Source organism: Affinundibacterium macrobrachii, assembly GCF_014652415.1.
Taxonomy (GTDB): Bacteria; Pseudomonadota; Gammaproteobacteria; order Burkholderiales; family Burkholderiaceae_D; genus Undibacterium; species Undibacterium macrobrachii.
The window spans coordinates 922,743-980,413 of record NZ_BMYT01000001.1; the positions used below are offsets into that span (position 1 = coordinate 922,743).

Consider the following 57,671-nt stretch of genomic DNA (forward strand, 5'->3'; position numbering starts at 1 on the left):
GTGCTACGCCGCGCGCTCGAATTAAATGGCTACAACGTTCGTCATGTCGTCAACATCACCGATGTAGGTCACCTCGTATCGGATGGAGATGATGGTGAAGACAAAATGGAAAAAGGCGCACGACGCACTGGGCAAACTGCTTGGGAAATCGCAGAAAAGTACACTGTTGCGTTCAAAGAAGATATTCAGCGCTTAAATATTCTCGAACCAAAAGTTTGGTGTAAAGCCACTGATCACATCGTCGAGCAAATCGACTTTATCAGCGTGATCGAAGAAAAAGGCTATACCTATCGAACCTCTGATGGCATTTATTTCGACACTTCCAAACAAGACGATTATGGCTATCTAGCGCGTCTCAATCGTGAAGGTTTAGAAGCAGGCAAGCGAGTTGAACTCGGCGAAAAGAAAAGTCCAACTGACTTCGCACTGTGGAAATTTAGCCCAGAAGGCAGCACCCGCCAAATGGAGTGGGATAGTCCTTGGGGACGTGGTTTCCCTGGTTGGCATATCGAATGTTCGGCAATGTCTGCGAAGTATTTAGAGCCTTGGTTTGATATTCACTGCGGTGGTGAAGATCATATCGCGATTCATCACAGTAATGAAATCGCCCAGAACCAAGCATGTCATGGCACTCGTCTTGCCAACTTTTGGATGCATGGTTATTTCTTGCAAATCGATGCTGGCAAGATGTCAAAATCAAGTGGTGATTTTCTGCGTCTGCAAACCTTGATCGACGAAAACATCGATCCTCTCGCTTATCGCTGGTTGTGCTTATCCGCACATTATCGCAGTCAACTTAACTTTAGCTGGGATTCCTTAAAAGCTTCGCAAACCGGATTAAACCGCTTGCGTGAAACTTACTTCGGGCTGCCTACAGGTGGCACGGTCGATCAAGATTACGCCGCACGATTCAAAGCAGAAGTGAACCAAGACTTGAATCTGCCTAAAGCGATTGCCGTGATGTGGGAAATGCTGAAGTCCAACATCAGTGATGCAAATAAAAAAGCCAGTTTGGATTATTTTGATCAAATGTTAGGTCTGAATTTAGCAGCTTGGGAGCCAAAGAAAACGGCTATTCCAGCACATATCTTGGAATTAGTCGAACTACGCAAAGTAGCGCGTCAAAATAAAGTGTGGGCAGAATCAGATCGCTTGCGTGACGCGATTAAGGCGGAAGGCTTTGAGATTGAAGACACACCAGCCGGCATGGTCGTGAAAGCAGCTTCCTAATTTGTCATTTGATCTGAACTAGAGCTGAACAAGAAGTGATCTAGCTCGATCAAAAAATCGTTTTGAAAACAAGAAATGGTGTGAAGAATGTATTTTCTTCACACCATTTTTTATTGGGACTTATTATTAAGACTTAATGTTAGAACTTATTATTGGGACTTATTAATAGTCGTCTAGACTTACTTTGTCGGCCTAGATTTATGAAAAACCACAGGACTCAGCACCGTTGAAGGTGGTGGCGATTTTAAGATGTGTGGTTTCATCGTTCCCATCACATGCATTTCGCACGGTTTGCAATCAAAACGCAAAGTGATTTTTTCATCGCCATTAATCAAAGTCATGGGTTCTGCTTTTACTTGCCCTTGTACCCCCGTCACACCCTTCGCTTGCTTAGGGCATAAGTTGAAAGAGAACCGCAAACAATGCTTGGTAATCATGACCGGCACTTCACCCGCTTCTTGGTGCGCTTCATAAGCTGCCGCAATCAATTGTACGCCATGCTTTTTATAGAATTGGCTGGCTTTCTGGTTATAGACGTTGGCCAAGTAAGTTAGTGTTGTCTCTGGATATGCAACTGGCGGCTCCTCAGCCTCCGCGCGTAATGGCCGTTGCCATGCATGAACGCGCATTTGTTCATGCGCACTGACAGCGTCGCGTCGCAATGCATTGATTACTGAAGTCGGAACAAACCACGGCTGACTCAAATGCACATTCAATTGTTCTAGGTAAAACATCGAAGCACCCAACTTCGCGAGGTTTTCACGCAAGCTGGCATCCACCTTTTCCGCTTGCTGTGCGGCTTCTAATTTGATAGCGACCGAAGCACTGCTGGTGACACCGTCAGCATCAGACAAACTCAACACTAAGCCATGCTCATTGTCACTCAAGGTCATCCATAAACCGACTTTGCGATCTGATGACTTTTTGGTCAAGGCCATTTCCCATTGTTGATCGCGGTTTCGTTGTACCGACATGCCAACTTTTAGGCTCGCAAATTCTGCCATTTTCTCATTTGGATAGACGCGCCAAATAGTGCCATTCTCGTTGGTTTGTTTCTTTTCTACGGTGTTTGCATGAACGCCGACAACCTCGCGTTTATGCATGTAATTTAATCCATCGCCATTGGCTAAATCTTCATTGGTTTCTAATTCAAACCAATCTGGCCCTAATCGCGTGACATAGCCTATGTGTAATCCGACAAACTTCGGAGAATCAAATGCACCAATATTATCCAAGCGGCCATTCGCAAAATAATCGGTATGGCCACGATGAAAGGTCTTATCAACATTGGGCGTAAATGCGATCTGCGTGCGTCCACTGGAGGCCCGATAAAACTCAGGGCGACGCTCCAATATTTCATCTAATAACAAGCGATAATGAGCTGTAATATTTTTCACGTAGCCCATATCTTTATAGCGTCCTTCAATCTTTAAGGATTGAATACCGGCATCCAATAATGCTTCTAGATTCGCACTCTGATCGTTATCCTTCATCGATAACAAATGCTTATCGTAAGCCACTACACGACCTTCGCTATCGGTTAAGGTGTAAGGCAAGCGACAAGCTTGCGAACAGTCACCACGATTCGCACTACGACCATCTTTTGCATGTGAGATATAGCATTGACCTGAGTAAGCAACACACAAAGCGCCATGCACAAAATATTCAAGTGGCGTGTTGGTCTGTGCCTTGATCGCCTTAATCTGCGCTATCGTTAATTCACGCGCCAGCACCAATTGTGAAAAACCAGAAGCCCCCAGAAAATGCGCTTTGGCTGGTGTGCGAATATCACATTGCGTACTCGCATGAATTTGAATCGGTGGAATATCCAATTCCATCACGCCCATGTCTTGTACGATCAAGGCATCGACGCCAGCATCATAGAATTGCCCGATCAATTTTTGCGCTGGTTCTAACTCGCTGTCGTGCAAAATCGTGTTGAGTGTGACGAAAATTCTCGCATGATAGCGATGCGCAAATTCGACCAATTTCGCAATATCGCTAATCTCATTACTTGCATTGTGACGCGCACCGAAGGAAGGGCCGCCGATATAAACCGCATCTGCACCATGTAATATTGCCTCTCGACCGATTTCGACAGTCTTTGCTGGTGAGAGTAATTCGATTTCATTAATACGTAAGGTCATGGCAACACCCACATGTAGGCAAACATGCGAACAAAAGAAAGGGGTGGATTATAACGAAAAGCCTGATGCCACGCTTGTTTTGGGCGAGATAGTTAAGATTCTGCTTGTTGATTTAACCACGCTTGCGCTTCCTGCAGCGTCGTTTCCAATATAGCTTGCATTTCTACAAATAAGCTTTCAACCTCTACCTCTTGCTCGGCCAAAATGGCTGATTCAATTTGCCGCGAGGCTTCGACAAAAACGCCAGCGCCCAAGGTCCCCATCGATCCGCGCATGGTATGAAACACACGTGCAGCATCTTCAACCCTACGCTCATCCCAAGCCTTCCATGCAGAATCGAATTGTTCTGGCCCTCTTTTCAGCATATTTTGAATCAAGCCTATAAAAGTACTGCGATAGGCAGGATTGCCCTCGCAAAAAGCCATAAAACGATTTGGATCAAAATACCTTAGTGGTTCTGCTGAAGCATCTGAGGAATCTGAGGCAGCGGGCAAGGAAGCACCTGATTCTGTTTCGCTATTACGCCGAACTTCAAATCCTTTGGCGCGTAAGAACCGCTCTAAAGCTGCTTGCAACTCCGCATTCTCCAGCGGTTTGCTCACATAATCATTCATTCCTGCTTGCAAGCAAATCTCTTTATCGCCATGCATCGCTGCAGCGGTAACGGCGATGATTTGCGGTTGCTGAATTTGCGCACAGCGCACGATCTTAGTACTTTCTAGACCATCTAAAATCGGCATGTGTAAATCCATCCATACCACGTCAAACCTTTGCTTTTTCGCATCAGCCGCCAATATTTGATCGACGGCATCACGACCATCGACCGCACTACTTGTCTGATAACCTAAGCGCTCCAACATCATGCCGGCCACTTTGCGATTGGTCGGATTATCGTCGACCACCAACATACGCAGCGGGAAGCGATTACCCAAACTAGGAATCCCCTGACGTCGCTCTTGTTCTTGCTCATGTTTTAATTTGCCCATTTGCTTTGACACAAACAGTAACTGCAACAAGGCTTCAGTCAAATGCGATTCACGCACAGGTTTTAGTAAGCAAGCTGGATCAGCTGCACCTAAGTTGAGTTTGTAGTTAACATGCAAATCAGCTTGCATCGTCAAAGCCAACACAGGAACTTGCACCAACTTATCTGAACTTTGCATTAGTTGATGTAATTCTGGAAGTGTCATTGGACTATGTTCTACATCAATCACAATCAAGTCCAAGTTCAGCGCTGCCGCTTTTAAATGGGAAGTTATCTGCGTTGCGTCAGAAACGACTATCACATCCATTTGATAATCAAGCAATCGTTGACGCATGATGCGGCTGCTAGTCGCACTTTGGTCTATCAATAGCACTCTTTTACCAATTACTGATTTCAATTGCTCACGCGCAGCCATATCACTGGTATTTGGATTCACCGTCGCTTCATCAAAGAACGCTTCTGCTTGTAACTGCACTGTGAAAACACTACCTTTTCCTTCTTCGCTTTGTAAGCGGATTCCGCCGCCCATCAATTCGGCCAAGCGACGACTAATTGCCAAACCTAGTCCCGTGCCCCCGTACTTACGCGTGGTTGCCGCATCGATTTGGGTAAAAGCAGTAAATAAATGATCGATTCGATCAGCCGGGATACCAATACCGGTGTCCTTTACATGAATCTCCCACAAGTCTGTCTTTGCTGGATCAGCGACTGCCTTGCTCACTTGCACAGTGACTTCGCCGCTATCAGTGAATTTCACTGCATTACTCAATAAATTGAGAACAATCTGGCGCACGCGCGTGATATCGCCCAAGATAAACTTAGGGACATCCGGATCAAACTCATACAGCAATTCGAGCTGCTTTTGATTTGCAGTATTGGCGAGCAAAGCGAGACAATCTTCTATCATCTGCTGCAAAGAAAATGGCTCGCACTCTAAGGTCATTTTGCCCGATTCGATTTTGGAGAAATCTAAAATATCGTTAATAATCGTCAATAAGGCGTTTCCTGAGGTTCGCATGGTGTTGACGTAATCTTGTTGCTCACTGGTCAGCGAAGTGCTTGCTAACAAATCAGCCATGCCGATGACACCATTCATTGGTGTTCTTATTTCGTGACTCATGGTGGCCAAAAATGCTGCTTTCGCGCTCGCTGCTTGTAAAGCTTGTTCGGTCTGATGTTCAAGATCGATCGTTCTCTCACGCACACGTTGCTCCAACTCGGCGTTTTGTAACAGCAAAGAATCGCGTGACTGTTGCAACGCATCCGAAGCATGCCTTAATTCATCACTAATTTGTTGAAATTCAACAAAATTCGTCTGTATCTGCTCGCTATCGAGCTGTCCAGTACGACCGAGCTTCAGCGCTGCGCCAGCAATCGCTGAGATCGTTTTATTTAAACGACTCGCAAACAAGATACCCAAAATAGATGCAAGTACTGCCAACGCCAACGCAATCATCAATGTTCTTTGCGCTCGCTGCTTAATCACATAGTTGAAATCATCAACTGGTGCAGCGATCACCAAGCGCCAATCTGGAAAATTCACATCTTCTTGCTGGTGCTTCAGCAGCGCATTTGAAGTAACACTTCCACCCTGATTCAAAACCAATGCATGCGCAAGATACTGCTTGTCGTTTAAATTAAATTGAAAGCTCTCACAGACTCCGGTTTGCAAACAGGGCGCCGCGACTTTCGCAGAGTTCTTATCTGCACCATTGCGTCCAAGAATTGTTGTGCGTTCGGGTAATTTTTTTAATGCAGCACGAATCACTGTCGAATTCAAATCGGTATTCGCGACACCGTTCACTTCCAATAAGTTGTTCTCATGCGAAGTTGCAATGACTTGACCTCGCTTATCAACAATAAATGCCAACGCATTAGGACTCACTTCAAGATTACGTAACGAAGTACCTAATAATTTGAATGACACATCCAATGCGAGCACGCCGATGACTTCTTTTTTCTTATTGCGTACAACAGTGGAATGCGCAACTTGTAATTGTTTGCCAGAAAAAGACTGATAAACATCGGTCCAAGCACGTCTATCTAAACCTTGTCCAGTTCTATCTGCAGCTGCCATCGCCGAGCTAAACCAGGGGCGCGCACTAGGAACATAAACTTGATCCTCTGTGTGTAACAGATCGCGTCGATCTAAGGGATAGTGGCTACGAAAACGCTGACGTAAATCAGTATCTTTTTCTTGTACCAAAATTTCTGGTGCAGCCTCTTCATCATAAACATTAATCGCACGATAACCTCCGGCGATCGGTGCATAAGCAATAAATTTCACTAAGCGCGTGCTGTGCATCGCACCCCAAGCAACTTCTTCAAATCGATCAAGGCTGATGAAATTTTGCGGGTCAGGTTGCCCTTTTTCTGCGCCTCCAAACTGAGAAAAATAATTAAAAAGACGTGTGGGCTCAGCTAAATCGGCATCAGCTGCATCGCTAGCGCGCAAACCCGCTTGTATCATGACCGCTTTGGCCGCATCCAAAGTCGCCTGTTGCGCTGCACGGTAGCCAAACCAAGTGATCAGTAGTGCTGGCAACAACACCAATACACCAATTGCCAATGGTAGAAATAGCTTTAAATGGACTTTCTTCACACCGGATGTTTCCCAATTTAAGTCACACCAACGAGAGATTCTCGATGGAAACAAATTGAGTATCCAAGTTGAAAAAGCGAGTGTCAATCACTTTTGTATCAGTAATTGGATCGGGCCTCTATTCCGCTAACTTATCAATAAGAAAACGTTGAATTTAAGCTACAAAATCGTCCTTGCTCCAAGATTTGCGTCTGCGTAAGTAATATCTGCAAATTAGACAAAAAAACAGCCGAACTTGTTATCTGTTCGGCTGTTTTTCAGTTAGAAGAACTTATTAGTACTAAAAGTGCTATCCAGTGCTAACGATATAGCTACAAAGACCAACAAACACTCCGTAATAATTTATAGCGCTATTACAGTTTATGACCATTAAACGTGCCTTGACCTGCATGATCACCATCAAACTGCCACATACCGACCACTGCACCTGTTTTTAAATCAACGTTACCCATAAACTTGGCGTTCCCTGCTTTGCCACTTCCAGCCAAATGCATCTCGCCATCAGCGCTGACCGTACCAGTAACATTAAAGTTAAAGTTGTACTTGGTTGACTTGCCCATCCCTGTGACGCTGCCATTCTTGTTGATCATTACGTTGACGCTACCTTCATCATCGCCAGCGAATTTGACGCTATACATGCCAACCAAACCTGGGGTGGAAGCACTAGCTGAAGGCTGCACGGTCGGAGCAGGAGCTGCAGGTTGTGCATACTGCTGCGCTGCCACTTGTGAAGGCGGTGTTGCTTGAATCGAATTCGCCGCGTTATTTTTCGAGGCTTGGGAAGTAGCTTGAATCAATTGGTCTTTGTTTCTAACGGTTTGTACGATCTTGTTGTAATTATCAAGCAAACTAGCTGCAATCAACTTTCCTTCTGGCGTTTTGCTATAACCACCCGCACTCGCCCATCCAAAGCCGCCCCAGCCCCAACCACCTAAACTAAAATCCATCTTACTTGCTTGGCCTTCGGCGCTCGCCACTTGAATACCTGAACGTACATCCGCCAATAACAGTGTGGTTTCTGCTTCTTTAAATTTCACGCCACCTGCTAAACCACCTAAAGCGCCAAGTGCGCCACCAAATCGTCCGAGCAATCCACCTACTGCACCGCCAACACCGCCCGTATCACTAGCAAACTGTACTGATGGCGTCATCACAAAATCCGCCGCTTGTAATTGTCCACCACCAACATTCGAACCTTGCTGCAATTGACCCGCAGAAGCTAACTCGCGTTCTTGACGAATATTTTGCATCGCCACGCCACGCTCCACCACGGTGAAGCATCCTGACTCCTCAACGATCATACGCAGCATCGTCGATGGTGAGCCAAGTTTATAAGTAGAGAGTGAGGCCAACATATGACTCTGCGGTTCCACCACCGCTAAGGTCCCTAAATTTTTGCTACATTTCTCAATCGCTCCTTTTTGTATGCTTTGCGCCTGCGCATACTCTGTCACAGTCAAACCAACTGCAAGTGAAGCGGCAATCATCGAGAAGTGTGGGTATTTCATTATCGGCGTCCTTTAGCTTTGAAATGATCGATCAAATATGTCGAGTATTATAAAAAATCAAAGGCGTAAGTATATCTTAAACAAACACCAATACCGCTCAATCTCCGACCAGAGGTCGACTTCGGGCGATAGCAGTCAAACTACCGGTAAGCGATATAAAAAAATGGGTGAATAATTTTCTTATTCACCCATTTACTGTCTTTTGCCAGCAAGAATAGCCAAGATACTTACTTACCTATTTGCCTACTTAGCTACTTAGCTACTCAGCTACTTTATCGCCCTCGCCAAACGCGCCTTCGCCTGCACATCGGCAATCCAAGCTTCGATTTGCGGTTCATGTCTCAACAGCTTTGCGGCAGGATCAATCGTGAAAGTGGCGTGTACGGGTAGTTGTATTTGCCCCTTTCCCTTTTCCATCGCAACACGCACGATTTTATTATTGACGCTGACTTCAACTGGTAAAGGAAACTCACTACCATCGGACAATTTCCATTCTAGCTTCAACGCATTTCCATCGCGCTTGGACAAAAGTTCTGGCAATGCCGCATGCATCAAATAGCCTTTGAAAAACCAATTCCATTCTTTCTTGGTTATCTGGTTCACGATCTGAATAAACTCTTTGGTCGTTCTGTAACGCGGTGAAAAATTCCCAGGTTTGGGGTCATTGCGACCATAAATCAATAAGCGTACTGCTTTAAAAAATGCGTCGTCACCAATTTGTCCGCGTAAGGTGTGCAAGATATGCGAACCTTTAAAATACACGTCATTGCCCGGACCGTTCGCAACCTCTTTTTCACTCATGGAACGACCAGTTACCATCGGAAATTTATTTACAATGCGCAAACGCTGCTCATGCATTCCGACCTGATAATCACGCTCGCCACGTAAATATTGCAAATACAAAGGTTGCATATATGAGGCAAAACCTTCATGCAACCAAAAATCATCCCAATTCTGGTTGGTCATTTGATTGCCAAACCATTCGTGCGCAAACTCATGATGCAATAACCAATCATATCCATGCGGCGACTTTTTATACTCATTGCCATACGCATTGATCGTCTGATGTTCCATTCCAAGATGCGGTGTTTCGACCACACCCATCTTTTCATCGCCAAAAGGATATGGACCGAATTTGCTTTCAAAGAAATCTAACATTGGCGCAAATTCGCTCATCAGATCTTTGGCTTTTTCTTGATTACCAGGCAAATGCCACATCTTTAAAGCGATTCGATTGCCAAAGCGACTTTGGTAACTATCTTCAAGTAGTTCATACGGTCCCACGTTCATCGCGATTCCATAAGTACTTGGATGCTTAATTTGCCAGTGGTAGGTGCGCCAACCGTCTTTTTCGTCCACCCCCTGCGCAATACCGTTACCAGCAACCACCAATGGCGATGGAACAGTAATGTGTAAGCGCATCAATTTAGGTTTTCCCATCGGGTGGTCAATACAAGGCCAAAACAAATCGCAGCCCTCGCCTTGTACCGCTGAAGCAATCCAAGGTGCGCCGCTCGCAGTTTGACTCCAAACAAAGCCGCCATCCCAAGGAGCACGCTTGGCGATACGTGGCACACCTTGATAACGAATACTTACCTCAGCAATTTCACCTTTCTGCAGAGGTTGGCTAAGATTTAAAAACAAACGTCCTTCTAGATTACTAATCGCTTCGTTTGCTAAGGCTTTACCATTCACACTCACTGACTCGATCCTCAGATTTTTGTCGAGCTCTAACACCAGACGTTTTAATTCTGCATTAGCTTTAAAGCTCAACACCGCATTACCACTGACACTGCGTGTTTGTGGATCAAGCTTCAAACTCAAATCAGCGTTCTCAAACAGCATCGCCAATTGTTCTGGGGTACGTTCCGTTCCTGAACTCATGGTAAATGCGGTCGGCTCAGAAGATGCCGGCAAAGTCGCCTGCGCTTGAGATTGCGCTTGCGCGAGACCACTAAACGCTAAAGTCAGTGCAAAAGATAAAGTAGAAAGTTTCATAGTTAGGAATTAAGTAAGAATCAAATCGGCGTCAAACGGAAATCATCAATGAGAATAACAAGCTAAGCAAACAAACGATATCAGCACTCAGAGCGCATAACGCTTATGCTGCAATAGAAATGTATTAGCTTTAATTAATATATTTAGAGCATAAATGACTTAGTTAAGTTCCACAAGCAAGAAACCGTACAACTAAAAAATTCAAAATTTAAAACATCGTAAGTGTCAGCGTTTGAACTAAATATAAATCAAGATAGTCAAAAGCCCACATTTCCAACGGAGGATGACATGGTAAGACCTTTTAAAAAAACAGCGTTACAACTTGGTATAGGACTTAGTCTTGGATTGGCGACATTAACAGCCACCGCGGCAAATCCAGATTACCGCAATTTCGAAACCATAGAAAAACAAATTCAAGCCTTTGCTCAAAAACATCCGGATCGCATCAAAGTACAAGTAATAGGCAAAAGCTCAGGCGGTGATGCACTGTATTTTGTACAAATTGCGGGAGCCGGCAAGGTCAATCCCAACAAACGCCCTGCACTATTTGTTGGTGCAAATATCGCTGGCTTTCATCATGCTGGTTCTGAAGCCGCTATGCATTTAATCGAGACTTTGGCCACGTCAAAAGAAAAAAAAGTAGAAGACTTGTTGGCTAATCGCACTATTTACGTCGCGCCTGTTTTGAATCCAGATGCGCACAATGCACTGTTCGCCACACCTCGCCAATTACGTGCCGGTGTCGATGGCAAACTCGACCGTGATCTCGATGGTTTAATTGCAGAGGATGGTGCAGATGATTTAGACGGTAATGGCATCATCACGCAAATGCGCATCAAAGATCCAAGTGGCGACATGATGATTGACCCTAAAGATCCTCGACGCATGATTAAGGCTGATACCAGCAAAGGAGAACGCGGTACACATCGCGTTTATATTGAAGGCAAAGATGACGACAAAGATGGCATCTACAATGAGGATGGCATAGGTGGAATTCATCCAGACCGCAACTTCCCTGCGGGCTTTCCAGTCGCGGATACCAGCGCGGGTTCATGGCCAGGCGTTTTATCAGAAAGCAAATCCATCATGGACGCTGTATTGGCACACAAAAATATCGCGATGGCGGTGGTATTTGGTCCAGCAAACCAATTGCTATCAGCCCCAACAGGTTTTGAGCGCATCACACCACCAGGAGCAACACCAGCAGCAGAAGCGAATAAAATCGAAGCAGACGATTTGAAGACGTTAGCAAGCCTCAGTGAAGGATATAAAAAATCCTTAGAACAAGCAGGCTTAGATAGTAAGCGTAGTGCGAAGCAGACTGGCAAAGGAAGCCTCGCAAATTGGCTGTATTTCCACTATGGCGTGCAAACGATCGAACTTGATGTTTGGGGAGCACCAAGCACCAAACCAGCAACACCAGAAAACACAAACAGTGGAGCAAACCCAGCTACTCGCCCTAACGCAAATCCAGCTGCAACAGGCAAACCAGACAGTGAAAAAGATCTGCTCAACTATCTCGCTAGCAATGCACCTGAATCCATCATTGCATGGAAAGCAGTCAAATTACCAAATGGTACAGAAGTAGAAGTCGGTGGAGTTGCGCCATACGCAGAATATGCGCCGACGGCCAAAGTTTTAGAGCCAGCATTAAAGGTACATACCAGCCAAATTCTTGAATGGGGTAGTAAGTTAGCACAACTAGAAATTCTCGAAACCAAAGTCGTCGCACAAGGAAACGATGTATGGAAAATTAGTGCAGTCGGCGGCGTTCAAGGCGAACTACCTACACACAGCAAATTAGCCACTCGGATGCGTAATAAACTTCCAGTTCGATTAGAAATGCGTCCAGGTCAAGGTGTCACTGCCTTAACGCTGAACCGCGCAGCCACCGTCGAACGTTTGGAACCAGCAACCACGATCAAGGGTGAATGGTTGGTCAAAGGTAGTAAAGGCAGCACCGTAGACATTGGCTTGTGGACGAGTCAAGCAGGACAAGCATTGACGACAATTACTTTGGGAAAGGCAAACTGAGATGAAGACCAAACTATCAAACAAAATGCAATTTCAATTGTCTGCCATCAGCCTCGCTTTATTCATGTGTCACTCTAGCTTTGCGGATACGGTAAAGCCGCCGCAACCGCATTTCAATCGTGTTCATCACAACAAAGAAATTGTCGAATACATGAAGGGCTATGCGGCCGCATATCCAAACTTAGTCACACTAAAAAGTATCGGCAAAACTGCCGCTGGCACCGATATGTGGATGTTAACCATCAACAATGAAAAAACCGGTAAAGCTGGCGACAAACCAGCTACTTACGTCGATGGCGCGATTCATGCAAATGAAGCGCAAGCAGCTGACACCGTGCTTTACACAATCGACTATATTTTGAAGAACTACGGCAAGTTAGAAAAAATTACTGAAACTGTCGATCGGTCCACGCTTTACTTTGTACCCTCCGTAAGTCCAGATAGTCGTGCAAAATGGTTTGACGAGCCGTCGACTGCCAGTTATCCACGCTCATCACCATGGCCTTTCGACGATGACCGGGACGGCAAAATAGATGAAGATGGTCCGGTCGATATTAATAAAGACGGTGTGATCACCACTATGCGCAAGAAAGTGCAAATGGGCTTGGGCAACCGTAAATTAGATCCTAAAGATCCTCGCGTGTTACTGCCACTAGAACCAGGTGAACTAGGTGACTACCTGCTACTTGGGCAAGAAGGCATAGACCAAGATGGCGACGGCATGATGGGTGAAGATAGCGTAGGCTACGCCGATCCAAATCGTACCTGGGGCTATGACTGGGCACCACGCTATATTCAAAATGGCGCAACCGATTACCCTTTACAAATTCCAGAGACACGAAGCATTGCAAATTGGGCTCTCGATCACTTAGAAGTATCCAGCGTCATCAGCTTCCATAATTCTGGTCGCATGATTTTACGTGGGCCAGGTTCTCCAACCCAAACTCCCGTGAATGCTGCTGATAATCGCACTTTCGATTTTCTAGGTCGTGAGGGCGAAAAAATGATGCCCGGCTATCGCTACATGATTACTTGGCGTGATTTATACACCGCTTATGGCAGTACGACCGATCACTTCTATGGCATTGTCGGTGCATTTGGATTTGTCCCGGAATTATTCGGTCGCGTAATGGACGATGCTAACATCGTGCGTTTTGACCCGGCACCAAAAGTCGGCGATCCTGTACGTCCACCATCGAACGAGCCAAAAGGCTATGATCAAATGAAATGGAATGACATGCTCACATTTGGACGTCAATTCATTCCATTCAAAGACGCTGAACATCCACAATATGGCAAAGTTGAAGTCGGCGGTTGGCGTCAAAACACCGGACGCATGCCAGAAGGCTGGATGCTAGAAGAAGAAACGCACCGCAACGCGGCTTTCGTTTTACTCAATGCGATGCACGTACCTAAGCTACGATTCTTAGAACCGACAGTCAAGAAAGAAGGACGTAATTTATGGCGGGTAGAATTACCGTTGATCAATGAGCGAGCGATTCCAAGTGTCAGCAATATCGTCATCGCGAACAAATTGCATCGCGTGGATCTAGCTACGGTCAATGGCGGCAAAGTGCTAGCAAGTGGCATCGTACGCAATCCTTACACCAACCAAATTGATCTGCAAGAACACCGTCCTGAACGCTTGATGGTCAATGGCGTGCAAGGGTTTGGCAATACAACGCTGTACTTTTTAGTGGAAAGTAGCGGAGGTGATATCGTCGTTAATTATGACAGTATCAAAGGCGGCAAGTTAAGCCAAAAAGTGGCACTGAGATAATTAAATCAGTTACTAAATATAAGTCGTCAACACTGACATAAAAAAAGCCACCGTGATTTTTTCACGGTGGCTTTTTTAATTCATCTTAAACTCTACTGCCGCCCCTTCACTTCTCTCTCCATCAATTTGAAGATACGACGGTATTCATCCAACCAACTTTCTGGCTCACGGAAACCGTGCGGCTCAATTGGATAAACAGCTAATTCGAAGTTTGGATTTCTCAGTTCTATCAGCTTTTGCACCATGCGAACGCTGTCTTGGAAAAATACATTGTCGTCCAAGATACCAGAACAAATTAACAGTGGACGCTTTAATCCAGCTGCGAATTCTATCGGTGAGCTACGTGCATAAGCATCAGGATCAACGTCTGGCGTATTCAAAATATTCGAGGTATAACCGTGGTTGTAATGCGCCCAATCAGCGACTGGTCGCAACGCCGCACCTGCCGCAAATTTTTCCGATTTAAATAGCGCCATAAACGCCATAAAGCCGCCGTAGGAGCCACCATAAATACCAACACGATTACGGTCTGCATTGGCATTATCTACCAACCAATCAATGCCATCTTCGTAGTCTTCTAACTCTGGCGTGCCCATGCGTTGATAAATCGCGGTGCGCCAGTCGCGGCCATAGCCTGCCGAGGCACGGAAATCCATATCGATAACAACATATCCTTGTTGCACCAACAAATTGTGGAACAACATTTCACGGAAATAATTTGACCATCCATGATGAGCAGCTTGTAAATAACCCGCGCCATGAACAAACATAACAACTGGCTTGCGCTCGCCAGTCTGTGTTTTATTATCACGATAAACTCGAGAGTAAATTGGCGCGGCACCATGTTTAGACGGAACCGCAACGATCTCTGGTTTAATCCAATTAATTTGTGCAAATTCTTTTGAAGTCGAGTCCGTCAAACGAATTGCTTTCGCACCAGGATTTGCAGCTTGCACAAACAAATCTGGTTGGCGTAACGTAGTCGAATGCGTCAATAACAACTTGTCTTCGGTTGGCGCGAGTTCAAACTCCATGCCACCATTCATATCGGTTAAAGCCTCGTCACGCTTACCGTCAGAGGAGACGCGATAAACTTCATGAATTCCCGGATGTTTGCGATTAGCGCGGTAATAAAACCACTTGCCATCATGGGTGGGCTGAACATTGTTGACTTCAAATCGACCGTTTGTCAGAGCAAGTGTTTTACCATCACGCTGCAGATACAAATGACTATAACCAGATTCTTCCGACAAATACCACAGAGCTTTTCCATCGGAACTCCAACCAAACTCATTAAAACTGCCGTCATTTACCCAAGCTTGATCAGTTAAACGGTGCGCTAATTGCCATTGACTCTTGTTCTCGCCCGACAGATTCATGCGCAGAATCCAACGATCTTTATTGTCGGCGCTGAAAAGACTGAACGCAACTTGCTGCCCGATCGGACTCCAACGAATACCACGGAAATTGATATAAACCGCTCTTGGCACGCCTGCTTTCGGTGCTGGCTTAGAAAGACGTTTTGCCGCTTCCGTTTTCAAAGCGAGCAATGGGTCTTCGTTTATGCCAGCTAGTTGATCCAAACTCAGCTTATGTGCTTTTTTTGCTTGCACATCGATCACATAAATTTGTTCATCACTTTCCGCACCAGTGCCCACTTTGCTACGAACATCTTCAATTTTGACGTAGCCATCACTGCTTACGTAATGTGGCATCTTATCGGTACGCCCGTCCTTTCGTGGCGCAGCGGTGCTTACTAGGACATATTGCCCATCTGGTGACAAACTAAAACTACGAAACTCGCGCCCTTTTCCTAAATAAACTGGCGTCGGCGCGCTAGCACTTTGAATTGCCAATTCACGCTGACGCGCTTCGGCAGCCTTTTTATCGCTATCACGTTTTTTAATAATATCGAACAAGCGAGTTTGTTGTGCACTCAAGTAATCGTATGGCTCTTTTTTACTACTTGGATCATCATCGTTCTTGATGTTCACCAACATCGCTTGCTCACCATTTCGCAGATTCATGAGGATAATTTTTCCATCATTGCGAAATGCAAGTTGATCATTTCCAACAAAGCCCAGCAAACCACTTGTTTCACCAGTACGCGTTAATTGTTGGCGTTTACCGTCCTTCAAAATAAACAAATTCCCATTGCGCAACCATGCTGTTGATTGACGATCCGGGCTTATAAATTTTTGTTCGGACTCAGCGACAACCACGTCGGCAGCATCTAATTTTTGCGCCGTTCCACCATTCACACTGATGCGATATAAATCACGAATTTCGGATCCAGATGCCTTGCGCTGAAAATACACATGCTTGCCGTCTTGACTAAAATAAGGACGCTCAGGCGCGATTCCCATCCAATCTGGATGCGCCATAATCTGCTCCATAGTAAGTGGCTTAGTCACTTGTGCATTAGCACTTGGTATGAAACCGAGACTAACGACACTAGCTGCTAATAAAAGCACTACACCATTCTTTTTCATTCTCATTGTTGTTTCCCTCATCGGGTAAGATGGTCAATAAAAAAACGCTGAATCTTAAGCAGAATTCAGCGTTTATTGGACAGGCAAGTTCTAAAAAAATTCCTTATTCAGGTAACTTTTGATTTGCTAAATCCCCTTCTACATGCTGCCCCAATTCGCCCTCCCATTTGGCGACAACTGCCGTTGCCAATCCGTTACCAATCACATTGGTAGCAGAACGTGCCATATCCAAGAAATGATCGACACCCAACAACAATAACAAGCCTGCTTCTGGAATATTAAACTGCGCTAAGGTTGCTGCAATAACGACTAATGAAGCGCGTGGTACGCCAGCCATACCTTTTGAAGTCAACATCAAAATTAACATCATCGTGATTTGAGTACCCAGTGATAATTCGATGCCATACGCCTGTGCAATGAACACGGTCGCAAAGGTGCAATACATCATTGAGCCATCTAAGTTGAAAGAGTAACCAAGCGGTAAAACAAAAGATGCAATACGATTTTTCACACCGAATCGCTCTAATCCTTCTAGTGTCTTAGGAAAGGCCGCTTCTGACGATGCGGTCGAGAATGCCAAAATTGTAGGCATACGCAATTCACGCAACAAACCAACGACACGACCTTTTAAGAATAAATAGCCGATGAAAATTAATACCAACCACAATACCAAGATAGAGAAATAGAACTCCGCCATAAAGACACCATAGGTGCCCAACACAGCTAATCCACTCTTAGCAACCACACCAGAAACCGCAGCAAATACCGCGATAGGAGCAAAATTCATCACATAACCAGTCAATTTCAACATGATGTGTGCAACACCATCAATTGCCTCAATTACCACTTTACTACGTTCACCAACGGCTGCGGCCGCAGTACCAAAGAAGATAGAAAACACCACAATTTGCAAAATTTCATTCTTCGCCATACCGTCAACAATTGATGATGGAATTAAGTGCGTAATAAATTCCTTCATACTCAAATTGCTAGTGGCAATACCAGAAACTGCATCACTCGCTGGCAACATCGCATGCATCGCGTCACCTGGGCGGAAGATATTGACCATCACTAAACCTAAGGTCAATGAAATCAAAGATGCAATGATGAACCAGCCTAATGCTTTACCACCGACACGCCCGACCTCATTTACATCACCCATTTTGGCGATACCAACCACCAGTGTCGCAAACACCAGCGGCGCAATAATCATCTTAATCAAACGCAAAAACATGGTAGTAATTAAGGACATTGCATCGGCGAAATCAGTCGGCTTTGCCATGTGCGCGTTAACGAAATAACCAACGACGATACCAAGTATTAAGCCAAAAATAATGTAGCTAGTAAGGTTGAGGCGTTTTGTCATGTTTTATACGTCCTTATAATATTGAAAGCCTGCACTGATTTTCTATCAACTCCCGCCACGCAAGGTCTTAGGTCGGCGAAAAAATGTGGCTCAGTATACTTGAGGAAGCGAGTACAGACCACTTTTATTGAAATCACATGTAAGAAATTTTTCATTTCCAACATAAGTCAAAATGCAAATGTGTATAACAATCAATTGGGATACGAAAAAAAAACCCAGACCGCAGTCTGGGTTTTTCATCTCATAATTTATTATTGCGCAAAATTTAGTCTATCTCAACCACTTCTTGCGATGCGACAGGTGGCGGCACATCTCCTTCGGGAAATTCGAGCTTGATTTGGTCTTTGTCATCCAAATCCACACTGACTCGACCACCACTTACTAGGCGTCCAAACAAAAGCTCATCCGCCAAAGCTTTACGGATCATGTCTTGAATCAGGCGCGCCATTGGACGAGCGCCCATCAAAGGATCAAATCCTTTTTTCGCCAAGAATTTGCGCAAACTTTCACTAAATATTGCTTCGACTTTCTTCTCGTGCAATTGCTCTTCCAATTGCATTAAGAACTTATCAACGACACGTAAAATAATTTCTTCATCCAATGAGCGGAAACTAATGATTGAATCGAGACGATTACGGAACTCAGGCGTAAACATACGCTTGATATCCGCCATCTCATCACCTGCTTGCTTACTATTATTAAAGCCAATCGATGCTTTTTGCAGACTTTCTGCGCCCGCATTGGTCGTCATAATAATTATCACATTGCGGAAATCTGCTTTACGTCCATTGTTATCCGTCAAGGTACCGTGATCCATCACCTGCAACAAGATATTAAATACGTCTGGATGTGCTTTTTCTATTTCGTCCAACAACAACACGGCATGCGGTTTCTTGGTGATCGCTTCAGTCAATAAACCACCTTGATCAAAACCCACATAACCCGGTGGCGCGCCAATTAAACGACTAACCGCATGACGCTCCATGTATTCAGACATGTCGAAACGGATCAACTCAATACCCAAAGTAAATGCAAGTTGTTTTGCCACTTCGGTTTTACCAACACCGGTTGGACCAGAAAACAAGAAGGAGCCAATTGGTTTATCGGTCTTACCTAATCCAGCACGCGACATTTTTATTGCAGCAGCTAAAGCGTCGATTGCTGGATCTTGACCGAATACGACATTTTTCAAATCGCGATCGATTGTCTGCAATTTGCTACGGTCATCTTGATTCACGGTTTGCGGTGGAATACGGGCGATCTTAGAAATAATGTCCTCGATATCCGCCTTACCAATGGTTTTCTTTTGCTTCGACTTGGGCAAAATTCTTTGCGCCGCACCAGCCTCATCAATCACATCGATCGCTTTATCTGGCAAATGTCGGTCATTTAAGAAACGTGCAGATAACTCCGCTGCTGTCGTCAAGGCTGCGGCAGAATATTTCACATTATGATGTTCTTCAAACTTGGATTTGAGTCCACGCAAAATCTGCACCGTTTGTTCTACGGTTGGCTCGTTGACATCCACCTTTTGGAAACGACGTGCAAGTGCATGATCTTTTTCAAATACGCCTCGATATTCGGTATAAGTTGTCGCACCGATGCATTTCAACTGACCATTTGATAAAGCCGGTTTTAGCAAATTGGATGCATCCATCGTACCGCCCGAAGCAGAACCTGCGCCGATAATGGTATGAATTTCGTCAATAAACAGGATGGCATCTGGTGCATCTTTTAACTGCTTCAAAACACCCTTCAAGCGCAGCTCAAAGTCACCACGGTACTTTGTACCAGCCAACAACGCGCCCATATCAAGTGAGTACACGACTGCCTGACTCAAGATATCAGGAACATCATTCTGTGTGATTCGCCAAGCTAACCCCTCGGCAATCGCTGTTTTTCCTACGCCTGCCTCACCTACTAGCAAAGGATTGTTTTTGCGACGACGGCATAAGATTTGAATGACACGTTCAACCTCGTTATCACGTCCGATCAAGGGATCAATTTTTCCTTCCGCTGCCGCCTTGTTTAAATTCTGCGTGAATTGCTCCAGCGGATTTTCTTTTGCCTGCGCATCTGCCTGTGCATCTTCAGCACCTTCAGGCGATTTCTGCGGTTCGTTGTGGTTGTCTTTGCGCACACCATGCGAGATGAAATTCACCACATCAAGGCGAGTCACGCCTTGTTGATGCAAATAATAAACAGCGTGTGAATCTTTTTCACCGAAGATGGCAACCAAGACGTTCGCGCCTGTTACCTCTTTCTTGCCATTCGAAGCAGATTGAACGTGCATAATCGCACGCTGAATGACGCGCTGGAAGCCCAAAGTCGGTTGCGTATCGACCTCGCCAGTACCTTGTACTGTGGGCGTGTTGTCCGCAATAAAGTTTGCCAAGGTTTTACGCAAGTCTTCAATATTCACCGCACAAGCGCGCATCACCTCTGCTGCGGATGGGTTATCTAATAACGCGAGAAGCAAATGCTCGACTGTAATAAATTCGTAACGAGCCTGCCTAGCCTCAACAAAGGCCATATGCAAACTAACTTCTAATTCTTGCGCAATCATACTTCCTCCATCACACATTGCAGCGGATGCCCCGCATGCTTAGCGTGTGTTAACACTAACTCAACTTTAGTCAACGCGACATCTTTCGTATAAACACCACATACACCACGTCCTTCAACATGCACTTTTAGCATGATCTGCATCGCGGTTTCTTTATCTTTACTAAAGTACTCCTGAATAATCGCGACTACAAACTCCATAGGCGTGTAATCGTCATTCAGAAGCACCACCTGATACATCGAAGGCGGTTTTAATTTCTGCGCCTGTTTTTCGAGTACCGTACTATTTTCATGCTTTATTCCCATACGTCTATTCTAGTACGTTGATCGTGGTCGAAGTCAAAAATCAGACAAATAAAACGACTTCTATTCATTGTAAAGCGCTTGTGACATTCTTGCTTACACTTCAAAATATTTAACGCTTTCGTAGCATTCTTGGACCTATCTCTCGTTCTAAGAGAATTTTCTTCTTGGTGCTTAAATGGAGATCAATAGCGCTAGATCAAGAGCACCACTTTTCAAGTAAAAAAACAACAATGCTACAAGGACAAGCTAATTTTCTTGACTTTACTTTTTTTTCCGCCAAGAATGATATTTATTGATATCTAACTTAAGTTTTTATTATCAATATGAAGTGGGCAGGTTAAGAAAGGTAGCTTTATAGAGTTTTCTTGCTTTTTCGGCTCGTGTGATTAGTTTATATTTGAAAGATGTATTATGGCAACAGGTACCGTAAAATGGTTCAATGACTCCAAGGGCTTTGGTTTTATCACTCCTGATGATGGCGGTGAGGATTTGTTCGCCCACTTCTCCGCGATCCAAATGAACGGCTTCAAGACTTTGAAAGAAGGTCAAAAAGTGTCATTTGAAGTAACACAAGGCCCAAAAGGCAAGCAAGCTTCTAACATCCAAAATCCTTAATTCGATTTTGCAATGTTTTCAAAAACCCGCTGCGGCGGGTTTTTTTATGGGTGTTTGAAATGTATTCGAAACAAAATGAAAGTCTCGGTCTAATTCAAATGAAGAATACTGGCGATTTGTTTCACCAAACTGTCTAATTGAGCCGAACTTCAACCCATCCCCATCCCAACCTTCCCCTTGAAGGGGAAGGAGTTAACAACACAAGTCCGTCTCCAAAATACAAAAAAAGCCGACACAAGGTCGGCTTTTTTTACTAATACTCGACTGCATTTTTAAGCCTCGGAAAATTCAATTATAGGGATGCAGCGCTAGGCGCTTCCCGCAGCAATACACAAGTATTGCGAGGACAAGCAACAACGCGATGTACCCTAGAATTGGACTTAACGACGCTTAAAAATTACATGTTTTCGATCATTACATCACCAAAGCCTGAACAAGACACTTGCGTAGCGCCTTCCATCAAACGGGCGAAGTCATAGGTTACTTTCTTCGCAGTGATCGCTTTTTCTGTAGATGAAATCAACAAGTCAGCAGCTTCAAACCAGCCCATGTGACGCAACATCATTTCCGCGGACAAAATCAATGAACCAGGGTTCACGTAATCTTTACCTGCATACTTCGGTGCTGTACCGTGAGTCGCTTCGAACATCGCGATAGAGTCAGACAAGTTTGCACCTGGAGCAATACCGATACCGCCAACTTGTGCAGCCAAAGCGTCAGAAATGTAATCGCCGTTCAAGTTCAATGTCGCGATAACGCTGTATTCTGCTGGACGCAACAAGATTTGCTGCAAGAATGCGTCAGCGATGGAATCCTTAACGATAATTTCTTTACCTGTTTTTGGATTCTTGAATTTGCACCATGGGCCGCCGTCGATCAATTCAGCGCCGAATTCTTTTTGTGCCAATGCGTATGCCCAATCACGGAAGCCACCTTCGGTGTACTTCATGATGTTACCTTTGTGAACGATAGTCACGGATGGTTTGTCATTGTCGATTGCGTATTGAATCGCTTTACGTACCAAACGCTCTGTACCTTCGATAGAAACGGGTTTTACGCCAATACCAGAAGTTTCTGGGAAGCGGATTTTCTTGACGCCCATTTCTTCTTGCAAGAATTTAATCAATTTCTTAACTTGATCTGTACCTTGCGCAAATTCAACACCTGCGTAGATGTCTTCTGAGTTTTCACGGAAGATCACCATATCGGTTTTTTCTGGCTCACGTACTGGGGATGGCACGCCTTTGAAATAACGCACTGGACGCAAGCAAACATACAAATCTAACTCTTGGCGCAAAGCCACGTTCAAAGAACGGATACCGCCGCCAACTGGTGTAGTCAAAGGACCTTTGATGGAAACAACGTAGTCTTTCAGCGCAGACAAAGTTTCTTCTGGCAACCATACGTCTGGACCGTACACTTTCGTAGATTTTTCACCTGCAAAAATTTCCATCCAGCTGATTTTACGTTTGCCGCCGTAAGCTTTTGCAACCGCTGCATCCACCACCTTGATCATGACTGGGCTAATATCAACGCCAGTACCGTCACCTTCGATGTAAGGAATAATTGGATTTTCTGGAACATTCAATGAGAAGTCAGCATTGACGGTAATTTTTTGGCCTTCTGCCGGTACTTTAATATGTTGATACATCGTTTTCTCCGTAGATACGTGCGATCAAGCGCTACACTACACTTTGCGAATATAGAATCACGCTTTACTGTTAACATGTCTCTATGTCGTACATAAAAGATTTTTCTGGTGCAAACACGCCAAAACTTAAACTCTTATATAAGACAGAAGACCACCATTTCGTATTATGCACTACTATTTTACTTGATGCCATAATTTTGCGACACTCGCAAAACCGCTTTTGGCGTGCATTTTTACCGTTTTACCGATTAGATCAATGAAACTTATCTTATTTAACAAACCGTTTGATGTAATGTGTCAATTTTCACCACATCCGACACGCGCAACTCTAGCGAACTACATCAAAACCCCAAACATCTATCCCGCTGGGCGACTCGATGCCGATAGCGAGGGATTAGTTTTATTAACAGACGACGGCAAACTACAACATAAGATTAGCCACCCTAACTGGAAAGAAGCCAAAACCTACCTAGTTCAAGTTGAGGGCAATGCGAACTCCGAGCAACTGACCCGTCTAGCAAACCCACTCGACTTAGGCGACTTCATCACACTCCCCTGCAAAGCAGTCAAAATTGCGGAACCAGAGTGGATTTGGCCACGCACACCGCCCATTCGTGAACGAGCTAATATACCCACTAGCTGGCTGTGCATCGTCTTATCAGAAGGAAAAAATCGTCAAGTTAGACGGATGACCGCTGCGGTGGGATTGCCCACGTTACGTCTAATTCGTAGTGGCATAGGCGATTACAATCTCGCGACACATCCATTGCTACCTGGCGAAGCGATGGAAATTTCCACCTAAAATTGCATCAGCGTCGCATCAGCAAACAAATAAAGTGAACGAATTTCAAAAATAGTAGTCAGACTGCAAGTCATTTTTACCATGCATTCAAACTATCCATGTCCAATCGTTTCCTTACCAAAGTATTGGTTTTATCTTGCTCTGCGATTTACACACACATCGCTATCGCGACCGAACCAAGCTTAAAACGTCAGCAATTTCAAATTGCAACAAACATAATCGATGCTGAGTTGGCGCTCAATGCCGAAGAGCGTCAACGCGGCTTAATGTTTAGAGAATCACTAGGTGAAAATCAAGGAATGATGTTCCAGTTTGCGCATGCAGACCATTACTGCATGTGGATGAAAAACACTTTAATTCCACTATCAATTGCGTTCATTGATGAGCAAGGCAAAATCATTAACATCGAAGAAATGAAGGCCAATAGCGAGGAAACCACCTGCGCAAAAAACAAAGCACGTTATGCATTAGAAATGAACGCCGGCTGGTACCAACAGCGACATATTAAAGCTGGGCAGTACATTCACGGCTTACCATTAGATACTGACCAACAGTAATGCAAAGAAAACGAGTAATTTCCAGAAGAATACGTTCTTAATACTTCAGAAAAGACAAAAACCGCAATAAAAATTGCGGTTTTTTATTTTTTTAAGCTAACTACAAAGTAACTAACTTATTTTTTGCACCAATAAATCAGTGCAAATCAAAACAATTAAGCCAATGCTTTCAAAGCAGAAGCTAAACGGCTCTTATGACGAGCTGCCTTGTTTTTGTGAATGATTTTTTTGTCAGCAATGCTATCGATCTTAGAAACTGAGTTCTGAAAGATCACTGCAGCAGCAGCTTTGTCACCCGCTTCGATTGCCTTACGAACAGCTTTGATTGCTGTGCGCAATGCAGAACGTTGACTAGAGTTGTGTGCATTTTGTTTAACTGCTTGACGAGCACGTTTGCGTGCTTGTGCGGTATTTGCCATGAGATTTCCTAAACGTGGTCAACGCGACGGGTTCAAGATGTGAATTTAATTACTCACATGGCCGCGCCGCAAAATTCTGTACAGCTTTGCAGTATAACGGGTTTTAAATCCATGTGCAAGTCGCTTCATGCTTTTGCTGATGAAAACTGTGGCAGCGCTGCAAAAATCACAATAAAACCGATGCAATCCACCAATGATAGCTGCAGCTTGAGGCATTACAATAGCCGCATCTCCTAGCCTACAGCTAGCCCTATAGGAAGCACTATGTCGACTCACAATAACCAATTAACTGGCAAATTTGCTGTACTGATGCCGCTGCAACGCGAGCATTTGAGCGGACTCGCCGCCGCAGCCAATGATGGAAAACTTTGGGAGTTATTCTTCACCTCCGTTCCAGCACCAGAGACGATGACGAATTGGTTTGATAAAGCGATGGAGCAGAAAGACAAAGGATTGGCTATTCCTTTCACAGTCTTTGATCAATCACGCAAAAACATCCTCGGCTCCATTCGCTACTGCAATATTGATATTGCGAATAAACGTTTGGAAATCGGTTACACCTGGTATGCCCAATCCTATCAACGCAGTCCGATTAACACTGAATGCAAGCTTTTGCTATTAACCCACGCTTTTGAGGTACTCGACTGCAATGCAGTTGAATTTCGAACTGACTGGTTTAATCAGCGTTCGCAAAAGGCCATCGAACGCTTGGGAGCAAAACGCGATGGCGTACTTCGTAGTCACATGATCTTGCCCGACGGACGTGTACGCGATACGGTGGTGTACAGCATACTGAAACACGAATGGCCCGGCGTCAAAGCCAACCTACAATTTAAACTTTCCCGAGATCCAGCTAGCTTTACCAATCCTACAAAATAATAGGCAAACAGCGTGTTAATTGATTTTTTCTTCATTCTAAAAGACGCCAAAATCCCGGTATCGATCAAAGAGTTTTTGACCTTACTGGAAGCGATGCAGCAAGGCATCGTTGGCACATCAATCGACGAATTCTATTTTTTGTCGCGCACCATGCTCGTGAAAGACGAAGCCAATTACGACAAGTTTGATCGCGCTTTTGGTTTGTATTTCAAAGGCATACAGACGATTTTTGAAAAGCATCCTGAAATTCCCTTGGATTGGTTAAAGAAACGACTCCAACGTGAACTCACAGATGAGCAACGCGCCGCATTAGAAAAATTTGGCTACGACAAATTAATGGACAGGCTCAAGCAATTACTCGAAGAACAAAAAGAGCGACACGAAGGCGGCAATCGCTGGATAGGCACGGGTGGCACTTCGCCTTTCGGCAATGGTGGAAACAATCCTGAAGGCATACGCATAGGAGGCAAAAGCGAACGTCGTTCCGCAATCAAAGTCTGGGAAGCGCGCGCGTTCAAAGATTACGACACCGAGCGTGAACTCGGCACCCGCAATATCAAAGTCGCACTGCGTCGCCTGCGCAAATTCGCCAGACAAGGTGCTGAAGAAGAATTAGCCTTAGATGCAACGATCAAAGCGACCGCCAACAATGCGGGCTACCTCGATATCAAAATGCAGCCAGAACGCAAAAACAATATCAAGGTACTCATGTTATTCGACGTGGGTGGCACCATGGATGATCACATTGCACAGATTGAAGAGCTATTTTCCGCGGCAAAAACAGAATTCAAAAATATGGAGTTCTACTATTTCCATAATTGTGTGTACGACTATTTATGGAAAAACAACCATCGACGCCATTCGGAAAAATTTGCTACGTGGGATGTCTTACGTAAATACACGCCGGATACCAAATTAATTTTTGTCGGCGATGCCACCATGAGTCCCTATGAGATTTTGCAGGCAGGCGGCTCGGTGGAATACAACAATGAAGAAGCAGGTGCGGTTTGGATACAACGATTTACCGCCCACTTCCCCAAGTATTTATGGCTCAATCCCGAACCAGAAGGAATTTGGCAATATCGCCAATCTATCGACATCATGCGTAAATTACTTAGCAATCGGATGTTCCCGATTACTTTGTCTGGTTTGGAACAGGGAATGCGTTTATTGAGTAAATAATCAGCCTTTACCGTTAGGGCATTTGTCTTTTTCCCACGCAAACAAAAATTTAACTGTACATAAAACCAGTATTTCGCTTTACAATAATTCGTCAAATTGGCGGTTTTCCGTGTAGGATAAAAAAAGAACAGCGCCGTTCGAATTCAGGCGAAAGCAAATAAACAAGTCAATAAATTAACATATCAATAAACTTCTCACCCATTTCATCGCATGGCAACTAAAAAAACCACAACTCCATCCGACTACAGCGAATCATCCATCCGCGTCCTGAAAGGACTGGAACCTGTCAAACAAAGACCTGGGATGTACACCCGCACCGAGAACCCGCTGCATATTATCCAAGAAGTCATCGACAATGCCTCTGACGAAGCTTTAGGCGGACATTGCAAAAACATCCAAGTCACCCTGAACACTGATGGCAGTATCAGCGTAGAAGACGATGGGCGCGGCATTCCTGTCGGCTTACACCCTGAAGAAGGCGTTCCAACCGTCGAAATCGTATTTACCCGTTTGCATGCTGGCGGCAAATTCGACAAAGGTTCAGGCGGTGCTTATGCCTTCTCTGGCGGTTTGCACGGGGTGGGTGTCTCTGTCACGAATGCGCTTTCTAAGCGCTTAGAAATTACCGTATGGCGCGAAGGTGGATTACACAATCTCGTCTTTGCAGACGGCGAAGTCATTCAGCCATTAAGTACCCAGCCATTAGGTCGTGGCGATAAGAAAAACGGTACACGCGTCTCCGTCTGGCCCGATGGAAAATATTTTGATTCACCGAATATCTCCATCCCCGAAATGCAACGTTTATTGCGTTCGAAAGCCGTGCTGCTGCCAGGTGTCAAAGTCACTTTCACCAATGCGAAAACTGGCGAAAGTCAAACCTGGCAATACGATCAAGGCTTGCGCGGTTATTTGACCGAAGCATTAACACAAGCCTCACACGGCGAGCTCGTCATTCCCATGTTTGAAGGCGAACAATTTGCCAATGCCGACGCCGATGGCTTTGCCGAAGGTGAGGGCGCATCATGGGTGGTTGCGTGGACGGAAGATGGCGGCGTCGTACGCGAATCCTATGTTAACTTGATTCCAACGCCGGCTGGCGGCACCCATGAATCGGGCTTACGCGAAGGTTTGTTCGGCGCGGTAAAAAGCTTCGCTGAAATGCATTCTTTGCTACCTAAAGGGGTCAAACTTTTACCAGAAGACGTGTTCGCCCGCGCCTCCTTTGTGCTGTCTGCAAAAGTATTAGATCCGCAATTCCAAGGGCAAATTAAAGAACGCTTGAATTCACGCGATGCGGTGCGCTTAGTTTCGAGCTTCGCCAAACCGCCTTTAGAATTGTGGCTCAATTCGCACGTAGAGCTTGGTAAAAAACTCGCTGAACTAGTGATCAAACAAGCGCAATCACGCTTACGTTCACTGCAAAAAGTCGAGAAGAAAAAATCCTCTGGCGTCGCCGTTTTGCCGGGCAAATTAACGGATTGCGAATCGAACGACATCACTCGCAATGAATTGTTTTTAGTCGAAGGGGATTCCGCTGGTGGCTCAGCCAAAATGGGCCGCGATAAGGAATTTCAAGCAATTCTGCCATTGCGCGGTAAAGTGTTGAACTCATGGGAATCTGAACGCGATCGTCTGTTCGCCAACAATGAGATTCACGATATCGCCGTCGCGATTGGTGTCGATCCACACAGCATCAATGACAATATAGATCTGAGCAATCTACGTTACGGCAAGATCTGCATACTCTCAGATGCGGACGTGGATGGTTCGCATATTCAAGTCTTGTTATTGACGCTGTTCTTCAAGCACTTTCCACAGCTGATCGCACGCGGTCATATTTGCATCGCCCGCCCTCCTCTATTCCGCGTTGACGCACCAGCGCGCGGTAAAAAACCAGCGCAGAAAATCTATGCACTGGATCAAGGAGAACTCACCGCGATCGAAGATAAATTGCGCAAAGACGGCGTCAAAGATGGGGCTTGGGCAATTTCTCGCTTTAAAGGCTTGGGCGAAATGAACGCGAACCAGTTATGGGAAACCACCATGAACCCGGACACACGTCGTTTATTGCCAGTAGCTCTGGGTGAATTCGATCAAGAATTTTCCGAAGGCCGCTTCAATATGCTGATGGGCAAAGGTGAAGCGTCGGCGCGTAAGGCTTGGCTGGAAGAGCATGGGAATGAGGTAGAAGCCGACATCTAGCTTGTGGACTTCTAAAACCGCATACTTGGGCGAATTGCGGCGTTGCTTGTCCTCGCAATACTCCAGTATTGCTGCAGAATTTTACACAAGCGGCGCCTTGCACTTCATCCCAACTAAGCAGTTTTAGAAGCCCCCAAGTTTCAGTGAAAACATAAAGTGGCAAAATCCGCCATGCGGTAACAAAAAGCCAAAAAATGCGGGTCATACCCGCCCAAAATTAGATTGTAAGACTATGAGCGAACAAGCAAATTTATTTGATGAAGCCCCTGACAATAGTGGTGGTAATGGTGGAGATGGTGAGACACTGACGCTAGCGACTTTCGCTGAACGCGCTTATCTCGATTACGCGATTTCTGTCGTCAAAGGACGTGCCTTACCCGACGTGAGCGATGGACAAAAACCGGTACAACGCCGCATCCTGTATTCAATGAATGAATTGGGATTGAACTCGACGGCTAAACCGCGTAAATCAGCAACTGTGGTCGGTGATGTACTCGGTAAATTGCACCCCCACGGTGATCAGTCGGTGTATGACGCGATGGTGCGAATGGCACAAGATTTTTCTTTACGCTACCCTTTAATTGATGGTCAAGGTAACTTCGGTTCACGCGATGGTGATGGTGCGGCGGCGATGCGTTATACCGAAGCGCGTTTAACACCGATATCAAAATTATTGCTCGATGAAATTAATCTTGGCACCGTTGATTTCCAGCCCAACTACGATGGTTCTTATGAAGAACCGACCCTGCTTCCAGGACGTTTGCCGTTTGTTCTTTTGAACGGTGCTTCTGGTATTGCGGTCGGTATGGCGACTGAAATTCCCTCGCACAATTTGACAGAAGTCGCCAAAGCCGCGGTTGCTTTAATTCGCAATCCGAAAACGACGCATGCCGAATTGATGGAATTGATTCCCGGCCCAGATTTTCCGGGTGGCGGTCAAATCATTACGCCAGCAGCGGCGATTAGTGAGATCTATTCCAGCGGTCGTGGCAGTATCAAAGTACGCGCACGTTGGAAGATCGAAGAACTGGCGCGTGGTCAATGGCAAGCAGTCATCACTGAACTGCCACCAGGTACATCATCACAAAAAGTTTTAGAAGAAATCGAAGAGATTACCAATCCGAAAATCAAGATCGGTAAAAAGTCGCTGTCACCAGAACAAGTCAGCTTGAAGCAAGTGATGTTATCGGTACTCGACGCGGTACGCGATGAATCAGGTAAGGATGCTGCTGTACGTTTGGTCTTGGAGCCTAAATCCAAAAATCAAGATCAAGCTGAATTCATGCAAATGTTATTGGCGCACACATCGCTTGAAACCTCTGCTTCGCTGAACTTAGTGATGATAGGTGGCGATGGTCGTCCACGTCAAAAATCATTAACGGAAATTTTGACCGAATGGACTAGTTTCCGCTTTGAGACAGTGACACGCCGCACCCAATTTAAGCTGAAAAAAGTCAATGACCGTATCCATATTTTAGAAGGTCGCGAAGCGGTTCTATTGAACATCGATAAAGTCATTAAGATCATTCGTGAATCGGATGAACCTAAGCCAGCTTTGATCGAAGCTTTCCGTTTATCTGATCGTCAGGCGGAAGACATTTTAGAGATTCGCTTGCGTCAATTGGCGCGCTTAGAAGCGATCAAAATTCAGCAAGAATTAGCAGAATTACGTAACGAAAAAACTAATTTACAAAACCTCTTAGATGATCCTTCGGCGATGAAGAAGTGCATCATCAAAGAGATCGAAGCTGATGCGAAACAGTATGGCGATGCACGTCGAACCGTGATCGAAGAAGCGCAACGCGCCTCGGTAGAACAGAAAGTCATTGATGAGCCTGTCACTGTTGTGATTTCTGAAAAAGGCTGGGTCAGAGCACGTACTGGACATGATCATGATCCAGCGCAATTCAGTTTTAAAGCGGGTGATAGTTTATATGGCACCTTTGAATGCCGCACGGTCGATCACATGCTAGTGTTCGGTTCGAACGGTCGCGTTTATTCCGTACCTGTTTCCGCACTGCCGGGCGCACGTGGTGACGGCGTACCAGTCACCACCTTAATTGACTTAGCAACTGGCACACGTATCTTGCATTATTTCGCTGGCAAAGCTGAAACACCTCTTTTATTAGCATCTACCGCCGGTTACGGCTTTACCGCCAAACTCGGTGACATGGTTGGTCGAATGAAAGCTGGTAAAGCCTTCATGACATTGGACGATGGCGACGAACCATTAGCACCAAGTGCAGTCGCTGACGACGCCAGCGCCATCGCTTGTTTGTCAGAAAAAGGACGCTTACTGGTATTTGGCTTAAACGAAATCAAACAATTATCCAGCGGTGGACGCGGGGTGATTTTGATGGAACTAGAACCAAAAGAAAAACTCATCGCAGCAACCGCGATTAGCCAAAAAGGCGTGAAAGTTAGCGGTATTGGTCGTGCTGCAAAACCACAGGAAGTCAGCTTAAGTGCAAGTGGCCTAGCAATCCATATCGGCAAACGTGCACGCAAAGGCAAGGCCTTGGAATCCAAAATCAAAGCAACACATTTAACGAAGAACTAATACGTTTAAAGCGAATCCAAAAGTAAATTCAAGTAGTCGCAATAAAAAAGCCCTAGCAAATTAGTTTGCTAGGGCTTTTTTTGATCGTTTCAAGTCATCTATGCAAGAACGGAAGCGCAATAAAATTGAGCGACTAAATCTCTTGATCACCTAATACGATTTTATTCTTTCCACTGTGCTTTGCGCGGTATAGCGCAGCATCCGCAATCGCCAATAAATCATCTGGACTTGTCGTTTGTCTTGAATCAGCAACGCCAGCTGAAAAGCCAACACAAAACTCGCCTTGCTCTGAGCTATGGTGTAAATGGTTAAAAGCTAATCGTACCTTGTCCAATACAGCATAAGCGACATCTGCCGTCGTGTTTGGGAAAATAACGATGAACTCTTCACCACCATAGCGCCCAACAACATCGCTCTTGCGCAAACGTTGTCTCAACAAATGCGACAAGGTGCGTAACACTTGGTCACCAATTTGGTGCCCGTAGGTGTCATTAACTTTCTTAAAATTATCAAGATCGAGCATCGCGACAGAAACGCAAGTGACATTACGACTTGCGCTCGACATCTTCGCGATTAAATCTTCTTTAATTGCAGAATGGTTATACAAGCCCGTTAAACCATCGCGCATAACTAAAGTACGCAGCGCACGATAACGCTCAGCACGTGTCGAGAGCGAAGAGATCAACAATTCAGGCGAAATTGGTTTAACTAAAAAATCATCCGCACCAACTTTCACAGCAGCGAGTTGTTTTTGCAAATTATTTTCGCTAGATAGAAAAACGATAGGCACGTCCAGATAAGAACGATCCTGACGAATCACTTTGGATAATTCCACCCCATCACAGTCAGGCATATAAACGTCCATTAAGACCAATTCTGGTCTAAAAGTAGCCATTTTTTCCAAAACAAAGGCCGGATCATTGAGCACCTCGACAATCATTCCTGCTCCCTGCAAGACGCGACTGTAGTACTCAGCCAAATCAACATCATCATCGATAATCATGATGCGATAGTGCTTGGGATTAATACGACTTAAGATGTCTTCGACACTTTCGGTCAATGCGAGAATATCGATAGGTTTGAGAAAAAATGCTTCGCCACCAGCACGAACCGCCCGCAAGCGGGTCTCAAAACTATTCGTTTTTGAGGTGAATAACACTGGCGGCAAATTGACACCATGTGCTCTGAGACGTTTAATTTCATCGCTTCCAGCAAAATGTGAATGCTGAAAATCAGCATCAATAATCAGTAATGCTGGCTGTTTATGCTGGATCGCATGTTCAAGTTCATGAACTTGATTTACGTGTTGCACTTCAAATGCAAATTGCTCCAAGACTTGAGTAATCTCTTGATTCTTCTCGTCGACATCATCTGCCCACAAGATCATTCGGACTGAATCATGAGTCGGTGCTGGCGCAATATTCGTCGTTTGACTCGTTACTTCAGCCTGCGCTTCAATGACCGACGCATGTATGCCCTTTGCTGCAGCAAGATAATTCAGCACCTCAGCTACGAAGACGTGAATTTTGTTGCTATCCCAAGTCTCGCCACTAATATAGGCTTTCAGTTTAATCTCGAGTTGTCGCGCGCTATCGCCCATTTCAGGGAAGCCAAAAGTTCCAGCAGAACCGGCCATCGTATGTAATTGACGATGTAACGAGGTATAGTTTTCACGATTGGATGGATCGGATTCGAATCGCTGACAAGTCAGGCGCATTTCTTCCAGCTTTGCAGGAAGTTTGGCTATGTACAACTGAGCCAAAGCCTGTAAGGCATCATTCAGCTCCTGATCCCGCGCACTCACTTATGCCACCTTGTTCCAAAGCGCCCGCGCTTGATCTGCTAAGGCCATAGGGTCAAATGGTTTGGCGATAACACCAATTGCTCCCAGCGTGTAATAGTAATCCTGCTCGCTGGACTGTACTTTCGCCGTCATAAAAATCACAGGAGTAGCACTGGTCGCTGGTAACTTGCGCAAATGCGACAAGGTAGTCGGACCGTCCATATTAGGCATCATGACATCGAGCAGCAACAGATCAGGAACAAATCCTTGTTCAATTGCTGCGATTGCTTCAGCACCAGAGCTACAAGTTTTTAAGGTAAATCCGCCAACTACCTCTAAGGCAATTTGCGCGACAGCTTGAATATCTAAGTCGTCTTCTACGTATAAAATTGTGCTTAATGACTTTGCTGTCATACCCATCCTTTAGCAAAAACGATAATGATATTGAGCTTTATGTTCATCGAGAAATTATGACTGGCTCACGTGTGTCATCATAATAGCTCTATGACATATGTTATCAAAGCAATTTTACGTCATGAAGAAATTTTTCCAACAAGAAACTTCCGATATTTACTATAAAAACAATTCAAAGTTTGCAAATGGAGTGAAATCGGCGATTCTTAATTATATGTTCGTAGCTCACCTGCATAGACGCTGAATCGACAGGGATTTACGCCTATCATATAAGCTAAATCTGCAGGTCGCTCAATCTGCCATAAAGCAAAATCAGCTTGTTTTCCCAACGCTAAACTACCAATGGTCTGCTGTAAACCAAGTGCTTTTGCCGCATTTACAGTAAGTCCCTGTAATGCTTCTAAAGGTGTCATTCGAAATAGCGTACACGCCATATTCATCGTCAGCAAAGGTGATGTCATCGGGGATGTACCCGGATTGCAATCCGTCGCCAAGGCAATCGGCACATTCGCCGCGCGTAATGCAGCGATCGGTGGATACTTGGTCTCACGTAAATAATAGAAAGCACCAGGCAATAAAACAGCAACGGTGCCATGTGATTTCATGGCGGCGATGCCGGCTTCACTTAAGTATTCAAGATGATCAGCGGATAGCCCTTGGTATTGCGCGGTCAATGCCGCACCACCTTGATCTGAAAGCTGCTCTGCATGCAATTTGACTGGTAAGTTATGCTTTTTTGCAGCTTGAAAAACGCGTTCGGTTTGCGCAGGCGTAAAGCCTATCTTTTCGCAAAACACATCGACCGCGTCTGCTAAACCTTCCGCCACAATTGCTGGCAACATACGTTCACATACCTCTTCAATATAATCATCAGCGCGACCAGCAAATTCGGGCGGTATGGCATGTGCACCTAAAAAAGTCGTGGTAACCGTCACAGGTAAATCCCGCTGAATCTGGCGTGCGACACGCAATATCTTTGCCTCGGTTTCGGTATCAAGTCCGTAACCAGATTTAATTTCCAGCGTAGTGACACCCTCGCGCAAACTGCTAAGTACGCGCGGCAAACTGGCTTGCATTAATTCTTGTTCCGTTGCAGCACGCGTCGCTTTAACGGTCGACACGATGCCCCCGCCTTGTCGTGCAATTTCTTCATACACGACGCCATTTAAGCGTGCTTCAAACTCATTGCTACGGTTACCCGCATATACCATATGCGTATGGCAATCGATCAAACCTGGCGTTAGCCAACAGCCTTGGCCATCGTGCTGCACCTTTACCTTGTAATCTGTCGGTAAATCTTGGGCTGCACCTATCCAGGCGATCTTGCCATCTTTCACGGCAATCGCAGCATCACGAATGATGCCGTAATCAAGCGCAGCATCCATCGTGGCCAGATGAACGTTAAGCCATAAGCTATCCCAATTAGCTGACTGCATGAAGACCTCCGTGTTGCGCTGGATGATTCAAAAAACTAATTCGCATGACATACAAAAGACTCGCTTCTTCAGCTTCAATATGACAACGTATGCCACTCGCTTCATGCTCTTCTTCGAGCAACACCAACTCACCCGCTTCCAAGCTGGTTTGGTTTAACAATTGCGCACGGCCTTTTTCGCAGAACACCAAAACTTGCTGCGCATCTTCTGCATGGATCAAATGCTGGCCCGCACTCAAGCGTTGCATATAGTGCTGGCAAACATCGCGTCGCGTCATCAAATTCAAATCGACTACGGTACCATCAATCAGTTCCGCAAAAATATTGTCTTCACCAGCAAAACGATGCGGCAAACTTTCTTGCGTCAGACTAATCATCTTCTCCGCTACGCTACCCGCATCGGTTTTCAAGACCAAACCTGCTCCCGTCAAAATCGCCAAGCTACGATCAATTTGTGCGAAATGAGAAAACGGTCCATCTTGCGCCACCGTCGCCGTACTTAATCGCCAAACAAAGTGATCCATTCCCGTTCCTTCTGGAAAGATCGCCAATTCAGTGGTACTGCCACCACCGTTTTTCCACGGCATGGTGCGGAAATCTTTTGCGGTCCATTTACGCATAGCTATTTTCAAAAAATTGATGAAATTTTAGATCATATTCAAAAGCAAGCCGCAGAGACACAAAGATCGCGGAGTTCTTTAAATTTTTCTCTGCAATCTCTGCGCCTCTGCGGCAAAAAAAACTAATGTGAAAGATTTACTTAAGCCAGATACAAATGTGAATACAAATCGGCACATTGTGCGCTCAAAGCGCCTTCAACCACCAAAGACTTGGCAGCTTCAATATCAGGAGCAAAGAAACGATCTTTGTCATAAAACGCCACTTTAGAACGCAACAATTGATGTACCATCGTCAGTTTATCTGAGGTTTTTAATGGCTGATGGAAATCCACGCCCTGTGCTGCGGCCAACAACTCAATGCCTACGATGGTTGCAGTGTTATGTGCCATCTCATGCAAACGACGACCAGCATAGGTTGCCATACTAACGTGATCTTCTTGATTGGCAGAGGTTGGAATGGTATCGACGCTAGCTGGATGTGCATGCGATTTATTTTCCGATGCCAATGCGGCAGCTGTCACGTGGGCGATCATAAAGCCAGAATTCAAACCTGAGGATGGCACCAAGAATGGTGGCAAACCTGAGATCGAGGCGTCGATCAGCAAGGCGATACGTCGCTCAGAAATAGAACCGATTTCTGCAATCGCCAAAGCCAAAGTATCGGCTGCAAAAGCAACTGGCTCGGCGTGGAAATTACCGCCAGAAATCACTTCATTCGTATCCACAAACACCAAAGGATTATCGGTTACCGCATTCGCTTCAGTCAACAAAGTACGCGCGGCATTATTAATGATGTCCAAGCACGCGCCCATGACTTGTGGCTGACAACGCAAGCAATATGGATCTTGCACACGTTCATCATTCACCAAATGCGATTGACGAATTTCACTGCCATTCAACAAAGTACGATAAATATTTGCGGTCGCAATTTGACCAGGCTGACCACGCACAGCATGAATACGTGGATCAAATGGCGCATCGCTACCTTTTGCTGCATCAACAGACAAAGCACCGGTAATCGTTGCCGCTTCTAATAAACGCTCAGCGAGAAATAGACCATTCAATGCCAAGGCGGTCGACACTTGTGTACCATTGATCAGCGCCAAACCTTCTTTCGCCGCCAACACAACTGGCGTAATTCCTGCTTTCGCTAAGGCCTCTTTCGCATCAACCAATTTGCCGTCAACCCGCACTTGACCTTCACCCATGATCGCTAAAGTCATATGCGATAAAGGTGCTAAATCGCCTGATGCGCCGACAGATCCTTTGACCGGAATCGCAGGCATGATGCCGGCGTTGTAGGCAGCAATCATGGTGTCAATCACAGATGCGCGAATACCTGAAAAGCCTCGCGCCAGACTCGCAATCTTCATCGCAATAATCAAACGCACCACTTCATCAGCAATCAATTCACCAGAACCAACTGAGTGCGACAAGATCAAATTCTTTTGCAGTAATTCCAAGTCTTCATCTGGAATGCGCGTTTTCGCTAATTTGCCAAAACCAGTATTAATACCGTAAGCCGCGTCGCCTTTAGCGACGATACGGTCGATGGTCGCAGAGGATTCATTGATGGCAGCATAAGCAGATTCTGCTAAGGCTAACTTAAAAGGCTTTTGCCAGATCGCGCGCAAGTCTGCGAGTTTGAATTGGCCTGGTTGTATAGTGAAAGTTGTGCTCATATTCTTGTCCTTTATCTTTACATTCTTTTCGCCGCAGAGGCGCTGAGTACGCGGAGTTTTTTGTTTGTCACTCCTGCGTAGGCAGGAGTCTAGTGTCTTCGGTCGCACTACCAACCTCACCGGATTCCCGCCTTCGCGGGAATGACATTAATAAGCTAATCGCTTTTCTCCGCGTACTCCGCGCCTCAGCGGAAAAATATTCAAAATTTATTTAATCATCGGCAATTGCAAGCCATTACGTTTAGCACATGCCACTGCTTGTTCATATCCTGCATCGGCATGACGCATTACACCAGAGCCGCAATCGTTGACCAACACGCGCGCTAAACGCTTCGCGGCTGCATCTGTACCGTCTGCCACAATCACCATGCCGGAATGCTGTGAGTAGCCCATACCGACACCACCACCATGATGCAAAGAGACCCAACTTGCGCCACCTGCCGTATTCAACAAGGCATTCAGCAAAGGCCAATCCGACACTGCATCGGTGCCGTCTTTCATACTTTCGGTTTCACGATTCGGGCTGGATACAGAACCTGTATCGAGATGATCACGACCAATCACAATTGGTGCTTTCAATTCACCGTTTTTCACCATCTCATTAAATGCTAAACCAGCGATGTGACGCTCGCCCAAACCTAACCAGCAAATACGCGCAGGCAGACCTTGGAAGGCAATACGTTCACCCGCCATATCTAACCATTTATGCACGCCTTTATTTTCGGGGAATAATTCTTTGATCTTAGCATCGGTTTTACGAATGTCTTCAGGATCACCAGACAACGCTACCCAACGGAATGGCCCTTTGCCATCACAGAACAAAGGACGAATATATGCAGGAACAAATCCTGGGAAATCGAACGCGTTTTTCACGCCCGTATCGAAGGCAACCTGACGGATATTATTCCCATAATCCACCGTCGGAATGCCCATTGCATGAAAATCCAACATCGCTTGCACGTGGACCGCACAAGCTTGCGCCGCATCCGCTGTTAATTTCGCGTGTTGGCTCGCATCTTGCTGTGCGGCCTTCCATTGCTCCACGCTCCAACCGATAGGTAAATAGCCATTGATCAAATCATGGGCGGAGGTTTGGTCGGTAACCAGATCAGGCTTGATACCACCAGCTTTCGCGCGTTTTACCAATTCTGGCAAAATCTCTGCAGCGTTGCCCAGCAAGGCAATCGAAATCGCGTCTTTACGTGCGGTGTGATATTTAATCAGTTCGATAGCGTCGTCGATGTCTTTTGCTTGTTTATCGACGTAACGTGTGCGCAAACGGAAGTCGATGCTTGATTGTTGGCATTCAATATTCAAAGAAACTGCACCGGCAAATGTCGCTGCCAAAGGTTGCGCGCCACCCATGCCGCCCAAGCCTGCTGTCAAAATCCAACGACCGCCCCACTCACCGCCAAAATGCTGACGACCTGCTTCAGCGAAAGTCTCGTAAGTACCTTGCACGATGCCTTGGGTACCAATGTAAATCCAGCTACCGGCGGTCATCTGACCATACATGAACAAGCCTTTGCGGTCGAGTTCATTGAAGTGTTCCCAATTCGCCCATTTTGGTACCAAATTGGAATTAGCAATCAAGACGCGTGGTGAATCTTCCGTGGTTTTGAAAATACCGACCGGCTTACCCGATTGAATCAACAAGGTTTCGTCTTCGCCCAAGTCTTTCAAGCTCGCCAAAATCTGGTCATAGCATTCCCAATTACGTGCCGCGCGACCAATGCCGCCGTACACGACCAAGTGCTTAGGATTTTCTGCGACTTCTGTATCGAGATTATTTTGAATCATGCGGTAAGCCGCTTCGGCTACCCAGGTCTTACAGACTTTTTCTGCGCCGCGTGGTGCGCGGATTTCACGACTTGCATCCCAGCGTGGATCATTGTTCATAGTTATCTCCTAAAAATAAAGACATCAAAAACTCCCAACGACACCAACTGCTGCGCATACGCATAGGATGTGGCAAGGACATAGTAGGTATTTTGCGGCACAGTTTAAGTTGTATATACAACTTATGCAAGCGATTTTTTTGTATTCTGTGCGAAAATAGATGGCATTTACTGTTAGCTAGTAAATATCAATTCACCCATCGATTATGACTATGTCCACAACGCCTGCCGCAGTTCCCGCTTTTCAAATCATCAAAGACTTCTTATTAAAAGAAATTCAAGCTGGAACTTGGAAAGAAGGCGATGCGGTTCCCTCGGAAGCGGCATTGGCTCAGCAGTTTAATGTCTCACGTATGACCGTTAATCGTGCTGTTCGCGAGCTTACCAGTGAACAAATTCTGACCCGAATTCAAGGCTCAGGCACCTATGTGGCACAACAAAAATATCAAGCGACCTTAGTCGCGATTAAAAGCATTGCCGAAGAAGTTCGCGCGCGCGGGCATGAACACCGCAGCGAGTTGCACGAGTTAAACGCAGTTGAGGCCAATGATGCGCTGGCCGAACAATTTCAAGTCAATGTTGGCCACAGCTTATTTCATTCAGTCATCGTGCATTTTGAAAATGAAGTTGCAATACAAGTGGAAGATCGCTGGGTCAATTCAGCACTTGCACAAGATTATCTTGCGCAAAATTTTACTAGTAAGACACCGAATGAATATTTGATGGAAGTCGCTCCTTTGCAAGGCGTGGATTACAGTATCGAAGCGGTGATGCCGCCCAAATTAATCGCCGAGATGTTACACATCTCGAGCAAAGATGCTTGCTTAGTATTACATCGGAAAACCCGTTCACAAAATCAGATTGCAACCATTGTTACAATGTGGCATCCAGGAAATCGTTATCAATTTACTGGTAGCTTTTAAATCACGATATTAAGTTGCGCTTTTAGATCACAAATAAAGCGTGTTAGTGCAGTAATTCATAGCGTCGCTGTGAACGAAAAAGAGAAGCAAAACTTGTGCGGTACAAACGAAGCAACGCTCCCCTCAACTATGCATTGTTATTCTAAGCAGGTAAGTATGTTATTTCATCAGCGCTTAAAAAAACTGTCAGCAACTCTTGTATTTGTTAGTGGCATGTTTGTCCTAACAAGTGCTCATGCACAAGTTAAACCACATTTAGAAGAAAACATTACATCGATAAAAGAGCGCCCAAAGGTAGCTTTGGTGTTGTCAGGTGGTGGTGCGCGTGGATTCGCCCACGTTGGTGTACTGCGTGTTTTAAAAGAGATGCGTATTCCGATTGATTTCGTGGTCGGCACTAGCATGGGAGCAGTCGTCGGTGGCGCTTATGCTGCAGGTCGCTCAGTCGAAGAAATCGAAGATATTGTGCGTAATACCTCATGGGATACGGTACTAGCTGATCGCCCAGCGCGCGATGCTTTGGATTTTAGACGTCGTGAGGAAGACGTAAACCTTCCCTCGCGTATTGAATTTGCGGTCACTAAATCAGGTATCACATTTCCACCATCAGCCGCTGGAAATTCGGCGCTAGAACAGGCGCTGACTCGCTTGTTACCGAATGGCATGAAGAGTGAACACATCAATCATTTACCGATTCCGTTTCGTTCAGTTGCCTCGGATCTCGTCACAGGCGAAATGGTGGAATTGACCGACACGCCACTTTTTATCACCTTGCGAGCGTCACTTGCAGTTCCTGGCATGTTCGCACCAGTGCACATTAATAAACGCTTAGTGGTTGACGGTGGTTTAGTCCGCAATTTGCCAATTGATATGGCAAAAAAAATGGGGGCGGATATCGTCATCGCAGTCAACGTAGGTACTCCTTTAGCGCAAGAAAAAGAATTGGGTAGTGCGATCAGCGTAGCGCAACAAATGCTACAGATTTTGACCGAGCAAAATGTACAGCGCTCACTCAAAGAACTACGACCCAAAGACATTTTAATCGCGCCAAATTTAAGTGGAATCGATTTTCTGGACTTCGATGAACATCATAATGCGATGCTCGCTGGTGACATCGCTACACGCCAACTCGAAACTCGCCTACAACAATTAAGAGCAACGCCAGAAGAATATCGCCGTTATGAGCAATTGCGTACCGCTGAAAGCAGCTCACCTGACAAAGCATTAAAGATTGCTAGTATCGAAATCCAGGGCACACAAAACATCAATCCCGACATTCTTCTCAAGCAGTCTGGACTTCAATTAAATGAAGTGACCAGCGAAGAAAAAATCCGCCAAGTCACCGGCAAGCTGTATGGCCGCGGAGATCTCGATCACGTTGAGGTAGAAATCGATGATCGCGAAGATGAACGTGAAGTCGTCATCAAAACGCATGAAGCTGTATGGAGTAAAAATCGTCTACGCCTTGGTCTGGAATTATCCAGCGATTTCAATGACACGCACAAATTTTCACTCGGTGCGATGCACGTTGCAGCTTCTCAAAATAAATGGGGCGGCGAAGCGCGAGTCATCGCCAAAATCGGTTCAGATCGCATTTTGGGAGCACAATTTTTTCAGCCCTTAGGTGTAGGCAGTGAATGGTTTATTGCTCCTTCGTTGCAAAGCAATGCCTCGTCTACCGATCTATTTTCTGAAGGCCGCAAACTGATTCGCTATGGTTACAAAGCGAATAGCGTGATTTTGCCAATTGGTCGCCAAATCGGCAATTGGGGTGATATTCAACTAGGTGTACGGCGCGAACGCGTTGAAGTCAAAAAATTATTGCCTGAAGAAGTTGGACCAGACGTGCGTGTATTTCAAACCACTGAGTTTCTGCGCTATCGTGTGGACACTTTAGACTCGCTCGCCTATCCAACACGCGGCAATTATTTAACGGTCGAATGGGATCGCGCGCTCGATCGAGATGGCAATAAAAAAGCAATTTTAAACTCGTCGATATTAGGCATGACTGCGTTTAAACGCGGTGAATGGGCAGGTCATATTTATGGCGAGTGGTCACGCTCACAAGGTGATATTGCACCTTTGTCTTTAGGAGGTTTCTTGCGTTTATCAGGGACGCCAGCGGAGTCCCTCTCGAATAAGACAGTTGCCTTGGGTCGCGTTGTCATGGCGCATCGCATCGGCAGTATGCCAGCCGCTTTAGGTGGTGCAGTTCGTCTCGGATTTTCTGCTGAATTGGGTGGTGGCTTTAAAGAGAACGAAGCTGTTAAATTCAGCAAAATTAAACGTGCTGTTAGCAGCTTCGTTGCCTTCGATACGCGGTTTGGCCCACTTTATTTTGGCGCTGGTGCCACGCAAGGCAGCGGTTCCAGTTTTTATCTATTCTTAGGGCCGATCTGGTGAACCACACGCCCTTTCGTATTAGCCATGGTAGCGGGACGACGTAGTGCGGTGAACGCAGAAAATTCCCAAGATCGAAATCCCAACATCAAGGTATAACCATCACGATCTTCAGCAGGCAGGCGTCGATCTTCATGCTGAAGACGTGCAATTTCGGCAGTCAATTGCTGTATCTTTTGTTGTATCTCTTGCGCACTATTTTTGGAAAGGCGCGCTGGTACGCACATCAAAGTTTCGCCAGTACCGTCAAATCGACCATTGAAATAATCCGCAACAACCACTTCTTTGAAAAATGCTTGTATCGGACCATCTGCGCGCCAACGAAAAGCTGGTGAGACACGCAGACGATATCGGTTCATCGGCTTGAGTTCAATCAACTCATGCTTATCCAATTCAATCATACAAAGTATGCATTCGGCTTCGGTTAAAGTGTAGGTCTCAACGATTTGCTCAAATGTCCAATGACCAAGACAAGAGATCGCGACCAATAACAATTTCGGATTCTCCATCAAGGCACGCTCTTGCGATAAAGTCAGATGATCAGCTTGTGGCGTCACATCAGCGGCTTGACGCAATACATCCTCTAATGAAATCTCTGATACCTTGCAAATTTGCGCCATACGCGACAAGGTCATATCTTTTTGCCCAAACATACGTTTGATACTCGATTCGCTCATATCAATCAAACGCGCCAGCTGTTTGTAAGTCATGCCGACTCGACGCAATTCTTTTCGCAACACATCTAATAGCATTTCTGGGGAACTCATTTATTGCTCCTAAAATCTACCAACGAAGATTATTTTTTAAACTAATTGCTGTCTGGTTTGGCGAGAAACCGAATTTCCTGCGCGGTTTTAGTGCCGATCACAACACGATTCAGATGGCTAGGAATGACAGCATCAAACTGATTTAAAGCCAAACGTCCGCCCATGATCTCAGCAAAGCGCTGCGGATGTAAGGGGGTCTTGTCTGGCTCGGCATAACCATCTGGGAACACCGGAAAATCGGTGCTCATATCGTACTTATCCGTGGCACCCAAGGTATGAAGAAACTCGTGTGCAATCACAACATTATTTTTTTCACGCATTTCCGTACTAGCAAACACATTCACCTGACCGATCAAGCCCTCTTGCAAGGCAGTTGAATGATGTACCTGCTGTCTTTGCGGATCGAAATATTGAACAAACAACCGTACTTGGGTTCCCGGCCCCTGCACTTTCGCATTGCGATAAGCCCACCAACGAAATTGCAAACTCCACCACATCACTTCCAACACATTGGCATTTGCGGGTGGCGCGGGAGGACGTTTTGCCAGCTTTCTTTGTAAACGAATCTGGATCGAAGCATGCTGAGTACGCCCATACTTCTCCGCTTCGGTCAGCATAAACTGTTCAATCGACGCAAATTCATCATGCGTTAAGCGAGAAATATAATCCTCTGCGATCTCGCTGCCATCTCCATTGATCGGGTACAGGTTGACCATCAAAGTGTACTTCCACTCGACGGACTGTGTTTTAGCCCGATAACCAGAATAGCTAACAGCAGCTAAGATAAACAACAAAATGAAAATACGGATCGTTTTAAACATGCAAAGAATATTTTGAAATAATGCGCATGATTGTAACTGATAGGCTGATGAGCGACTATGCTAGTTTGTTACCATGTCGTCAGCAATTGCAGTGCCGACTTTTGGTCAAGCCCTGATCACGAGGCAGACCGAAATCAAAATTAAAGGACAAAACAAAAAAGCAGCCGAAGCTGCTTTTTTGTTTATTTTCCTGATGAAAAATTATTTTTTAGCTTTCTTACCCGCTGCTGTTGCTGGCAAATAAGCGAGTGGATCATTCAAACCACTTTCGTATGCAGTCATGACTGTTTTTGGACGCATACAAGTTGCACCCAGAGTTGTGGAGTCAGCGGATACAGAATTCACGCAGACTTGCAATTTCATGATCTTGCTTTGTGGGATACCAGCTGCAGCAGCGATGGATACTACTGAGTGATGATTCGCACCGTTTGCAATCAGTTGATCAACTGTCTTTTGTAAATTACGGCTAGTAGACAAAGCAGTAAAAATACCGTCTACAGAGGTATCAACTGGTTTCGCTGCTTCAATCGCACAAGCGCTTCCTGCAACAGCCAATCCCAAACACGCGCCAATAATCATTTTCTTCATAGTAGTCTCCTTAATTCGACAAACAATTTTGCCTAACGACTTGATTCTAGTGAGTTTTTACGACACTGCAAAGAATTAATTAGAAAAATCTCGGAAAAAGATTTCGAAGTTAAAATTCAGACAAATACTCTGTTCTCGATTTACGACAAAAATCAATTATCCTGCGTTTTATGCAGCTTTCTCTGCATCAATAAATGTGTCGTTACTAACAATCATCAATTGCCCTCGATATTTTTTAGACAAAGATAAGCCTTAAGGTTTCAGCAATAGTCCAAGCTGGCCGGTTTATCTATACAGTGGCGCTAAGCGTTGCAAAATTTTCTTCACATCAATGTGTTTTGATTGACGCACCAGAACAGCAGGAATACAGTGAATCACTAGTAATCAGAATATCTCACCAAACTCTGCGTTGAAACACAATCTTAAAGGTCGTGATCGCCATGCAATGCCTTGGATTTCAAAGAGTATTCCACACCATCTGCTGCCTAATTATTTGGCTAGCCTGCACTGGCGCAGATCAAGCCTATGCCAATTCCAAACAAACCTTACGCTTCACCCATATTTCACAAGAACAAGGATTATCTGACGGCTCCATCCCAAGCATTTATCAAGATGAACAAGGATTGATGTGGTTAGGAACCTCAACTGGCTTAGTTCGCTTTGATGGTCGGCACGCACGTGAATGGAAGGCCAATCCTGAAGATGAAAATAGTTTGAGTGGTCCATTGGTGTCGGCCATCTTGAAAGGACATCAAAACTATTTATGGATAGGTACCTCTGGTGGTCTCGATAGACTTGACACTAAAACCGAAAAAATTGAACGCGTAGCGATGCCTAGCGAGCTCTCTTTTCAGCAAAAACGTATTTGGTGTTTAGCATCAAATATCAACGACAAAATTTGGATCGCGACCCAGCAACAACTTTATTTATTCGATCCGCATGCCACCAATCAACAAGGATTTACAGCCATCAAACTGACTGGAGATTCTGGTGCCCTACTACGCTCGCTAGCGAGTGACGGCCGCGGCGGCGTTTGGGCAGCCTTGGGATCACGGGTGTTCCATCTGAATGAATCTGCACAACTTGATGTGCAATTTGATGCGGCAAGTGTCACACCTAACAAAGCGCGAGTCGATGCATCGATACGTTTCATGCAACTAGATAATCAGGGGCGTTTATGGCTGGGAACCCAAACAGGTTTACAAGTTTGGAATGTCGCCAAGCCAGAACCGAAACTCGACATTATTGACACGCAAATCAACTTACCGAAAGAACGTATCTTTGCAATCCTCATGGATGAAGCAAAATCAATGTGGATAGGATTTGGTGGCAGCATTGGCCTCTATCGTATTCGTACAGATCAAACCGAGCAACCAATAAAGATAGAACAGTACAAAAACTATCCAACCTTAAGCTCAAGCATCATCAACAACTCCATCGCCTCACTATTTCAAGATCGCACTGGTACTTTGTGGGTGGGTACTTGGGGTTACGGTATCAGCTTAGTCAATTTACGAAGCAAAAGCTTCACTCATTATTTTCATCTTGAAGAAGAGAAAAACAGTCTTAGCAATAACAATGTCATGTCGATAAATGTGGACCGCGCAGGCAAGGCTTGGGTCGCCAGCTACGGCGGCGCACTCAACTATTTAGATCTTGAGACCGGCGAAGCGCAGCATTTTACGAGCACACAAACTGGCTTACGCTTTATGAAGGCATTACATTTAGAAACTGATCGTCGATTGTGGCTTGGTGGTGATGACGGCTTAACTTTATTTGATCCGCAAATCAAACGGTCGCAAAAAATTCCATTGTCGCCAAATAGCCCTAGTGCGGGATCAATCAGTTCCATCATCATCGATCGACATGGTGATACATGGGCCGGCAGTGGTAATGGTTTATATCGAATTTCTCCTGACCTACAAGTAAGGACCTATAAAGCCAATCCAAATCAAACCGGGGCTTTAAGTCATGACACTGTCGATTGCTTATTGGAAGACAAAGAAGGAAGAATCTGGATCGGTACCAAAGGTGGTCTGCAATTATGGGACCGTGGGAAGCAACAATTTATACAGGCGATTCGCCCCAATAGTGAACTAAAAAATCCAAACTCGCTATCAATTTACGGCTTACACCAAGATTCAGCAGGTCGCATTTGGGTTGGTACCTCGACTGGATTATTTCAGCTAATCCAACATCAAGATCAGTGGCAATTAAAGCCTTGGAACAAGATCAAGGGCATGCCTGCCGGCTGGGTCATCAGCATACAAGAGGACGCCATTGGAAATTTATGGTTAGGAGCCGAAAAGGGTCTAGTGAAATTATCGATCGATACCACAAGCGCGCGTGTTTACAGCAATTTCAATGGACCTGTGACGGGTAGTTTTAATTTTGGCGCTAGCACAAAAGCAAAGGACGGCCGCTTATTCTTTGGAGCATGGGGCTTGATTGCATTTCATCCTCAAGAGTTACAGGACAATCAATCGCTAGTGCAAGTCGTGTTGTCCGACATTTTAGTATTCAACCGCTCACTCAAGAATTCAAGCGTAGCGGATAAACAAATTCAGCAAACCCTGCAAACCAATTATGTAGCGTCAAAGCAGGCTGATACGCACCAGCATAATCTAGCGGAAATTGGTGTAAACACGCTGATACATGAAGCAAAGGAAATAAGACTCTCACCCAAGTACAGCATGATAAGTTTCGAATTCTCCGCTTTGCAATTTTATGACCACAAACAAAATCGATATGCTTGGCAGCTAGAGGGTTTCGATAACGAATGGATTTACGGCAAACCCGGCGAGGCACTCGCGACCTATACCAATTTGGATCAAGGTAATTACACGCTCAAAGTGAAAGTAGCAAGTTCAACCGGTGATTGGAACGAAACCGCGCTGACATTAAAGATCAAAGTTTTTCCACCATTTTGGAAAAGTTGGTGGTTTATCTCGCTCTTAACTCTAAGTATCTCTGCGCTGTTTATTTGGTTCTATCGGTTTCGTGTTGGCTTCTTAAAACGTGCGCGCGACCAACTAGAGCTGCAAGTCAATTTACGCACGCAAGAAGTACAAGTGCAGAAAGAACAACTACGCAGAGAAAAAGAAATTGCCGAACAAGAACGTGAAATCGCAGATAAAGCGCGGCACGACATTACGCTATTAAGTGAAATTGGTAGAGAAATTAGCGCATCCCTAGACATCGAAGCAATTCAAAAAGTGTTTTATACGCATGTCTCAAAATTAATGGACGCCGATGTTTATGGCATCGGCATGGTCGACTGGGATCAGCGTATCGTCAGCTTCGACAATGTACTAGACCGTGGCGTACAAACCAAACGCTATTACCGACACTTAGACGATGTAAATCAACCCGCAGCACAATGCATATTGCAAGCGAAAGAATTGAACATTGGGCAGTTTGAATACAACAATACGGTCGTCAATCACACACTTCAAGATTCCGTCTATAACCAGCGCATCGACAACTCAGAAGTAACGCGTACAAATTCAGGCTTATACGTACCGATGCTGATCGATGAACAAGTCATCGGTGTAATCACGGTATTAAGTGCGCGCCCTTACGCTTATGATTCAACCCATCTCGACATGCTTCGAACCTTGGGGGCTTACGCCGCAGTTGCACTTGATAAAGCGCGTGCTTACGAGCGAGTGAAATTAACCCAATCAAAACTGGTCGAACAGGAAAAACTCGCGGCCTTAGGTTCTATCGTCGCTGGTGTTGCGCATGAGTTAAATACACCAATAGGCAATAGCTTACTGGTGGCGAGCGCGCTCAAAGAAAAAAATGATGAGTTTATCCAAACAATACAGGGCGGTAATTTAAAGCGCTCAGAGATGGAAAGATACTGTCGAAACTCGACAGAAGCAGTCGATATTATCGTAAGGAATCTAGATACATCTGCCCAATTGGTAGCAAGCTTCAAACAAATATCGGCGGATCAGACTTCAAATCAACGCCGACGATTTGATCTGGCGAAAATATGTGAAGAACTTGCGAGAACCCTAGCTGCACGGATTCGGCGCGAGGGACATCAACTAGAAGTCAATATCGAACCCGGTATTTTGATCGATAGTTATCCCGGATCATTAGGACAAGTTTTAAGTAATCTGATCATTAACGCGATAGTACACGGATTCGATTCAGGTGAACCGGGACGCATCGTCATCACCGCCGAGTTGGCAAATAAATCCTTGGTTGTGATTCAATGCCAAGACAATGGCAAGGGCATTCCACAGAAAAATCTCAAACGTATTTTTGAGCCCTTTTTCACCACACGACTAGGACAAGGTGGCAGCGGCCTCGGCTTACATATTAGCTATAACATCGTGCATTCGATTTTAGGCGGCAACATCGCCGTGCATAGCAAAGAGCATGAAGGTGCATGTTTCGTCATAGAGCTTCCGCTAGTCGCACCGCAAATCGCCAACTAAAAAAATCAGAACTAACTAAGCGCAGGCAAACCAAGGTCGATGCCATCAAAGTCGAGTAGAGGAATTAAATTCGTCGCGTGTCCGACAAATGGAGAGCGTTCGTGCCAGCCTTGCTCTCTGGCCGGCACTAACCAATAACCATCTTCGTCATGCGCAACCCAATATCTGGGTTGCTGCGTGAACTCATAAAAAACTATCGTCATCTCACTCAACAATAGAATAGATAGGATAGCGACGCCACTCAGGTTCATGGAAGCGCTTGCCATTGGCGAAGATAAAACTCAATACAGCTTCCTGATTATCTAATAGTGAGGGATTAGCGGCTTTCCAAACCGCGAACTTCTCGGCTAACTCAGGTTCCGTCTGCAACATCTCATAGGCACTATCTTCAAACACGTAGTCAGAGAATGCTTCTTTCTTCTCCAAGACACTATTAAAGAATCCCCAACGGAAAAAACTGTCATGCGCTTGCGGCTCTAAAGTCTCGACCGCGTAACGCGCATTCGGCTGATTTAGCGATAACACATAATCTCCAGCTCTGGCATTGATTGTCTGCGTAGTCACCGACAATTCCATCGCATCATGAAACATATGTCCTTCATAAGCATTTGCGCGCGATTGCACATCCACAATATGGTAAGCCTGAACCTGCATACTGCGATCTTCGCTGAGCTTTTCCAACACCACACCATTCCATTGCAAACGCTCAATCACTTCACGCCATGCTTGTGGGATCAAATACGCTTTCGGTGCTTTCACCACAACATCTTCGACGAAGTGATCAAAGTACTCGATATCTTTTTCCCATACTTGATTACGGTCATAGGATAAACGCATGTAGCTACCGATCTTACTTGGGCTATACACCGCCTGATAGCCTTTAAAACGAAAGCGTGATGGACGAGAGTAATCGGCCTTCCAGGTGACAGGCCACTGCTTTTTCTGCGCTGCATTTTGCTTGGCTTCTAGTCGCAAAGTTTGAATCTGGGCTGCACGCGCAATAGTAAAATCTAACACCACTTCAACCAATGCGCGCATCGAATCATAGCGATCAGCATATGGTTTTAGCATATGCGTTTCTGGCATAAAACCAATAGTGTGATGTAATGCTGCAAATCCTGTAGAGAAACGCGGCACCTCTAAAAAATCTTCAATCCCATCATCGGGAGTCACTTTAACCGGATTCACATATGGGCAAGTCGGCCACCCACGTTGTTCCATCTGCGCATAAATTTCTGGCAGCATAGTTTCTCTGAGAAATGGTCCCAAACCATCGCCGAGTTTATCTGCCTGAGTTTGAATCAAGGTCATCGTGTAGCTGTAGTCTGCTCCATTTGAAGTATGGGTATCCACCATCACATCGGGATCCCACATGGCAAAGAATCGATTGAACACTTGCGCAGCCAAGCTATCACACTTCACAAAATCACGATTCAAATCAAGATTGCGGGCGTTTGCGCGGAAACCAAACATTTCCGGACCATCTTGATTGACGCGCGAAGTATTTTGACGGTTTAAACATCCATCAACGTTATAGATAGGAATAAACAAGAACACCGTTTTTCCCAAAGCAGCGAGACGCTCAGGCTGAATACAAAAATCACGTACCAAGGCCATGCAAGCATCGATTCCCTCAGGTTCGCCGGGATGAATACCATTGTTATTAAAAAAGATAGGACGCCCTGCCGCTTTTAAAGTTTCACGATCAAATACCGCATCCGCAGTGATTACGCCTGCATGCATAGGAATGCCGTTATCGGAAACACCAATTTGCGAAAAATGTAAAACCTGTGGAAAGTCCTCGGCCAATTTCTCATAAAACGCAATACAAGCATCCCATGTACTTGTTTGATTTTGATTCCCTATTTCATAAGGCGTTGGGTAGGATGAATTGGCAGGATGTAATGGCATATTCATGAGATTGAGTATTCGATAAAATGAGCAAGATGGGCTGCGATTGTAGCATCGACCCTCCAGAATTTTTCATGTAATCAAGACCGTCCAACCAAACGAAGGCAGCCATATGGCGATCAAAAACTATGCAAACAGATGATTTAATTTCTTTAGTCACAAAAACGATGCCTTACGGTAAATTTCAAGGTCGCTTACTCGCGGACTTACCTGGCCACTATTTAGGATGGTTTGCTCGCGAAGGATTTCCACGTGGCGAAATCGGCAGGCTGTTAGAACTGATGTATGAAATTGATCACAATAATTTACGTGAATTATTGACACCACTGAGGAACAATAAATGAGAAGCCACAAATAAGTCGAATACCATTGCCGCTATTGAGCAAAATGCCAACTACGCAAAAAAGTTCAAAAATCAGGAAAAGTATTGGTTAACAATACCCTCAATCTTATCTGCCTATCCCTAATAACTATTTTTGGTTTTCTAAGGCTGAACTGAAGACACTCCCTCTCCAGTAACAAACTTTGTGCACTTCACATGATCAAGGATGAATTCATGCCGATGTTTGTGACTAAACACTCGGAGCAAGTAATAAAAGTAAGCACGAGAAATACGCACAAGAAATAAACACTAAAAGTAAATTACAAATTTAAGACAATTTACATAGAACTTAACGAAATGCCGACAGTCTTAGCTCAGCGAATATGTTTGAATGTGAATCTAGTTGCATAAGCTTTAAGCCGACGATTGCAACAAGTAACAAGATAGGTCGCACCCATTTTTGATAGCTCTTTGACTGATCATAAAGAACCACTGATGTACAGAGACACACACCTACCTGTGAAAAAACAAGATACTCCCCTCCGTCTTGTAATTTCGTGTGTCTCTGTACTGATGGGGTTTATTAAATAGAAGTTAATAGAATTTCTAATCTGCATACTTGGCGTGATAGTAGGGTCACAGTAGCCTTATAGCTACATCTTAGCAGTACCCTCGCCGCAACCTCACCGCTCTCTTCCAACTTATTTGCGACTTACTTTCAACTTACTTGCAACTTATTTGCAATTTTTTTGCTGCAAATCAAATTCTCTCAAACACCATTCTGAACGCGCTTACGGACAAACTGTATGTGGCTTCGTAAGCCATATAACTCTTCTGCATAAGCTAAAGGAATAGAAATGTGATTCACTTTATTTTCGATTTCATTGAGTCTTTGTAATTGCTGTTGGGCGATTTGTTGCTTTTGCTCAGGCGATGCTTCATCTAGCGCGTGCTCTACCGCGCGCAATTGTCCATACCAACGATAGATACGCGAGCGCACACGCCACACATACAATGGAGGAATAATTTTCGATAGCGGTAACGCCAATGCACCAAAGGCGATGAACAAGACCCACATACGCTCCAAGAAATTCGACATCCAAAAACTCAGATATCGCTGCAAAAATGGTGGGCCACTTTTATAAAATTTTTCAGCCTGCGGTTCGACTGTAATTTCGGTATAACGGTCAGATGGGAATTCACCCTGCTTGCTAAACCAATTCGCGCCACCATGAATTTTCTTGGCAGCTTGCAAAAATAAACTGATTAAAGCTGGATGCAAACTTTCATGTGCGACCAAGGTCGCAGTCGGTGAAATTAAATGGTAATCGCGTGAAGGAATATCTCTTCCCATATCGACAATACCACGTGGCAGCACCACGTGCGACAAAAATGGAAAGCGACGGGTATAAGCTTCTGCCTGTACAAAATCAAATAACTTGACACCCGGCGTTTGTAATAGCATCTGAATCAATTGTGAATCCGATGCCGAACTCATTACCAACACATCGATCTGTTCATTCACAAATGCAACCGTTGCTGGCGTGCTCTCCAACTGATGTATCTCTAATTGATTTTCATCCAGATTATTCACTGACAGAAGCTGTTGAAATAAACGTCGCACGCCAAATCCATCAGGGCCAACATTCACACGCTTAGCTTTGAACTCGGTTAAGCTCGTGACTTCTTTTTTACCTCGATAAAATATCCAGATCGGTTCGTAAAATAAACTACCTAAAGAAATCAAACCTTTTTCTTGGGCATCTTTCTCCGTCGTTGAGCCACTCTGCACAAAGCCAATATCAATCTTTGAATCCAAGTCAGCGATGTGTTGTAGATTTTCTTGCGATCCTTGCGATTTGTGAATACGCAAGGTAATTTGGTTCTGCGCTAATTCTTCTGCATACTGCTTTGCAAAGCGTTCGTAAGCGCTATTTTCCTGCCCCGCACTAAAGTCCAATGTTCTACCCGGTGCTGGGTCAACCACATAATAGGCTGCCAGTATCACCGCAATAATCATCAGCGCAATCGGGCCAAATGCAATCAAGGCATCTTTGGTAGAAATCAGCGTAAATTTAATCTTAGGCATCGTTTATAAAAACCAAGTTGATATGATCCATTTGATCCATTTGATCCATTTGATCCATTTGATCCATTTGATCCATTTGATCCGATTGATCCAAGCGATTTCACTAAGCTAGTTTTTGATACTCTGATTGAAATTGATCTAAGCCTTGCAACATGTCAGCAAACGCCAATTGCACTTGCGTTGGATCGCCTTTAACGCCTAACTCAATATGCCGTCGCATTGTGTCGGTTCCAACACTGGGCAAACTAAACACTTTGATTAATGGATAACGCGATTCAAGTTCTTCCATCATCGGCGTTAACAAGGATTCTGCAACTTCGAATACTAATACCGCTTTTTCATCAGAGGCCTGTTGATGAAATAGATGTGCGTAGTGTGTATCCAACACCCAAGCAATCATTGGCCACGCCATTACTGGAAACCCTGGTACAAAATAATGCTGCTGTATGGCAAAGCCCGGAATTTTATTGAATGGATTAGGGATAATATCGGCACCTTCAGGAAACTCCCCCATTTTCAATCGATGTAAATGATCTGGGCTATTGAGATCAAGCGCATGTTCAGATCCTACATGCATCTCGGTAATGCGCTCTTGAATAAGTTTTTTTGCCTCAGGATGCAAGACTATCGGCAATCCCAAAGCTGCCGCTGCACACTGGCGAGTATGATCGTCAGGTGTCGCACCAATTCCACCAGTACTAAAAACAATATCACCACTGGCAAAGCTGCGCTTGAGTAGATTAGTGATTCGAACGCGATCATCACCAACATACTCAGCCCAATCCAAGCTCAAGCCACGTTCCTTCAGAATCTCAATCACTTTCGGCAAATGTTGGTCTATCCTTTTGCCAGAGAGAATTTCATCGCCAATAATAATTAAACCAATTCCCATCACTTACTCCTATATCTGTGAATTACCTTGTGCATCAATACCAACTGCCAGTCTCATATCTGGTGCAGAGGTTTGACGTAAGTCTTGTAGTGCACGCAAACAAAAATGTTGGTACCACAAGCCAGTAAAAATAAAAATCAAGAGATAAACCCAAATAGCCATGCTAGCGATGATGGGGAAGAAAAATAAATGCGCCACAGAAATCGCACTTCCCAGCCATAGCATGGATGGCAAAGAACTAAACCACCCGGCAATCAAACCAATTAATAAAAGCGAACCACGATATTTCGACACAATTTGCTTACGTTCTTCTGGTTCGGCAAACATCGCCAATGCATCATAGCTCATGACACGGTAGGTTAACCATCCCCACAGTAAGGGCTGCACAAAGACATAAATTGGTGGAATAAAAATCAGTGGCAAAGTGATTACCCAGCCCAGCACAAATAGAAAAACCGAGCCCAATGAAAAGCCAAAGCTGCGTAAAAATGATGCCCCATAGCGTTTTTCTAATGAGGGAAAATCTCTTTCTCCTACATGCTTAGAAATGACTGGCATAATCAAGACGCCGATAAACAGTAAACTGCTAATGATCACCACTGGTAGCAGCACCCACATCGCCAATAAGGGAATCACCACGGTTTTTAATGCCAATAAACCCAGTGAATTCAACACCTGCGCTGCACTCGAATAGGCCTCGTTTGCCGCAAAATAGGATTGAAAAAAGTCGATCACCGCTTGCAAACGCCACGCCATTAATCCGCCCCACAGCAATACAGAACTAATTAATGGAATTATGCTCAACAAGATTATTTTGAAGCGAAACTGCGTCGCAAACGCTTGCGCCCAAGATCGCATCAGTGCGGATAAATTCATGCAATTACCTTTATAAACAGAGAACAACACAGACAGGTATTCTACCTTGCATTAACAATATAGACACATGCACAAAGATACAAAGACCTAGGCTTTTGATCTACAATTGCGCCACCTATTTTTCATTACTCTTATTCAAGGATCAATTATGTCCTCTATCACTACTGTCAGCGGTCTGCAATACGAAGATAAAGTCGAAGGTAGCGGTGCGGAAGCCACTGCTGGTAAAAACGTCGAAGTACATTACACAGGCTGGTTACAAAACCCAGACGGCAGCGCCGGCAAAAAATTTGATTCAAGCAAAGATCGCGGCCAGCCATTTGAATTTGCACTTGGCGCTGGTCAAGTAATTAAAGGTTGGGATGAAGGCGTACAAGGAATGAAAGTTGGCGGGACTCGCTTACTAACGATTCCATCCGCCCTAGGCTACGGACCACGCGGTGCAGGCGGCGTGATTCCACCAAACGCAACTTTAATTTTTGAAGTTGAATTACTGGGCGTATAAACTCTCGCTCACTAACATAAAAAATGGCTGCTTCTTTTACGAGAAGCAGCCATTTTTACTTAAAGATTACAGATTCAATCATGTGCAACTTAGAGAAGATGCCTAAACATCGCTAAATTTGATGAGCAATCGCGCTGATTATTTAAACGGACTACTACTATTTAAAGGCGTTCCTTTTTTGGCGCATGTTGGTGGATTCGTCATGCCAAAACTCAGCAAATTACCACCATTGATCACGCAATTATATTCACCGCCATTTGCTTTAACTGCGACATAAGTATTGGTGCCATCGACGTGTTTATTCACTACAACGACGTCATTTGGCTGCACGCCTAAGGCACCCGCAGTCTTCGTCTTTACATCGTCATCTGAAAGCATATTTGTTTTCGTCGCAATCGTATTACATGCTGACAATAACAGCACCAAAGCTGACATCAGGACACTGGTTTTTACGCGTTTGCTAGTCATTGATTCCCCCTTAAAAATAACAAAAAAGAATCATCACTATACATATCAAATTATTTTTAAATTAAACAAATACTTCTCAAAGCGTATAGAAAGTGTATCTATTTAATAAAAGTAAAATACATTTAATGAATAGCAATTTATGATTAGCAATTAGCGCTCAGCGCAAACTTTCCTTAACTCAATACAATGACAAGCAGACTATGACGAATACAACTGCACCAATAAACGATCAAGATGCGATCGACTACTCCTTGATAAAGTGCTCGCGATAGTATTTTAATTCCTCAATCGATTCGATGATGTCGGCTAAGGCTGTATGTTTTTGATGTTTTTTAAAGCCACTTGCTAAGGCTGGCTTCCAGCGACGACACAACTCTTTCAAGGTCGACACATCGAGATTTCGATAATGGAAAAACTCCTCCAACTTTGGCATTCCGCGGAACATAAAGCGACGATCTTGGCAAATTGTGTTGCCGCACATCGGTGATTTTCCTGCTGGAACATATGCTTTCAAAAAGCTAATCAAGGCCTTTTCAGCGTCTGCCTCGGTTATCGTCGATGCTTTAACTCGATCTATTAGTCCAGAGCGACCATGCGTGCCTTTGTTCCAAGCATCCATTTTATTCAAGACTTCATCTGATTGATGAATCGCAAATACGGGACCTTCAGCCAATACGTTTAACTGCATATCGGTCACAACCACCGCAATTTCGATAATTTTATCGTTGTCGGGATCTAAGCCAGTCATTTCCATATCGACCCAAATTAGATTCATCTCATTTGGCTTAGCTGGTTTCACCGCGCTTGCTGTTGTGGTTTCATTTACTTCGATATTGCTCTCTTGTGACATAATTCTTCCTAGACGCTAATTTGCTTAATTTCTCAAAATAAACAAAAGCTTAATTTTGAGATAACTAACTTCACTATTTTTCTGATAAAGCAGCAT

At 44.9% G+C, this 57,671-nt stretch carries 41 protein-coding genes (1 of these 41 only partly in view); 15 read left to right on the top strand and 26 right to left on the bottom strand.

The features are described from left to right. On the top strand, nucleotides 1-1,230 hold the 3' portion of the coding sequence (gene cysS / locus IE103_RS04150) for a cysteine--tRNA ligase (RefSeq protein ID WP_189344702.1). Its footprint begins 147 nt before the window's first position; only the last 1,230 of its 1,377 coding nucleotides appear in the window; the start codon falls outside the window, past its left edge; its stop codon occupies nucleotides 1,228-1,230. A 179-nt stretch (nucleotides 1,231-1,409) separates the two neighbouring features. Here the strand turns inward: cysS and IE103_RS04155 are convergent, their stop codons facing one another. The 4 genes from IE103_RS04155 to IE103_RS04170 all read right to left on the bottom strand — a co-directional run bounded on the left by IE103_RS04155 (nucleotide 1,410) and on the right by IE103_RS04170 (nucleotide 10,470). Then, nucleotides 1,410-3,377, bottom strand: a complete 1,968-nt coding sequence (locus tag IE103_RS04155) for a peptidase U32 family protein (RefSeq protein ID WP_189344703.1) — start codon at nucleotides 3,375-3,377, stop codon at nucleotides 1,410-1,412. Nucleotides 3,378-3,469: 92 nt separating this feature from the next. Continuing rightward, the gene (locus IE103_RS04160) at nucleotides 3,470-7,051 is read right to left on the bottom strand and encodes an ATP-binding protein (RefSeq protein ID WP_189344704.1); all 3,582 of its coding nucleotides are present in this window, start codon (nucleotides 7,049-7,051) and stop codon (nucleotides 3,470-3,472) included. A 266-nt stretch (nucleotides 7,052-7,317) separates the two neighbouring features. Further along, nucleotides 7,318-8,472, bottom strand: a complete 1,155-nt coding sequence (locus IE103_RS04165) for a CsgG/HfaB family protein (RefSeq protein WP_229827057.1) — start codon at nucleotides 8,470-8,472, stop codon at nucleotides 7,318-7,320. Nucleotides 8,473-8,739: 267 nt separating this feature from the next. Further along, the gene (locus IE103_RS04170) at nucleotides 8,740-10,470 is read right to left on the bottom strand and encodes a M1 family metallopeptidase (protein WP_189344705.1); all 1,731 of its coding nucleotides are present in this window, start codon (nucleotides 10,468-10,470) and stop codon (nucleotides 8,740-8,742) included. Between the two features lie 288 nt (nucleotides 10,471-10,758). Between IE103_RS04170 and IE103_RS04175 the strand changes: the two genes are divergently transcribed. Next, complete coding sequence (locus IE103_RS04175) at nucleotides 10,759-12,504, top strand: M14 family metallopeptidase (protein WP_189344706.1); 1,746 nt, start codon at nucleotides 10,759-10,761, stop codon at nucleotides 12,502-12,504. A 1-nt stretch (nucleotide 12,505) separates the two neighbouring features. Then, nucleotides 12,506-14,284 carry a M14 family metallopeptidase gene (locus IE103_RS04180; RefSeq protein ID WP_189344707.1) on the top strand — a complete coding sequence of 593 codons (1,779 nt, stop codon included), beginning with the start codon at nucleotides 12,506-12,508 and terminating at the stop codon, nucleotides 14,282-14,284. 92 nt (nucleotides 14,285-14,376) lie between these two features. Here IE103_RS04180 and IE103_RS04185 read toward each other — a convergent pair whose 3' ends face one another. From IE103_RS04185 to clpS, 4 genes are all read right to left on the bottom strand, one after another. Next, a complete protein-coding gene (locus IE103_RS04185; RefSeq protein ID WP_189344708.1) occupies nucleotides 14,377-16,782 on the bottom strand; it encodes a S9 family peptidase in 2,406 nt (801 codons plus the stop codon). 97 nt (nucleotides 16,783-16,879) lie between these two features. Beyond that, nucleotides 16,880-18,142, bottom strand: coding sequence for a dicarboxylate/amino acid:cation symporter (locus IE103_RS04190; protein WP_189344709.1), 1,263 nt, complete (start codon nucleotides 18,140-18,142; stop codon nucleotides 16,880-16,882). Nucleotides 18,143-18,407: 265 nt separating this feature from the next. Next, nucleotides 18,408-20,708 (bottom strand): ATP-dependent Clp protease ATP-binding subunit ClpA, encoded by a 2,301-nt coding sequence (gene clpA, locus IE103_RS04195; RefSeq protein WP_189344710.1) that lies wholly within the window; start codon nucleotides 20,706-20,708, stop codon nucleotides 18,408-18,410. Continuing rightward, nucleotides 20,705-21,013, bottom strand: coding sequence for an ATP-dependent Clp protease adapter ClpS (gene clpS, locus IE103_RS04200; protein ID WP_189344711.1), 309 nt, complete (start codon nucleotides 21,011-21,013; stop codon nucleotides 20,705-20,707). Before clpS ends, clpA begins: the two co-directional genes overlap by 4 nt. Nucleotides 21,014-21,424: 411 nt before the next feature. Here clpS and IE103_RS04205 point away from each other — a divergent pair, with 411 nt between their 5' ends. Next, on the top strand, nucleotides 21,425-21,628 hold the full coding sequence (locus IE103_RS04205) for a cold-shock protein (protein ID WP_110257373.1): 204 nt from the start codon (nucleotides 21,425-21,427) through the stop codon (nucleotides 21,626-21,628). Between the two features lie 397 nt (nucleotides 21,629-22,025). Here IE103_RS04205 and icd read toward each other — a convergent pair whose 3' ends face one another. Further along, nucleotides 22,026-23,279 carry an NADP-dependent isocitrate dehydrogenase gene (gene icd / locus IE103_RS04210; protein ID WP_189344712.1) on the bottom strand — a complete coding sequence of 418 codons (1,254 nt, stop codon included), beginning with the start codon at nucleotides 23,277-23,279 and terminating at the stop codon, nucleotides 22,026-22,028. A 256-nt stretch (nucleotides 23,280-23,535) separates the two neighbouring features. On the opposite strand from icd, the gene IE103_RS04215 reads away from it, so the two are divergent. Then, nucleotides 23,536-24,081: a pseudouridine synthase gene (locus IE103_RS04215; protein ID WP_189344713.1), complete on the top strand. Its 546-nt coding sequence runs from the start codon at nucleotides 23,536-23,538 to the stop codon at nucleotides 24,079-24,081. 98 nt (nucleotides 24,082-24,179) lie between these two features. Then, on the top strand, nucleotides 24,180-24,638 hold the full coding sequence (locus IE103_RS04220) for a DUF192 domain-containing protein (protein ID WP_189344714.1): 459 nt from the start codon (nucleotides 24,180-24,182) through the stop codon (nucleotides 24,636-24,638). 155 nt (nucleotides 24,639-24,793) lie between these two features. Here the strand turns inward: IE103_RS04220 and rpsT are convergent, their stop codons facing one another. Then, on the bottom strand, nucleotides 24,794-25,057 hold the full coding sequence (gene rpsT, locus IE103_RS04225) for a 30S ribosomal protein S20 (protein ID WP_189344715.1): 264 nt from the start codon (nucleotides 25,055-25,057) through the stop codon (nucleotides 24,794-24,796). A 264-nt stretch (nucleotides 25,058-25,321) separates the two neighbouring features. Here rpsT and IE103_RS04230 point away from each other — a divergent pair, with 264 nt between their 5' ends. The 4 genes from IE103_RS04230 (at nucleotide 25,322) to parC (ending at nucleotide 31,880) form a co-directional block, all read left to right on the top strand. Next, nucleotides 25,322-25,936 (top strand): GNAT family N-acetyltransferase, encoded by a 615-nt coding sequence (locus IE103_RS04230; protein WP_189344716.1) that lies wholly within the window; start codon nucleotides 25,322-25,324, stop codon nucleotides 25,934-25,936. Between the two features lie 12 nt (nucleotides 25,937-25,948). After that, nucleotides 25,949-27,118: a vWA domain-containing protein gene (locus tag IE103_RS04235; RefSeq protein WP_189344717.1), complete on the top strand. Its 1,170-nt coding sequence runs from the start codon at nucleotides 25,949-25,951 to the stop codon at nucleotides 27,116-27,118. A gap of 210 nt (nucleotides 27,119-27,328) precedes the next feature. After that, complete coding sequence (locus IE103_RS04240; protein ID WP_189344718.1) at nucleotides 27,329-29,320, top strand: DNA topoisomerase IV subunit B; 1,992 nt, start codon at nucleotides 27,329-27,331, stop codon at nucleotides 29,318-29,320. A gap of 232 nt (nucleotides 29,321-29,552) precedes the next feature. Beyond that, nucleotides 29,553-31,880 carry a DNA topoisomerase IV subunit A gene (parC, locus tag IE103_RS04245; RefSeq protein WP_189344719.1) on the top strand — a complete coding sequence of 776 codons (2,328 nt, stop codon included), beginning with the start codon at nucleotides 29,553-29,555 and terminating at the stop codon, nucleotides 31,878-31,880. Nucleotides 31,881-32,013: 133 nt separating this feature from the next. Here the strand turns inward: parC and IE103_RS04250 are convergent, their stop codons facing one another. The 6 genes from IE103_RS04250 to hutU all read right to left on the bottom strand — a co-directional run bounded on the left by IE103_RS04250 (nucleotide 32,014) and on the right by hutU (nucleotide 39,713). Continuing rightward, nucleotides 32,014-33,684 carry a diguanylate cyclase gene (locus IE103_RS04250; RefSeq protein ID WP_189344720.1) on the bottom strand — a complete coding sequence of 557 codons (1,671 nt, stop codon included), beginning with the start codon at nucleotides 33,682-33,684 and terminating at the stop codon, nucleotides 32,014-32,016. Beyond that, the gene (locus IE103_RS04255; protein ID WP_189344721.1) at nucleotides 33,685-34,077 is read right to left on the bottom strand and encodes a response regulator; all 393 of its coding nucleotides are present in this window, start codon (nucleotides 34,075-34,077) and stop codon (nucleotides 33,685-33,687) included. Between the two features lie 206 nt (nucleotides 34,078-34,283). After that, on the bottom strand, nucleotides 34,284-35,513 hold the full coding sequence (gene hutI, locus IE103_RS04260) for an imidazolonepropionase (RefSeq protein WP_189344722.1): 1,230 nt from the start codon (nucleotides 35,511-35,513) through the stop codon (nucleotides 34,284-34,286). Then, nucleotides 35,500-36,132 carry a HutD/Ves family protein gene (locus IE103_RS04265; RefSeq protein WP_189344723.1) on the bottom strand — a complete coding sequence of 211 codons (633 nt, stop codon included), beginning with the start codon at nucleotides 36,130-36,132 and terminating at the stop codon, nucleotides 35,500-35,502. The genes hutI and IE103_RS04265 overlap by 14 nt, the downstream gene beginning before the upstream one ends. A gap of 140 nt (nucleotides 36,133-36,272) precedes the next feature. Further along, nucleotides 36,273-37,814, bottom strand: a complete 1,542-nt coding sequence (gene hutH / locus IE103_RS04270) for a histidine ammonia-lyase (RefSeq protein ID WP_189344724.1) — start codon at nucleotides 37,812-37,814, stop codon at nucleotides 36,273-36,275. A gap of 207 nt (nucleotides 37,815-38,021) precedes the next feature. Beyond that, complete coding sequence (gene hutU, locus IE103_RS04275) at nucleotides 38,022-39,713, bottom strand: urocanate hydratase (RefSeq protein WP_189344725.1); 1,692 nt, start codon at nucleotides 39,711-39,713, stop codon at nucleotides 38,022-38,024. A gap of 211 nt (nucleotides 39,714-39,924) precedes the next feature. On the opposite strand from hutU, the gene hutC reads away from it, so the two are divergent. Beyond that, on the top strand, nucleotides 39,925-40,635 hold the full coding sequence (hutC, locus tag IE103_RS04280; protein ID WP_189344726.1) for a histidine utilization repressor: 711 nt from the start codon (nucleotides 39,925-39,927) through the stop codon (nucleotides 40,633-40,635). A gap of 156 nt (nucleotides 40,636-40,791) precedes the next feature. Then, nucleotides 40,792-43,038, top strand: a complete 2,247-nt coding sequence (locus tag IE103_RS04285) for a patatin-like phospholipase family protein (RefSeq protein ID WP_189344727.1) — start codon at nucleotides 40,792-40,794, stop codon at nucleotides 43,036-43,038. Here the strand turns inward: IE103_RS04285 and IE103_RS04290 are convergent. The 3 genes from IE103_RS04290 to IE103_RS04300 form a co-directional block, all read right to left on the bottom strand. Then, complete coding sequence (locus tag IE103_RS04290) at nucleotides 43,011-43,802, bottom strand: helix-turn-helix domain-containing protein (RefSeq protein WP_229827059.1); 792 nt, start codon at nucleotides 43,800-43,802, stop codon at nucleotides 43,011-43,013. The genes IE103_RS04285 and IE103_RS04290 overlap by 28 nt on opposite strands. A gap of 41 nt (nucleotides 43,803-43,843) precedes the next feature. Further along, on the bottom strand, nucleotides 43,844-44,623 hold the full coding sequence (locus tag IE103_RS04295) for a metallopeptidase domain-containing protein (protein WP_189344728.1): 780 nt from the start codon (nucleotides 44,621-44,623) through the stop codon (nucleotides 43,844-43,846). A gap of 201 nt (nucleotides 44,624-44,824) precedes the next feature. Further along, nucleotides 44,825-45,211 carry a hypothetical protein gene (locus IE103_RS04300; protein ID WP_189344729.1) on the bottom strand — a complete coding sequence of 129 codons (387 nt, stop codon included), beginning with the start codon at nucleotides 45,209-45,211 and terminating at the stop codon, nucleotides 44,825-44,827. A gap of 440 nt (nucleotides 45,212-45,651) precedes the next feature. On the opposite strand from IE103_RS04300, the gene IE103_RS04305 reads away from it, so the two are divergent. Beyond that, complete coding sequence (locus tag IE103_RS04305) at nucleotides 45,652-49,662, top strand: two-component regulator propeller domain-containing protein (protein ID WP_189344730.1); 4,011 nt, start codon at nucleotides 45,652-45,654, stop codon at nucleotides 49,660-49,662. Between the two features lie 11 nt (nucleotides 49,663-49,673). On the opposite strand, the gene IE103_RS04310 is transcribed toward IE103_RS04305, so the two are convergent. Both IE103_RS04310 and IE103_RS04315 read right to left on the bottom strand, forming a co-directional pair. Beyond that, on the bottom strand, nucleotides 49,674-49,865 hold the full coding sequence (locus tag IE103_RS04310) for a hypothetical protein (RefSeq protein ID WP_189344731.1): 192 nt from the start codon (nucleotides 49,863-49,865) through the stop codon (nucleotides 49,674-49,676). 1 nt (nucleotide 49,866) lies between these two features. Further along, nucleotides 49,867-51,579, bottom strand: coding sequence for a M14 family zinc carboxypeptidase (locus IE103_RS04315; protein ID WP_229827060.1), 1,713 nt, complete (start codon nucleotides 51,577-51,579; stop codon nucleotides 49,867-49,869). Nucleotides 51,580-51,701: 122 nt separating this feature from the next. Here IE103_RS04315 and IE103_RS04320 point away from each other — a divergent pair, with 122 nt between their 5' ends. Beyond that, a complete protein-coding gene (locus IE103_RS04320; protein ID WP_189344732.1) occupies nucleotides 51,702-51,917 on the top strand; it encodes a DUF3820 family protein in 216 nt (71 codons plus the stop codon). A gap of 747 nt (nucleotides 51,918-52,664) precedes the next feature. Here the strand turns inward: IE103_RS04320 and IE103_RS04325 are convergent. The 3 genes from IE103_RS04325 to IE103_RS04335 form a co-directional block, all read right to left on the bottom strand. Next, complete coding sequence (locus IE103_RS04325) at nucleotides 52,665-53,984, bottom strand: TAXI family TRAP transporter solute-binding subunit (protein ID WP_189344733.1); 1,320 nt, start codon at nucleotides 53,982-53,984, stop codon at nucleotides 52,665-52,667. A 103-nt stretch (nucleotides 53,985-54,087) separates the two neighbouring features. Then, nucleotides 54,088-54,876 (bottom strand): competence/damage-inducible protein A, encoded by a 789-nt coding sequence (locus tag IE103_RS04330; RefSeq protein ID WP_189344734.1) that lies wholly within the window; start codon nucleotides 54,874-54,876, stop codon nucleotides 54,088-54,090. Between the two features lie 9 nt (nucleotides 54,877-54,885). Continuing rightward, the gene (locus IE103_RS04335) at nucleotides 54,886-55,752 is read right to left on the bottom strand and encodes an EI24 domain-containing protein (protein WP_189344735.1); all 867 of its coding nucleotides are present in this window, start codon (nucleotides 55,750-55,752) and stop codon (nucleotides 54,886-54,888) included. A gap of 148 nt (nucleotides 55,753-55,900) precedes the next feature. Here IE103_RS04335 and IE103_RS04340 point away from each other — a divergent pair, with 148 nt between their 5' ends. After that, nucleotides 55,901-56,257, top strand: coding sequence for an FKBP-type peptidyl-prolyl cis-trans isomerase (locus IE103_RS04340; protein WP_189344736.1), 357 nt, complete (start codon nucleotides 55,901-55,903; stop codon nucleotides 56,255-56,257). A gap of 138 nt (nucleotides 56,258-56,395) precedes the next feature. Here IE103_RS04340 and IE103_RS04345 read toward each other — a convergent pair whose 3' ends face one another. Both IE103_RS04345 and orn read right to left on the bottom strand, forming a co-directional pair. Then, entirely contained in the window at nucleotides 56,396-56,725 is a 330-nt protein-coding gene (locus IE103_RS04345; RefSeq protein ID WP_229827061.1) for a hypothetical protein, read from the bottom strand. A gap of 244 nt (nucleotides 56,726-56,969) precedes the next feature. Next, on the bottom strand, nucleotides 56,970-57,575 hold the full coding sequence (gene orn, locus IE103_RS04350; protein ID WP_189344737.1) for an oligoribonuclease: 606 nt from the start codon (nucleotides 57,573-57,575) through the stop codon (nucleotides 56,970-56,972). Between the last annotated feature and the right edge of the window lie 96 nt (nucleotides 57,576-57,671).

What these genes read in the sequence shown, in the direction of transcription:
- clpS (WP_189344711.1), bottom strand. Translation starts at nt 21,013, where the DNA reads ATGGGAATAAAGCATGAAAATAGTACGGTACTCGAAAAACAGGCGCAG.
- IE103_RS04315 (WP_229827060.1), bottom strand. Translation starts at nt 51,579, where the DNA reads ATGAATATGCCATTACATCCTGCCAATTCATCCTACCCAACGCCTTAT.
- IE103_RS04285 (WP_189344727.1), top strand. Translation starts at nt 40,792, where the DNA reads ATGTTATTTCATCAGCGCTTAAAAAAACTGTCAGCAACTCTTGTATTT.
- rpsT (WP_189344715.1), bottom strand. Translation starts at nt 25,057, where the DNA reads ATGGCAAATACCGCACAAGCACGCAAACGTGCTCGTCAAGCAGTTAAA.
- hutU (WP_189344725.1), bottom strand. Translation starts at nt 39,713, where the DNA reads ATGAACAATGATCCACGCTGGGATGCAAGTCGTGAAATCCGCGCACCA.
- IE103_RS04345 (WP_229827061.1), bottom strand. Translation starts at nt 56,725, where the DNA reads ATGACTAGCAAACGCGTAAAAACCAGTGTCCTGATGTCAGCTTTGGTG.
- IE103_RS04265 (WP_189344723.1), bottom strand. Translation starts at nt 36,132, where the DNA reads ATGCGTAAATGGACCGCAAAAGATTTCCGCACCATGCCGTGGAAAAAC.
- IE103_RS04180 (WP_189344707.1), top strand. Translation starts at nt 12,506, where the DNA reads ATGAAGACCAAACTATCAAACAAAATGCAATTTCAATTGTCTGCCATC.
- IE103_RS04290 (WP_229827059.1), bottom strand. Translation starts at nt 43,802, where the DNA reads ATGAGTTCCCCAGAAATGCTATTAGATGTGTTGCGAAAAGAATTGCGT.
- IE103_RS04155 (WP_189344703.1), bottom strand. Translation starts at nt 3,377, where the DNA reads ATGACCTTACGTATTAATGAAATCGAATTACTCTCACCAGCAAAGACT.
- hutC (WP_189344726.1), top strand. Translation starts at nt 39,925, where the DNA reads ATGTCCACAACGCCTGCCGCAGTTCCCGCTTTTCAAATCATCAAAGAC.
- IE103_RS04205 (WP_110257373.1), top strand. Translation starts at nt 21,425, where the DNA reads ATGGCAACAGGTACCGTAAAATGGTTCAATGACTCCAAGGGCTTTGGT.
- hutI (WP_189344722.1), bottom strand. Translation starts at nt 35,513, where the DNA reads ATGCAGTCAGCTAATTGGGATAGCTTATGGCTTAACGTTCATCTGGCC.
- parC (WP_189344719.1), top strand. Translation starts at nt 29,553, where the DNA reads ATGAGCGAACAAGCAAATTTATTTGATGAAGCCCCTGACAATAGTGGT.
- IE103_RS04175 (WP_189344706.1), top strand. Translation starts at nt 10,759, where the DNA reads ATGGTAAGACCTTTTAAAAAAACAGCGTTACAACTTGGTATAGGACTT.
- icd (WP_189344712.1), bottom strand. Translation starts at nt 23,279, where the DNA reads ATGTATCAACATATTAAAGTACCGGCAGAAGGCCAAAAAATTACCGTC.
- hutH (WP_189344724.1), bottom strand. Translation starts at nt 37,814, where the DNA reads ATGAGCACAACTTTCACTATACAACCAGGCCAATTCAAACTCGCAGAC.
- clpA (WP_189344710.1), bottom strand. Translation starts at nt 20,708, where the DNA reads ATGATTGCGCAAGAATTAGAAGTTAGTTTGCATATGGCCTTTGTTGAG.
- IE103_RS04335 (WP_189344735.1), bottom strand. Translation starts at nt 55,752, where the DNA reads ATGAATTTATCCGCACTGATGCGATCTTGGGCGCAAGCGTTTGCGACG.
- IE103_RS04230 (WP_189344716.1), top strand. Translation starts at nt 25,322, where the DNA reads ATGTCGACTCACAATAACCAATTAACTGGCAAATTTGCTGTACTGATG.
- IE103_RS04165 (WP_229827057.1), bottom strand. Translation starts at nt 8,472, where the DNA reads ATGAAATACCCACACTTCTCGATGATTGCCGCTTCACTTGCAGTTGGT.
- IE103_RS04220 (WP_189344714.1), top strand. Translation starts at nt 24,180, where the DNA reads ATGTCCAATCGTTTCCTTACCAAAGTATTGGTTTTATCTTGCTCTGCG.
- IE103_RS04190 (WP_189344709.1), bottom strand. Translation starts at nt 18,142, where the DNA reads ATGACAAAACGCCTCAACCTTACTAGCTACATTATTTTTGGCTTAATA.
- IE103_RS04240 (WP_189344718.1), top strand. Translation starts at nt 27,329, where the DNA reads ATGGCAACTAAAAAAACCACAACTCCATCCGACTACAGCGAATCATCC.
- IE103_RS04330 (WP_189344734.1), bottom strand. Translation starts at nt 54,876, where the DNA reads ATGGGAATTGGTTTAATTATTATTGGCGATGAAATTCTCTCTGGCAAA.
- IE103_RS04255 (WP_189344721.1), bottom strand. Translation starts at nt 34,077, where the DNA reads ATGACAGCAAAGTCATTAAGCACAATTTTATACGTAGAAGACGACTTA.
- IE103_RS04310 (WP_189344731.1), bottom strand. Translation starts at nt 49,865, where the DNA reads ATGACGATAGTTTTTTATGAGTTCACGCAGCAACCCAGATATTGGGTT.
- IE103_RS04185 (WP_189344708.1), bottom strand. Translation starts at nt 16,782, where the DNA reads ATGAGAATGAAAAAGAATGGTGTAGTGCTTTTATTAGCAGCTAGTGTC.
- IE103_RS04305 (WP_189344730.1), top strand. Translation starts at nt 45,652, where the DNA reads ATGCAATGCCTTGGATTTCAAAGAGTATTCCACACCATCTGCTGCCTA.
- IE103_RS04300 (WP_189344729.1), bottom strand. Translation starts at nt 45,211, where the DNA reads ATGAAGAAAATGATTATTGGCGCGTGTTTGGGATTGGCTGTTGCAGGA.
- IE103_RS04320 (WP_189344732.1), top strand. Translation starts at nt 51,702, where the DNA reads ATGCAAACAGATGATTTAATTTCTTTAGTCACAAAAACGATGCCTTAC.
- IE103_RS04170 (WP_189344705.1), bottom strand. Translation starts at nt 10,470, where the DNA reads ATGAAACTTTCTACTTTATCTTTTGCACTGACTTTAGCGTTTAGTGGT.
- IE103_RS04215 (WP_189344713.1), top strand. Translation starts at nt 23,536, where the DNA reads ATGAAACTTATCTTATTTAACAAACCGTTTGATGTAATGTGTCAATTT.
- IE103_RS04295 (WP_189344728.1), bottom strand. Translation starts at nt 44,623, where the DNA reads ATGTTTAAAACGATCCGTATTTTCATTTTGTTGTTTATCTTAGCTGCT.
- IE103_RS04340 (WP_189344736.1), top strand. Translation starts at nt 55,901, where the DNA reads ATGTCCTCTATCACTACTGTCAGCGGTCTGCAATACGAAGATAAAGTC.
- orn (WP_189344737.1), bottom strand. Translation starts at nt 57,575, where the DNA reads ATGTCACAAGAGAGCAATATCGAAGTAAATGAAACCACAACAGCAAGC.
- IE103_RS04325 (WP_189344733.1), bottom strand. Translation starts at nt 53,984, where the DNA reads ATGCCTAAGATTAAATTTACGCTGATTTCTACCAAAGATGCCTTGATT.